This is a genomic window from Streptomyces sp. NPDC059567 (assembly GCF_042735655.1).
In the GTDB taxonomy this organism is placed as follows: Bacteria; Actinomycetota; Actinomycetes; order Streptomycetales; family Streptomycetaceae; genus Streptomyces.
In genome coordinates, this window is record NZ_JBHWBS010000070.1 from 1 (window position 1) to 40,848 (window position 40,848).

39 protein-coding genes, 1 tRNA gene and 1 pseudogene are annotated in these 40,848 nt (G+C 70.4%); 30 read left to right on the top strand and 11 right to left on the bottom strand.

All coding sequences use genetic code 11. The annotated features are described in order from the left end of the window. Positions 1-172: 172 nt before the first annotated feature. A complete protein-coding gene (gene murA, locus ACFVZW_RS26045) occupies positions 173-1,513 on the bottom strand; it encodes a UDP-N-acetylglucosamine 1-carboxyvinyltransferase (RefSeq protein ID WP_352187417.1) in 1,341 nt (446 codons plus the stop codon). Between the two features lie 266 nt (positions 1,514-1,779). Between murA and ACFVZW_RS26050 the strand changes: the two genes are divergently transcribed. From ACFVZW_RS26050 to ACFVZW_RS26155, 22 genes and pseudogenes are all read left to right on the top strand, one after another. Then, positions 1,780-2,340, top strand: a complete 561-nt coding sequence (locus ACFVZW_RS26050; RefSeq protein ID WP_383550372.1) for a YqgE/AlgH family protein — start codon at positions 1,780-1,782, stop codon at positions 2,338-2,340. 205 nt (positions 2,341-2,545) lie between these two features. Beyond that, positions 2,546-3,196: pseudogene (locus ACFVZW_RS26055) on the top strand (RNA-guided endonuclease InsQ/TnpB family protein); the annotation flags it as partial. 15 nt (positions 3,197-3,211) lie between these two features. Further along, positions 3,212-3,505, top strand: a complete 294-nt coding sequence (locus tag ACFVZW_RS26060; RefSeq protein ID WP_329120009.1) for a DUF3039 domain-containing protein — start codon at positions 3,212-3,214, stop codon at positions 3,503-3,505. Positions 3,506-3,714: 209 nt separating this feature from the next. Next, a complete protein-coding gene (locus ACFVZW_RS26065; RefSeq protein ID WP_384525765.1) occupies positions 3,715-5,022 on the top strand; it encodes an extracellular solute-binding protein in 1,308 nt (435 codons plus the stop codon). Continuing rightward, complete coding sequence (locus ACFVZW_RS26070; protein ID WP_384525768.1) at positions 5,019-6,062, top strand: carbohydrate ABC transporter permease; 1,044 nt, start codon at positions 5,019-5,021, stop codon at positions 6,060-6,062. Before ACFVZW_RS26065 ends, ACFVZW_RS26070 begins: the two co-directional genes overlap by 4 nt. Then, a complete protein-coding gene (locus ACFVZW_RS26075; RefSeq protein ID WP_329120015.1) occupies positions 6,059-6,898 on the top strand; it encodes a carbohydrate ABC transporter permease in 840 nt (279 codons plus the stop codon). The genes ACFVZW_RS26070 and ACFVZW_RS26075 overlap by 4 nt, the downstream gene beginning before the upstream one ends. Positions 6,899-7,020: 122 nt before the next feature. Next, positions 7,021-8,829, top strand: coding sequence for a beta-N-acetylhexosaminidase (locus ACFVZW_RS26080; protein ID WP_384525772.1), 1,809 nt, complete (start codon positions 7,021-7,023; stop codon positions 8,827-8,829). A 224-nt stretch (positions 8,830-9,053) separates the two neighbouring features. After that, positions 9,054-9,929 carry an FAD binding domain-containing protein gene (locus tag ACFVZW_RS26085; RefSeq protein WP_383550362.1) on the top strand — a complete coding sequence of 292 codons (876 nt, stop codon included), beginning with the start codon at positions 9,054-9,056 and terminating at the stop codon, positions 9,927-9,929. Further along, positions 9,926-11,188 carry a 2Fe-2S iron-sulfur cluster-binding protein gene (locus ACFVZW_RS26090; protein ID WP_384525775.1) on the top strand — a complete coding sequence of 421 codons (1,263 nt, stop codon included), beginning with the start codon at positions 9,926-9,928 and terminating at the stop codon, positions 11,186-11,188. Before ACFVZW_RS26085 ends, ACFVZW_RS26090 begins: the two co-directional genes overlap by 4 nt. Next, entirely contained in the window at positions 11,185-13,509 is a 2,325-nt protein-coding gene (locus tag ACFVZW_RS26095; RefSeq protein WP_384525778.1) for a xanthine dehydrogenase family protein molybdopterin-binding subunit, read from the top strand. Before ACFVZW_RS26090 ends, ACFVZW_RS26095 begins: the two co-directional genes overlap by 4 nt. Before the next feature lie 128 nt (positions 13,510-13,637). Then, positions 13,638-14,123, top strand: a complete 486-nt coding sequence (locus ACFVZW_RS26100; RefSeq protein WP_384525781.1) for a hypothetical protein — start codon at positions 13,638-13,640, stop codon at positions 14,121-14,123. Positions 14,124-14,207: 84 nt separating this feature from the next. Further along, positions 14,208-15,740, top strand: coding sequence for a hypothetical protein (locus tag ACFVZW_RS26105; protein WP_384525784.1), 1,533 nt, complete (start codon positions 14,208-14,210; stop codon positions 15,738-15,740). A gap of 17 nt (positions 15,741-15,757) precedes the next feature. Further along, positions 15,758-16,978 (top strand): type VII secretion-associated serine protease mycosin, encoded by a 1,221-nt coding sequence (gene mycP / locus ACFVZW_RS26110; protein ID WP_384525787.1) that lies wholly within the window; start codon positions 15,758-15,760, stop codon positions 16,976-16,978. Between the two features lie 163 nt (positions 16,979-17,141). Next, positions 17,142-17,579, top strand: a complete 438-nt coding sequence (locus ACFVZW_RS26115; RefSeq protein WP_384525790.1) for a hypothetical protein — start codon at positions 17,142-17,144, stop codon at positions 17,577-17,579. 7 nt (positions 17,580-17,586) lie between these two features. Then, positions 17,587-18,291: a hypothetical protein gene (locus tag ACFVZW_RS26120; RefSeq protein ID WP_384525793.1), complete on the top strand. Its 705-nt coding sequence runs from the start codon at positions 17,587-17,589 to the stop codon at positions 18,289-18,291. 19 nt (positions 18,292-18,310) lie between these two features. Then, complete coding sequence (locus tag ACFVZW_RS26125) at positions 18,311-18,934, top strand: hypothetical protein (protein ID WP_384525796.1); 624 nt, start codon at positions 18,311-18,313, stop codon at positions 18,932-18,934. 232 nt (positions 18,935-19,166) lie between these two features. After that, complete coding sequence (locus ACFVZW_RS26130; RefSeq protein WP_384525799.1) at positions 19,167-19,370, top strand: hypothetical protein; 204 nt, start codon at positions 19,167-19,169, stop codon at positions 19,368-19,370. A 350-nt stretch (positions 19,371-19,720) separates the two neighbouring features. Continuing rightward, on the top strand, positions 19,721-20,146 hold the full coding sequence (locus ACFVZW_RS26135) for a hypothetical protein (RefSeq protein WP_384525801.1): 426 nt from the start codon (positions 19,721-19,723) through the stop codon (positions 20,144-20,146). Between the two features lie 14 nt (positions 20,147-20,160). Then, positions 20,161-22,437: a DUF6571 family protein gene (locus ACFVZW_RS26140; protein ID WP_384525804.1), complete on the top strand. Its 2,277-nt coding sequence runs from the start codon at positions 20,161-20,163 to the stop codon at positions 22,435-22,437. Further along, on the top strand, positions 22,427-23,080 hold the full coding sequence (locus ACFVZW_RS26145) for a hypothetical protein (protein ID WP_384525807.1): 654 nt from the start codon (positions 22,427-22,429) through the stop codon (positions 23,078-23,080). The genes ACFVZW_RS26140 and ACFVZW_RS26145 overlap by 11 nt, the downstream gene beginning before the upstream one ends. Before the next feature lie 62 nt (positions 23,081-23,142). Beyond that, the gene (locus ACFVZW_RS26150; RefSeq protein ID WP_384525810.1) at positions 23,143-23,340 is read left to right on the top strand and encodes a hypothetical protein; all 198 of its coding nucleotides are present in this window, start codon (positions 23,143-23,145) and stop codon (positions 23,338-23,340) included. Between the two features lie 2 nt (positions 23,341-23,342). Further along, entirely contained in the window at positions 23,343-23,810 is a 468-nt protein-coding gene (locus ACFVZW_RS26155; RefSeq protein WP_384525813.1) for a hypothetical protein, read from the top strand. Between the two features lie 145 nt (positions 23,811-23,955). Here ACFVZW_RS26155 and ACFVZW_RS26160 read toward each other — a convergent pair whose 3' ends face one another. From ACFVZW_RS26160 to ACFVZW_RS26180, 5 genes are all read right to left on the bottom strand, one after another. After that, positions 23,956-26,052 (bottom strand): serine/threonine-protein kinase, encoded by a 2,097-nt coding sequence (locus ACFVZW_RS26160; protein WP_384525816.1) that lies wholly within the window; start codon positions 26,050-26,052, stop codon positions 23,956-23,958. Positions 26,053-26,095: 43 nt separating this feature from the next. Further along, positions 26,096-28,288: a protein kinase gene (locus tag ACFVZW_RS26165; protein WP_384525819.1), complete on the bottom strand. Its 2,193-nt coding sequence runs from the start codon at positions 28,286-28,288 to the stop codon at positions 26,096-26,098. A 4-nt stretch (positions 28,289-28,292) separates the two neighbouring features. Next, positions 28,293-29,201 carry a serine/threonine protein kinase gene (locus ACFVZW_RS26170; protein ID WP_384525822.1) on the bottom strand — a complete coding sequence of 303 codons (909 nt, stop codon included), beginning with the start codon at positions 29,199-29,201 and terminating at the stop codon, positions 28,293-28,295. Positions 29,202-29,274: 73 nt separating this feature from the next. After that, complete coding sequence (locus ACFVZW_RS26175) at positions 29,275-29,670, bottom strand: hypothetical protein (RefSeq protein WP_384525825.1); 396 nt, start codon at positions 29,668-29,670, stop codon at positions 29,275-29,277. Positions 29,671-29,741: 71 nt separating this feature from the next. Next, positions 29,742-29,813: transfer RNA gene (locus tag ACFVZW_RS26180), tRNA-Cys, on the bottom strand. Between the two features lie 304 nt (positions 29,814-30,117). Here ACFVZW_RS26180 and ACFVZW_RS26185 point away from each other — a divergent pair. The 5 genes from ACFVZW_RS26185 (at position 30,118) to ACFVZW_RS26205 (ending at position 35,283) form a co-directional block, all read left to right on the top strand. Beyond that, entirely contained in the window at positions 30,118-31,569 is a 1,452-nt protein-coding gene (locus ACFVZW_RS26185; RefSeq protein ID WP_384525827.1) for an MFS transporter, read from the top strand. Positions 31,570-31,649: 80 nt separating this feature from the next. Beyond that, a complete protein-coding gene (locus ACFVZW_RS26190; RefSeq protein WP_175259567.1) occupies positions 31,650-31,847 on the top strand; it encodes an Arc family DNA-binding protein in 198 nt (65 codons plus the stop codon). After that, positions 31,848-32,231, top strand: a complete 384-nt coding sequence (locus ACFVZW_RS26195) for a type II toxin-antitoxin system death-on-curing family toxin (RefSeq protein ID WP_384525830.1) — start codon at positions 31,848-31,850, stop codon at positions 32,229-32,231. A gap of 107 nt (positions 32,232-32,338) precedes the next feature. Next, positions 32,339-34,129 carry a DEAD/DEAH box helicase gene (locus tag ACFVZW_RS26200; protein ID WP_384525833.1) on the top strand — a complete coding sequence of 597 codons (1,791 nt, stop codon included), beginning with the start codon at positions 32,339-32,341 and terminating at the stop codon, positions 34,127-34,129. A gap of 512 nt (positions 34,130-34,641) precedes the next feature. After that, complete coding sequence (locus ACFVZW_RS26205; protein ID WP_361862844.1) at positions 34,642-35,283, top strand: helix-turn-helix domain-containing protein; 642 nt, start codon at positions 34,642-34,644, stop codon at positions 35,281-35,283. Between the two features lie 110 nt (positions 35,284-35,393). On the opposite strand, the gene ACFVZW_RS26210 is transcribed toward ACFVZW_RS26205, so the two are convergent. Further along, positions 35,394-35,792, bottom strand: coding sequence for a hypothetical protein (locus tag ACFVZW_RS26210; RefSeq protein ID WP_384525836.1), 399 nt, complete (start codon positions 35,790-35,792; stop codon positions 35,394-35,396). On the opposite strand from ACFVZW_RS26210, the gene ACFVZW_RS26215 reads away from it, so the two are divergent. Both ACFVZW_RS26215 and ACFVZW_RS26220 read left to right on the top strand, forming a co-directional pair. Then, positions 35,776-36,006, top strand: a complete 231-nt coding sequence (locus tag ACFVZW_RS26215; protein ID WP_384525839.1) for a hypothetical protein — start codon at positions 35,776-35,778, stop codon at positions 36,004-36,006. The genes ACFVZW_RS26210 and ACFVZW_RS26215 overlap by 17 nt on opposite strands. Positions 36,007-36,082: 76 nt before the next feature. Beyond that, positions 36,083-36,877 (top strand): S16 family serine protease, encoded by a 795-nt coding sequence (locus ACFVZW_RS26220; protein WP_384525842.1) that lies wholly within the window; start codon positions 36,083-36,085, stop codon positions 36,875-36,877. Here ACFVZW_RS26220 and ACFVZW_RS26225 read toward each other — a convergent pair. The 4 genes from ACFVZW_RS26225 to ACFVZW_RS26240 all read right to left on the bottom strand — a co-directional run bounded on the left by ACFVZW_RS26225 (position 36,810) and on the right by ACFVZW_RS26240 (position 39,574). Next, the gene (locus ACFVZW_RS26225) at positions 36,810-38,117 is read right to left on the bottom strand and encodes an MFS transporter (RefSeq protein ID WP_384525845.1); all 1,308 of its coding nucleotides are present in this window, start codon (positions 38,115-38,117) and stop codon (positions 36,810-36,812) included. The genes ACFVZW_RS26220 and ACFVZW_RS26225 overlap by 68 nt on opposite strands. Continuing rightward, positions 38,114-38,356: a hypothetical protein gene (locus ACFVZW_RS26230; RefSeq protein ID WP_384525848.1), complete on the bottom strand. Its 243-nt coding sequence runs from the start codon at positions 38,354-38,356 to the stop codon at positions 38,114-38,116. The genes ACFVZW_RS26225 and ACFVZW_RS26230 overlap by 4 nt, the downstream gene beginning before the upstream one ends. A gap of 18 nt (positions 38,357-38,374) precedes the next feature. Beyond that, positions 38,375-38,992: an ArsR/SmtB family transcription factor gene (locus ACFVZW_RS26235; protein WP_384525851.1), complete on the bottom strand. Its 618-nt coding sequence runs from the start codon at positions 38,990-38,992 to the stop codon at positions 38,375-38,377. Between the two features lie 105 nt (positions 38,993-39,097). Further along, positions 39,098-39,574: an Lrp/AsnC family transcriptional regulator gene (locus tag ACFVZW_RS26240; RefSeq protein ID WP_384525854.1), complete on the bottom strand. Its 477-nt coding sequence runs from the start codon at positions 39,572-39,574 to the stop codon at positions 39,098-39,100. Positions 39,575-39,695: 121 nt separating this feature from the next. Between ACFVZW_RS26240 and hppD the strand changes: the two genes are divergently transcribed. Beyond that, positions 39,696-40,848: 4-hydroxyphenylpyruvate dioxygenase (gene hppD / locus ACFVZW_RS26245; RefSeq protein WP_384525857.1), on the top strand; the 1,153-nt coding region annotated here is incomplete at its 3' end.

The following is a 40,848-nucleotide window of genomic DNA, read 5'->3' on the forward strand; positions in this document are numbered from 1 at the left end:
TCCGGCGTGCCTCAGGCGGTCGTCTTGCGGTGGGCTACACGAGCGCGCTGCCCGGGAGCTCGACCTTCGCGCCCAGCTCGACGAGCTTCTCCATGCTGTGCTCACCCGGGGGATGACCCCCGGACCCCCAGCAAGGAGTCCGGCGTGCCTCAGGCGGTCGTCTTGCGGTGGGCTACACGAGCGCGCTGCCCGGGAGCTCGACCTTCGCGCCCAGCTCGACGAGCTTCTCCATGAAGTTCTCGTAGCCGCGGTTGATCAGGTCGATGCCGTGGACGCGGGACGTGCCCTGCGCCGCCAGCGCCGCGATCAGGTACGAGAAGCCGCCCCGGAGGTCCGGGATGACCAGGTCGGCGCCCTGGAGCTTGGTGGGGCCGGACACGACCGCCGAGTGGAGGAAGTTCCGCTGACCGAAGCGGCAGTCCGAACCGCCCAGGCACTCGCGGTACAGCTGGATGTGGGCACCCATCTGGTTCAGCGCGGAGGTGAAACCGAGCCGCGACTCGTACACCGTCTCGTGGACGATGGAGAGGCCCGCCGCCTGCGTCAGGGCCACCACCAGCGGCTGCTGCCAGTCGGTCTGGAAACCGGGGTGCACGTCCGTCTCCAGGGCGATCGCGTTGAGCGAGCCGCCCGGGTGCCAGAAGCGGATGCCCTCGTCGTCGATCTCGAAGGCGCCACCCACCTTCCGGTAGGTGTTGAGGAACGTCATCATCGAGCGCTGCTGGGCGCCGCGGACGTAGATGTTGCCCTCGGTCGCCAGCGCCGCCGACGCCCAGGAGGCCGCCTCCAGGCGGTCCGGGAGCGCGCGGTGCGTGTAGCCGTCGAGCTTGTCGACACCGGTGATGCGGATGGTGCGGTCGGTGTCCATGGAGATGATCGCGCCCATTTTCTGCAGGACGCAGATCAGGTCCTCGATCTCCGGCTCCACAGCGGCGTTGGAGAGCTCGGTGACACCCTCCGCCAGCACGGCCGTGAGCAGCACCTGCTCGGTCGAGCCGACCGAGGGGTACGGGAGCCGGATCTTGGTGCCGCGCAGCCGCTGCGGAGCCTCCAGGTACTGACCGTCCGCCCGCTTCTCGATCGTCGCGCCGAACTGACGCAGCACGTCGAAGTGGAAGTCGATCGGCCGGCCGCCGATGTCGCAGCCGCCCAGACCGGGAATGAAGGCGTGGCCGAGGCGGTGCAGCAGCGGACCGCAGAAGAGGATCGGGATGCGCGACGAACCGGCGTGGGCATCGATGTCGGCCACGTTGGCGGACTCGACGTGCGTCGGGTCGAGCACCAGCTCGCCCGGCTCCTCACCAGGACGGACCGTCACTCCGTGCAGCTGCAGCAGCCCGCGGACCACACGGACGTCACGGATGTCGGGCACGTTGCGCAGTCGGCTCGGCCCGCTGCCGAGGAGAGCGGCGACCATCGCCTTGGGCACGAGGTTCTTCGCGCCGCGGACGCGGATCTCACCCTCCAGCGGGGTTCCGCCGTGGACAAGCAGTACATCGTCTGTGCCGGTCATGAATCTCGCGTTCCGGTGGGGGTCGGGCAGGGGGCCAGGGAAAAGGGTAAGGGGCGGGGGCACCCCCCTAGGAAGCATCAGGGGGCCTGTCAGATGTAATGAATTCGGCACAACACTCTCTGTTCACCCAATCTTGCGGAGCGTTACCGTCCGTTTGTGTCCGGCGAGTGCCGCGCGGATCGGCCCTGAACTGCGTAGGTGTCCCGCGTGTGTCCACTCCACCGGACGACCTCCCTAATCGCCGAAGATGCGGGATCATGTGTCGCATGACCGAGGTGTCCTCGCTCACAGGACGGCTGCTCGTCGCCACCCCCGCCCTGGCCGACCCCAATTTCGACCGCGCGGTGGTGCTGCTCCTCGACCACGACGACGAGGGCTCGCTCGGCGTGGTTCTCAACCGGCCGACCCCCGTGACGGTCGGTGACATCCTCGCGCCCTGGGCCGACCTGGCGGGTGACCCGGGCGTGGTCTTCCAGGGCGGCCCGGTCTCCCTGGACGCGGCGCTCGGCGTCGCGGTCATCCCCGGCGACGAGGGCCCGCTCGGCTGGCGCCGGGTGTACGGAGCGATCGGCCTGGTCGACCTGGAGACCCCGCCGGAACTCCTCGGCCCGGCGCTCGGCTCCCTGCGGATCTTCGCCGGCTACGCGGGCTGGGGCCCGGGTCAACTGGAGACGGAGCTCGGCGAGGGCGCCTGGTACGTGGTCGAATCCGAACCGGGCGACGTGTCCTCACCCCGCCCGGAGACCCTCTGGCGAGAGGTCCTCCGCCGCCAGCGGAGCGACCTCGCGATGGTGGCGACGTACCCGGACGATCCCTCCCTCAACTGAGACGACATCCTTCGGCGGATGCGAACGAGCGAGCGAGGCATCGCGTGAACGTCGATGAAGCTCACGGTGCAGGTCAAACTCGCCCCGACGGCCGACCAGGCGGCACTCGCGGCGACCCTGCACGCCTGCAACGAAGCCGCCTCGTGGGTCGGGAAGATCGCATTCGAGACAGGCGAATTCAAGAACTTCTCCCTGCGTAAGCGGCAACATCGCAACCACCTCGGATGGCGAGGTCATGGCGGGACGGCAGCTGAACCGCCTGCGTGCCCGCGATCGGCAACTGCGCCGGAAGCTCCGGCAGAAGAACACAAGGTCGGCCAAGCGTCGTGCTCGGCGACGCCGCTGCAAAGGAGCGCGACGGACGAGGGACATCAATCACAAGATCGCGAAGCGCATCGTGGCCGAGGCTGAACGCACCGGTCGGGGAGTTGCCCTGGAGGGCCTGACGGGCATCCGCGAGCGGGTACGGCTCCGCAAGCCCCAACGGGCCATGTTGCACTCCTGGTCGTTTGCGCAGCTGGGAGACCTGATCGCGTACAAGGCCCGCAAGGCTGGGGTTCCGGTGGTGTACGTCGATCCGGCGTACACTTCCCGCACCTGCGCCGAGTGCGGCCACGTCGACAAGGCGAACAGGGTCTCCCAGGCCCGGTTCGCATGCCGGTCCTGCGGATTCGTTGATCATGCGGATCGGAACAGCTCCCGCAACATTCGCGCACGTGCGCGGGGGTTGTGGCGAAGCGGGGCCCCGTCAGCGGCCCCTGCCTCGTCGAGCCCGAGGGTGGCTGGACGCGTACGGAGTGTCACGCCGGTTGACATCTGTCATGCAAGCCCTGTCGTCGCAACGGCGGGCGGTTGATTACCCTTGGGTTCCATGAGCACTCTCGAGCCCGAGCGCGGGGCAGGTACGGGAACCCTCGTGGAGCCGACGCCGCAGGTGTCCCACGGTGACGGCGACCACGAGCGCTACGCCCACTACGTCCAGAAGGACAAGATCATGGCGAGTGCCCTCGACGGCACTCCCGTGGTGGCACTGTGCGGCAAGGTCTGGGTACCGGGGCGCGACCCCAAGAAGTACCCGGTCTGCCCGATGTGCAAGGAGATCTACGAGTCCATGGGTCCCGGTGGGGACAAGGGCAAGGACGGCAAGGGCGGCGACAAGAAGTAACCCGCTCCTTCGTCGCGGAGACGGCCCCCGGTGTGTGTACCTCGGTACGCGCACCGGGGGCCGTCTCGCGTTGCGGAGGGTGCTTCCGCCGGTCACAGAGTGGTTGAGACCACTTGTCCGGGAGTTGGTCCGGCCCTAACCTCTCGCGTGTTGTGCAGCACGAAACGCCCGTTGCGTATGCTGCAACGCCGATTGGTGGGAGCCCCCGTATGAAGCTTTCTGCCCGTATCGCCGCCCCGGTCACCGCACTTGTGCTCGCCGGCCTCACCGCCACCGCCTGTGCCCCGCAGACCTCCGACGGCAAGGCCGCGACGGACGAGAAGAGCGGCACCCTGCGCGTCTGGCTCTTCCAGGAGGTCGCCAACACGCCCAAGGAGCAGGTCGTCGACGCGGCCGTCGCCGCCTTCGAGCAGCAGCACAAGGGGGCGAAGGTCGAGGTCGAGTACATCCCCGTCGACACCCGTGCCCAGCGCATCAAGGCCGCCTTCAACGACCCGAAGTCCGCCCCCGACCTCATCGAGTACGGCAACACCGACACCGCCGGCTACGTGAAGGACGGCGGACTCGCCGACATCAGCGCCGAGTTCGGCGCCTGGGCCGACGCCAAGGACACCGACCCCACCGCCAAGGCGTCCGTCACCGTGGACGGCAGGATCTACGGCGCCCCGCTCTTCGTCGGCGTCCGCGCGCTCTACTACCGCACCGACGTCTTCAAGGACCTGGGCCTCTCCGCGCCCAAGACGCAGGACGAACTCGTCTCCACCGCCAAGAAGATCCACAAGGCCGAGCCGGACCTCTACGGCATCGCCGTCGGAGGCGCCTACACCTACGGCGCCATGCCGTTCATCTGGGCCAACGGCGGCGAACTCGCCACGGAGGAGGGCGGGTCCTACAAGGCCGCCATCAACAGCGAGGCCGCGCGCAAGGGCATCGCGGCCTACACCTCCCTCTTCGGCGACGACAACTGCCCGGCCGCCAAGTGCGCGCAGATGGGCGGCAACGCGACCGTCACCGCCTTCGCCTCCGGCAAGGCCGCGATGGCCATCGGCGGCGACTTCAGCCACGCGGCCGTCGAAGCGGGCTCGGTGATGGGCAAGTACGCCGTCGTACCGCTCCCGGGCGTCACGGCCGGCTCCATCGCCCCCGCCTTCGCCGGGGGCAACAACATCGGCGTGATGAAGAGCAGTTCGCACCGCACCCTCGCCATCGACCTGATGAAGTCCCTGGCGGGCAAGGAGACGCAGGGCAAGCTCTTCGACGCGATGGGCTTCCTGCCGACCTACACCGACGTACGGGCGGACGCGGCGCGCAAGCAGCCCTTCGTGAAGCCGTTCATCGACTCCCTCGGCGCCGGCGCCAAGTTCGTGCCCGCCTCCCCGGGCTGGGGCAAGATCGATGCCTCGCTGGTGCTGCCGACGATGTTCCAGGAGGTCGTCAGCGGCCGTAAGGACGTGAACGCCGCCTCGGACGACGCCGCCGAGAAGATGGACGAGGCCTTCGCGTCCGCGGGCCGATGACGATGACGGCCCGTACGAATCCCAGCGGTACGGAGACGGACGGTTCGGCCGGTACGAAGACGGACGGCACGCACACCGTCGCGGGCGACCTCGCGACCGGGCGCCGGGTCCCCGGTCCCCGCCGGGCCCCCGGCGGCCCGGCGGCCCGGCCCCGCAAGGGGCCCCGCCGCTCCGGGTGGACGCCCTGGCTCTACCTCCTGCCCGCGCTCGCCGTCCTCGGCGGGCTCCTGCTCTACCCCATCTACCAGCTCGGGCTCATCTCCTTCCTGGAGTACACCCAGGCCCAGGTCAGCGGTGGCGAGCCGACCTCCTTCCAGGGCTTCGGCAACTACACCGCGCTCTTCTCCGACCCGCAGTTCTGGCAGGTACTCCTCGCCACGGTCCTGTTCGCCGCCGCCTGCGTCGTCACCACCCTGGCGGTGGGGTGCGCGCTCGCGGTCCTGCTGACGCGCGTACGGGCACTGCCGCGCCTCGCGCTCATGCTCGCCGCGCTCGGCGCCTGGGCCACCCCCGCCATCACCGGCTCCACCGTCTGGGTCTTCCTCTTCGACCCCGACTTCGGCCCGGTGAACCGGCTCCTCGGTCTCGGTGACTATTCGTGGACGTACGGCCGCCTCAGCGCCTTCGCGCTCGTCCTCTTCGAGGTCGTCTGGTGCTCGTTCCCGTTCGTGATGGTGACGGTGTACGCGGGCATCAAGGCCATCCCGTCGGAGGTCCTGGAGGCCGCGTCCCTCGACGGGGCCTCGCAGTGGCGGATCTGGCGCTCGGTCACGGCGCCGATGCTGCGGCCCATCCTGGTCGTCGTCACGATCCAGTCGATCATCTGGGACTTCAAGGTCTTCACCCAGATCTATGTGATGACGAACGGCGGCGGCATCGCCGGCCAGAACCTCGTCCTCAACGTGTACGCCTATCAGAAGGCGTTCGCCTCGTCCGAGTACAGCCTGGGCTCGGCGATCGGCGTCGTCATGCTGCTGATCCTGCTGGCGGTCACGCTGGTGTACCTCCGTCTGCTGCGCCGCCAGGGAGAAGAACTGTGAGCGCGTTCCGCATCCGGCGCCCGGGGCGCCTCGCGGCGGAGGCCGCCGCCCTGCTCGTCGCGGCCGTCGTCGCCTTCCCGCTGTACTGGATGGTCCTGTCCGCCTTCAAGCCGGCCGGAGAGATCCAGTCGACCGACCCGCGGCCGTGGACACTGTCCCCGTCGCTCGACTCCTTCCGGCGCGTCTTCGAACAACAGGAGTTCGGCCGGTACTTCCTCAACTCACTGATCGTGGCAGGCACGGTCGTCCTCGCCTCCGCGCTGATCGCGTTCCTCGCGGCGACCGCGGTGACCCGTTTCCGCTTCCGCTTCCGGACGACGCTGCTCATCATGTTCCTGGTCGCCCAGATGGTGCCGATCGAGGCGCTGACGATCCCGCTCTTCTTCCTGATGCGGGACTTCGGCCAACTCAACACGCTGGGCTCGCTGATCCTGCCGCACATCGCCTTCTCGCTCCCGTTCGCGATCTGGATGCTGCGCGGATTCGTGAAGGCGGTCCCCGAGGCTCTGGAGGAACAGGCCCAGATCGACGGCGCCAGCCGTACGCGATTCCTGTGGCAGATCCTGTTCCCGCTGGTCTTCCCGGGGCTCGTGGCGACGAGCGTCTTCTCGTTCATCTCGACCTGGAACGACTTCCTCTTCGCGAAGTCCTTCCTCATCAGCGACACCTCGCAGTCCACCCTCCCGATGGCGCTGCTGGTCTTCTTCAAGCCGGACGAGAACGACTGGGGCGGGATCATGGCGGGGTCGACGGTGATGACGATCCCGGTGCTCGTCTTCTTCGTCCTCGTACAGCGCCGTCTGGTCTCGGGACTGGGCGGGGCGGTGAAGGACTGAGGGGGCTTTTCCACGTGTGCCCCCGTCGTGGGCCCGTGCCCGCCCGCCCCGTTGCGGGCCCGTGCCCCTGAGTGCCGCTGCGCGCCCGTGTCCGAGGACCTCCGCTTCGAAAGGCCGATGCCATGCATGACGACCACGACCGTCACGAGTCGCTGATCCCCGCGCCCGGCAGGGTCGAGGCGCGAGGGGACGCTCCCGGTTCCCGCTCGCTGGACGCGGACGCCACCCTTGACGCCGGGCCGGGCACCGAGGGCGTGGCGCGCTGGCTGCGGGCCGCGCTCGGCCCTGCCACGGGGCTGCCGTTCGCGCCGGGCGGCGGCGGTCCGGCCGGCGATCCGGGCGGGATCCGGCTGCGTATCAGCCCCGCGATCGAGGAGGCGTACGGCCCCGAGGGCTACCGTCTCTCGACGGACGGTTCCCTCGACGACGTCGCCGTACTCATCGAGGGCGGCAGCGCGGCAGGCGTCTTCTGGGGCGCCCAGACGCTCCGTCAGCTGTTGGGCCCCGATGCGTACCGGAAGGCGCCGGTGCGCCGGGTCGACCGGGACTGGGACCTCCCCCCGCTCACCGTCACCGACAGCCCCCGCTTCCCCTGGCGCGGGCTCATGCTCGACGTCTCACGGCACTTCATGCCCAAGGACGACGTCCTGCGCTACCTCGATCTCCTCGCCGCCCACAAGCTCAACGTCTTCCACTTCCACCTCACCGACGACCAGGGATGGCGCATCGAGATCAAGCGCCATCCCCGGCTCACCGAGGTCGGTGCCTGGCGCGGCCGTACCAAGTGGGGGCACCGGGCCTCACCGCTGTGGAACGAGACCCCGCACGGCGGCTACTACACGCAGGACGACATCCGCGAGATCGTCGCGTACGCCGGTGAACGGCACATCACCGTCGTCCCCGAGATCGACATCCCGGGACACTCGCAGGCCGCCATCGCCGCGTACCCCGAACTCGGCAACACCGACGTCGTCGACACCGCCGCCCTCACCGTCTGGGACACCTGGGGCGTCAACCCGAACGTCCTCGCCCCCACCGACGCCACCCTCCGCTTCTACGAGGGAGTCTTCGAAGAGGTCCTGGACCTCTTCCCGTCCACCTTCGTGCACGTCGGCGGCGACGAGTGCCCCAAGGGCCAGTGGAAGGAGTCCGCGACGGCCCAGGCCCGCATCAAGGAGCTGGGGCTCGCCGACGAGAACGAGCTGCAGTCCTGGTTCATCCGCCACTTCGACCGCTGGCTCGCCGACCGCGGTCGCCGGCTGATCGGCTGGGACGAGATCCTGGAGGGTGGGAGTCGAGCCGAAGGGCGCGCCGCTGTCGAGAGTGACGAGGAGGAGGGAGCGAGGGACGAGCGACCGCTCGACGAGGAGCGTCGACAGCGGGTACGAGCGCGCGGAGGCGAGACGACGGAGTTGGGCCTCGCGCCCGGCGCCGCCGTCTCCTCCTGGCGGGGGTACGCGGGCGGGATCACGGCGGCCGAGGCGGGCCACGACGTCGTCATGTGCCCCGAGCAGCAGGTGTATCTGGACCACCGTCAGGCGCCGGGCGAGGACGAGCCGATGCCCATCGGTTACGTACGGACCCTGGAGGACGTCTACCGCTTCGAGCCCGTGCCGCCGGGGCTGTCCCCGGAAGCCGCCGCCCATGTCATCGGCACCCAGGCCAACGTCTGGACCGAGGTCATGGAGAACCGCGGCCGGGTCGACTACCAGGTCTTCCCGCGCCTCGCCGCCTTCGCCGAGGTCGCCTGGTCGGCCCTCCCCGCGCCCGCGGAGCGGGACTTCGCGGCGTTCGAGCGCCGGATGGCCGCCCATTACCGGCGCCTGGACGCCCTCGGCGTCGGCTACCGGCCGCCGACCGGACCGCTGCCGTGGCAGCGGCGCCCGGGCGTCCTCGGAAGGCCCATCGAGGGGCTGCCCCCGAACGTGTGAGTAACCTCGCGTCCCCGTGTCACCCAAGAGCGACAAACCGGAAGTTACCGTCACCGGTGGGATCTCCTGGACGGAACCGTCCTTCGCGGACCCTCGCGTCGGACGGCTCGGAAGATGTGCCAGAGTTGCCACGTCCGGGCTGTGAGCACGTACGGTACGGCCACACAGGCGTCACAGCCGGGGACAGTCGGGGACCGCCGGGGACACCGGGAAGGGGCAGCGGGTTGACCACGCACGCACCACAGACGGCGCAGTCCGTGACGCTGCCCGCCTCGCTCGACGAGGCCGTGGCGGCGCTCACCGCCATGCCCGCCGCCGTGCCCGTCGCGGGCGGCACCGACCTGATGGCCGCCGTCAACAAGGGCCAGCTCAGGCCCGCCGCGCTCGTCGGCCTCGGCCGGATCAACGAGATCCGCGGCTGGCAGTACCAGGACGGCCACGCGCTCCTCGGCGCGGGCCTCACCCACTCCCGGATGGGCCGCCCCGACTTCGCGGCCCTCATCCCCGCCCTCGCCGCTGCCGCCCGCGCCGCCGGACCGCCCCAGATCCGCAACGCGGGCACGCTCGGCGGCAACATCGTCACCGCGGCCCCCACGGGCGACTCCCTGCCCGTCCTGGCGGCCCTGGAGGCCGACCTGGTCGTCATGGGCCCGCTCGGCACCCGCGAGATCCCCGTCTCCCACCTGCTGGCCGGCCGCGACCTGCTGGCACCCGGTGAGCTGGTCGCGTTCGTCCGCGTCCCCCTGCTGCACGCCCCCCAGGTCTTCCTCAAGGCCACGGGCCGCACGGGCCCGGCCCGCGCCTCGGCCTCCGTCGCCGTCGTCCTCGACCCGGCCAGACGCGGTGTGCGCTGTGCGGTGGGCGCCATCGCGCCGATGCCGCTGCGCCCGCTGGAGGCCGAGCACTGGATCGCCTCGCTGGTGGACTGGGACGGGGAGCGGGGCCTCGCGCCGGAGGCGCTGACGGCGTTCGGCGAGTACGTGGCCGCCGCCTGCATCCCGGACCCGCCGGGCGACGAGCAGCTGCCGCCGGCCGTACTGCACCTGCGGCGCACGGTCGCCGCGCTGGCCCGACGGGCACTGGGGAGGGCGCTGTCGTGAGCAACGAGAACCATGGTCACGGGCAGGGGGGCGGCTGGGAGCCGATCCCGCAGAGCGAGGGCTACGACGGCGATGCCACCGCCTTCGTACAGCTGCCGCCCGAGTTCATGCTGGACGGCGTCCCGCTGGAGGCGCCGGGGCACGGCTACGTACCGCCGATGATCACTCCGCTCGTCCCGCTGGCCCCGATGGCGCCCGAGGCGGCGACGGATCCGGCGGCGACCGGTTCGTGGGTGGTGCAGACGCCGACGGCGGCGGAGGCCGTGGAGCCGGAGCCGGAGTTCCTGTCGGAGCCGGACCCCCATGCGACGGGCCAGTGGAGCTTCGAGGCGGCGTCGGAGCCGGACCCGGCCGCCACGGGCCAGTGGACGATTCCGGTCGTGTCGGACGGCGCGGACTCGTCGGACGAATCGGGCGAGTTCACGACGTCGATGCTGGCGCAGTACGCGAGCAGCGCACCGGCGACGCTGCCGGGCGGCGCGCCGGCGCCGTGGGCGGTTCAGGAGCCGGAGGCCGTCGAGACCGCCGAGGTGGCGGGGACCCCGGACCTTGAGGCCCCCGAGGCGGCCGTAGAGGCTCCTGAGGCCCTCGTGGCTCCTGAGGGCGTGTCCCCGGACCCGGACCCGTCGTCTTCCCCCGCTTCCCCCGCGGACGACCCCGAGCTCCCTCCGGCGCACTCCACGGGCAACAGCGCGGACAGCGACGAGCACCCGCACAGTTCGTACGTCCTTCGTGTGAACGGCGCCGACCGACCCGTCACGGACTCCTGGATCGGCGAGTCGCTGCTCTACGTGCTGCGCGAGCGGCTCGGCCTGGCCGGCGCCAAGGACGGCTGCTCGCAGGGCGAATGCGGCGCGTGCAACGTCCAGGTCGACGGCCGGCTCGTCGCCTCCTGCCTGGTGCCCGCGGCGACGGCGGCCGGGAGCGAGGTGCGTACGGTCGAGGGCCTCGCGACCGACGGCGAACCCTCGGACGTACAGCGCGCCCTGGCCCGCTGCGGAGCCGTCCAGTGCGGCTTCTGCGTCCCGGGCATGGCCATGACCGTGCACGACCTGCTCGAGGGCAACCACGCCCCGACCGAGCTGGAGACCCGCCAGGCGCTCTGCGGCAACCTGTGCCGGTGCTCCGGCTACCGGGGCGTCCTCGACGCCGTACGGGAGGTCGTCGCCGAGCGCGAGGCGAGCGCGGCCTCGGACCGCGCCGACGAGGCGCGCATCCCGCACCAGATCCCCCACCCGCACGACGGAGGCATGGCGTGAGCAGCGACGCGACCACCGCCACCACCCTTCCGGCTTCGCCGGAGCTCGACGGCGTCGAGCAGGAGGCGGTCGCCCACGGCCTGGGCTCGTCCCTCCCGCCGGCCGACGCGCGGGCCAAGACCGAGGGCACGTTCCCGTACGCCTCCGACCTGTGGGCCGAGGGCCTGCTGTGGGCCGCCCTGCTGCGCTCGCCGCACCCGCACGCCCGGATCGTCTCCATCGACACGACCGCCGCGGCCGACATGCCCGGCGTACGGGCCGTGGTGACGCACGCCGACGTGCCCGGGGAGGCGACGTACGGCCGTCGCGTCGCCGACCGTCCGGTCTTCGCCTCCGAACTGGTCCGCCACCACGGCGAGGCGATCGCGGCCGTGGCCGCCGACCACCCGGACACGGCCCGGCTCGCGGCGGCGGCGATCGCCGTCGAGTACGAGGTCCTGGAGCCGGTCACGGACCCGGAGAAGGCCTTCGCGGCCGAGCCGCTGCACCCGGACGGCAACCTGATCCGCCACATCCCGCTGCGCTTCGGCGACGCGGAGGCGGCGGGCGAGACCGTGGTCGAGGGGCTGTACCGGATCGGCCGGCAGGACCCGGCCCCCATCGGCGCGGAGGCCGGCCTGGCCGTGCCCCGCCCCGACGGCGGGGTGGAGATCTACACGGCCTCGACCGATCCGCACACGGACCGGGACCTGGCGGCGGCCTGCTTCGGCCTGTCGCCGGACCAGGTGAAGGTCGTGGTGACCGGCGTCCCGGGTGCGACCGGCGACCGCGAGGACCCGGGCTTCCAGATCCCCCTGGGCCTCCTCGCACTCCGTACCGGCTGCCCGGTCAAGCTGGCGGCTACGCGCGAGGAGTCCTTCCTCGGCCACGCCCACCGCCACCCGACGCTGCTGCGCTACCGCCACCACGCGGACGCGGAGGGCCGCCTGGTGAAGGTGGAGGCCCAGATCCTCCTCGACGCGGGCGCCTACGCGGACGCGTCGTCGGAGTCCCTCGCCGCGGCCGTGGCCTTCGCCTGCGGCCCGTACGTCGTCCCGCACGCCTTCATCGAGGGCTGGGCGGTCCGTACGAACAACCCGCCGTCCGGCCATGTGCGGGGCGAGGGCGCGATGCAGGTGTGCGCGGCGTACGAGGCGCAGATGGACAAGCTGGCCCTGAAGCTGGGCCTGGACCCGGCGGAGCTGCGCCTGCGCAACGTCCTCGCGACGGGCGACATCCTGCCGACGGGCCAGACGGTGACCTGCCCGGCGCCGGTGGCCGAACTGCTGTCGGCGGTAAGGGACTTCCCCCTCCCCGCGCTCCCCCTGGACTCCCCGGAGGAGGACTGGCTCCTCCCGGGCGGCCCGGAGGGCGCGGGCGAGCCGGGCGCGGTGCGGCGGGGCGTCGGCTACGCGCTGGGCATGGTGCACATGCTCGGCGCGGAGGGCGCGGACGAGGTCTCGACGGCGACGGTACGGGTCCAGGACGGCGTGGCGACGGTCATCTGCTCGGCCGTGGACACGGGTTCGGGATTCAGCACGCTGGCGCGCCAGATCGTCCAGGAGACCTTGGGCCTGGAGGAGGTCCACGTCGCCTCGGTCGACACGGACCAGCCTCCGGCGGGCCCGGCGACACATGGCCGCCACACGTGGGTGTCGGGCGGTGCGGTGGAGCGCGCGGCGAAGATGGTCCGTACGCAGCTCCTGCAGCCCCTGGCCCACAAGTTCGGGATGTCGACGGAGCTGCTGCAGATCACGGACGGCAAGATCACGTCGTACGACGGCGTCCTGTCGACCACGGTCACGGAGGCCATGGACGGCAAGGAACTCTGGGCCACGGCCCAGTGCCGCCCGCACCCCACGGAGCCCCTGGACGAGTCGGGCCAGGGCGACGCCTTCGTGGGCCTGGCGTTCTGCGCGATCCGCGCGGTGGTGGACGTGGACATCGAACTGGGCGCGATCCGCGTGGTGGAGATGGCCGTCGCCCAGGACGTCGGCCGCGTCCTCAACCCGGCCCAGCTGGCGACCCGCATCGAGGCCGGCGTGACCCAGGGCGTGGGCGCGGCCCTCACGGAGAACCTCCGCACGGCCCGCGGCCTGATCCGCCACCCGGACCTGACGGGCTACGCACTCCCGACATCCCTGGACGCCCCGGACATTCGCATCGTGAAACTCGTCGAAGAACGCGACGTGGTGGCCCCCTTCGGCGCCAAGCCGGCAAGCGCGGTCCCGGTGGTCACGGCCCCGGCGGCAGTGGCGTCAGCGGTACGCGCAGCGACCGGACGCCCCGTCAACCGACTCCCGATCAGGGCACAGGCGGCGGTGGGCGTGCCCAATTCGTAACCATGTGATTCGCGTTGCTTCTGCAACCGGGAGGTGCGCGTTGTCCGTCTTCCTCGGTACAGTGAACTCCTAGACTTGACTTGGCTTTTCTGGTCTTGACTGTTGGTTCACGGGGGAGGGCGATTCACATGCTGGCACCAATCGACGGAGGCAGCGCGTCTGGGGCGCGCAGCGTTGCCTACAACTCCGAGACGATGCTCGAGTTCAAGAAGGGCATCGACGAACTGATCGTCATGCTGACCGAGTCCCCGGCCGATCCGAAGAAGATGGCCTCGGAGCCGGTCAAGCGCAACCAGTTCGGCGGTGGTGGGGCGGCCTGGATCGAGGCGTCCGGCATCTTCGGTTCGTACGACACCGTACTGACGCAACTGACGACGCTTTCCGGCGTGCTGGGTGACTGTCTGGAGGGCATGGGGATCGCGGTCGTCATGTCGAAGAACGGCTTTGAGCAGACGGATGACGACATCAAGTACCGGATGCTGCAGATCAGCCAGCGGGCGAGTGACGTGAAGGCGAAGGCCGAGGCGGAGGCTGCGAAGAAGGCGGCCGAATCCGGCGGTCACGCGCCGCAGCCTGGACCCACCTTCAAGGGCGATGACAGCCTCAACGACTGAGCGTCCGGCGACCGCGTGTAACGGGTACGGGGAAAACGGGGAAGAGACGACTGTGGAGATCAACGTCGGCGGAGGTGCGGCGGCATGACCGACTTCCAGAGCATGTCCCACCAGCAGATGATCAACTGGCTGGACGAGGCCAGCAGCTTCTACGTCAGGGAAGCGGCGGACCGGTTGGCCGCTGCTGCCGTCAAGCTGGACGAGATCGCAGCGCAGGTGAAGGCTCGGCCGGGACGGGTGGAGTGGCAGGGCGAGGCCGAGAAGGCCTTCATGGAGTGGACGGCGAATCTGGCGAGCAGCACCCGCAGCCTCTCGGACTTCAGCGAGAACGCTGCGGGACGGCTGCGTGACGTGGCGGTGTCCATTGCCGCGGCGCAGAGTGCCATCCCGCGCTACACCTCGCACGCACAGGCCAAGGAGAACCTGGAAGCGGCGAAGAAGTATCACAATGACCCGGATTCGAAGACGGTGGCGAGCAACGCTCGTTCCCAGATGGCCGAGGTCGACAGGGTCACTCTGACGCCGAAGGAGAGGTCGGAGCTGATCGCGGCGAAGGAGGAGGAGAACCGGCAGGCCGCCGCCCGTGAGATGGAGCGCCTCTCTTCGTCGTACAAGGTGTCCGGGGCGTTGATGGAGGACTTCCCCGCTCCGACTTTCCCGCCGCCGCCGGCCGCGTTCGTGCCAGACCCTGAGAGCGTGTCTCGCAACTCCTCGGACGGCATGTCTCGCTCTGCCAGTCGGTCCGACACCGGGACGACCGAATCGACCACGACCACGACCACGACCCGTTCCCAGGACACCAGGCCGACGCCCGACGTCGGGATGATCCCGCCGTCCGGTGACAAGACCGGCCCGGTCAACGTCGTGCGGCCCGAGGTCCCCGTGGACCTCGGCATCGACACCGTGGGCACGCTGCCTCCGCCGACGACCACGACACCGCCGCCGACGGGCACGCCCCCGATCCTCGGCAGGCCGGAGCCCGGCCTGACGCCTCCGCTCGTGGTCCCGCCCACGCTGGGCACGCCCCCCGTGAGCGGTGGTACCGGCCACACGCCGCCCCCCGGGACGCGTGGACCCGTGGGTCCCACGGGCCGGACCGGTCTCGCGAACCCCGGCCCGCTGGGCGGCACCGGCATGCCTCGCGACGGCATCTCCGGCGGCCGTCAGGTGTCTCCCACCACGGGCCGGCCGACGACCGGCTTCCCCCGCAGCACGGTCATCGGCACTGAGCACGGCCAGGGCACGGGCCGTATGCCCATGGGCGGTGGGGGCGGTCACCTGGGTGGTACCCACCCGGGCGGCCAGAACGGCATCAGCGGTGGTCGACGCCTCGCCGTCGAAACCGGTGGCGTCGTCGGCGGCCGTCCGACGCAGCCCGGCGCGACGAGCGCCCGTCCGTTCACCCCGGGAGGCTCGGGGCTCGTACGAGCCGGCGGCGCCCAGGGCGGTGCTGGCACCGGTACGGGCCCGATGGGCCGTGGCGTCATGCCTGCCGGCACGAACGGTGCGGGATCGCGCCGTGAGGACAGCAATGGAGAGCGGCCGGACTACCTCGTCGAGGACGAGGAGACCTGGCAGCAGGGTGGCCGTCGTGTCGCGCCGCCTGTCATCGACTGAGTAGCCAGAGGAAGTAGATGCGTACCAGCAGTATTCGTTCGAGCCGTGGTCGGGCAGTCGCTTCGGCCGCTCTGGGGATGCTGCTGGTGGGCATCGCATCCGTGCCCGCCCATGCGGAGTCCATCCGTTCTCAGCAGTGGCATCTCGACACCTTGGGCGCCGAGGAGATCTGGAAGATCAGCACGGGCAAGGGAGTCACGGTCGCGGTCATCGACAGCGGAGTGGACAGGAACAATGGGGATCTTCGCGGCCAGGTTCTGACGGGTAAGGATTTCGCGCCCAACGAACCAGGTGATCAGTTCACCGATTCCGAAGGCCATGGAACGGGAATGGCAGGCCTCATCGCGGGCACGGGCAAGAGCGGAGGGGGAGACGGAGCGTTCGGCCTTGCCCCTGGGGCGAAGATCCTTCCCATCCGAACTCCGCGCTCGGACAAGAACAAGAGCAAGCAGGCCAACAGTGACCAGTTCAACAGGGTTGCTCCGGAGGCCATTCGTTACGCGGCCGACTCCGGTGCCAAGGTCATCAACGTCTCCCAGGGAGTGATCTCTGGCTCGCAGCAGCTCACCGACGCGGTGAAGTACGCCCTCGACAAGGGAGCCCTGGTCTTCGCGTCGGTGGGTAACAGCGGAGACAAGGGGAACGAGGCCGAGTATCCGGGTGCCACTCCCGGAGTTGTCGGTGTCGGCGCGATCGACAAGAAGCTGATGAAGACAGCGGAGTCCCAGTACGGTCCGCAGGTGGACATGGTCGCGCCGGGCAACAAGATCGTCCACGCTTGCACGTACGCCACGGGGCTGTGTACATCCAGCGGAACCAGTGACGCAACCGCACTCGCCTCAGCCGCCGCCGCCCTCATCTGGGCCAAGCACCCCGACTGGACCAACCATCAGGTGCTGAAGGTCATGCTCAACACCATCAAGCTTCCTGCCGGCGGTGAGAAGCGCAACGACCAGATCGGCTACGGCGCCATTCGTCCCCTCCGCGCCCTGAACACGCCCGGAGACCCCGGCCCTGCCGACGTCCGTCCCATCCCGGACCTCGCCGTCGCCGAGACCGCATCGCCGTCCGCCGCTCCGTCCAAGGCCGGCGAGCAGTCGGCCGCACCGGCCCCCGGCCCTGTCGCCCAGGAGGACAGCGGCAGCAACACCGGTCTCTGGATCGGGCTCGGTATCGGCGCGGCTGTCCTCATCGGTGCCGCGATCGCCGTCCCCGTCATTCGATCTCGGCGAAGCTAGTGCCACGCTCATGACCGGCGTCATGGTCACCTCCTTCGTCTCGCGGCCTTCCTCGCGATCCTTGGCCGTGTTGACCAACGCCGTCTCTCCTGGCGGCTCAGCGCTTGGCGCTACCGCAACCCCGAGGCCAACGAGGCCTCCGAGGCCGCCAGTAGAGTCGGACGTGAGCAGTGTGATGGATACGAGGTTCGTCAAATTCGTCACCTCAGGGCTGGCAGCCTGCGCTCTCCCCAGCGGGTCCGCCGAGCTCGGCATAGATTTCGGACTCTACGACCCGAGCGACCTGATCGGGGAGGGGCGCGTGATCAACATGTACCCCTACGAGGGGATGGGACGTGAGGCGCACGCGGGGTTCAAGAGGGCTTATCTGTTCCTGGAATGCGTGAGCCCCCGGTTCAAGGGCTCCGAGGAGAAGCCGGCCAGGATCCGGGGAGTACTCGATCTCGACAAGCTCTGGCCGCCGGACACCGTCGCCACCCGCGAGGCCAACCTGACCGTGCTTCACTCCGTCGCGTTGGCCGTGGTCCAGAAGCTGGGCTGCGAGAACAACGCAGGACTGTCCGACAGACCGGTCATCAAGTCCAAGCAAGTGGACGGATAATGGGCACGTGAGCAGATCTCAGGCGACTTCCCGGGGCCGGAAGATCAGCGCGATCGCTCTGGCAAGTCTTGGTGCGGTCGCCGCTGTGGTGATCACCGGCTGTTCTCGAGGCAGCGGCAAGGCGGCCGATGAGGACCACGGCTCGGCTGTCGCCCAGGTCTGCGGCGGATTCGTGGAGGAAGCCCCCACCGAGGCAGCCCTCGAGGTTGTCATGGGCACCGAGCGCTTCACCGACGACCTCTCGGAGCCGGAGAGGGCTCTCGAGGCACTACGGGAAGCGGCCCGCACAGAGCAGGCCGACGTGAGCAGGACGCAGGCCATCCCGTACTGCTGGTTGCTTTCCGCCGGGGGCGGGAAGCAAGACCTCCGGGTAGAGCTGCGCACAGCGGCGGAGGCCCCAGCGCCGGATCCCCGACTCGGGGACCAGGTCAGCTCCTTCACCTCCGGGGAGCGGGCCTTCGCTTCCGTTAGCCGCGGCAAGGTGTACTTCAACTGCCGTCTCGGGGCGCCTGGCCACGAAATTCTCGTTGACACCACAGTGCGTGGCCCCGCCGGTTCCCAGGAACCCGGAAGAGACCACCGGACTCGGCTGATCACCCTTGCCAACGCGGCCGCCCGGCACGTCTCCGCGGCGCTAGGTTGCGAGGGTGACCGGCTCGCGCCCGGGGTACCCGCACCCGCCGCGTCGACATCCGGAGGGGCGGGAAGGTGACATGAGAAGCCGAACTCCCGTGAGCAGGCTCATGGTGGCTGCGGTGGCCGCCATCCTCGCGACCACGGCGTGCGCCGCCGACGGCGAGGGCGCAGCCAAGGGCAAGACGGCAGCCGACGTTTGCGGCGGCTTCGCGAAGGATGCCTCTCCTCTCGCAGCGCTTACGGCGATTGCCGGTGAGGGCGGCCTCACGGATGATCGCTCCAAGCCGGATGAGACGCTCGAAACTCTGAGGGAGGCCGACGGCAAGCTCACCACGCAGGAGCTCGCGACCGGCAGTCCGTTCTGCAGATTGCGGAATGCCAGCGACGGGGAATCCGTCTTCGACATCACCTTCCGGGAGGCGCTTGTGGTCCCGGGCACCCGTGATCGCGCCACCTTTCACTACTTCTCGACCGGTGCGGACGCGCTCTCGTCGGATCGGTACGCCCAGATCATGTTTCCCTGTCGTATGGAGGAGCCGGCGAAGGACATCATCGTTTCCGCCGAACTGGAACGGCCGGGCGAGAGTGACGCGAGCACGGCGAACATTCCTGGCCTCCAGGTCACGGTTCTCAACGCGGCTGCCCGCAGTGTCGCGACGGCGCTGGGCTGCGGGGACCCCAAGCTGGTCGACGGAGTTCCGGCCGAGGAACGTTCGTGACTGCGTCTGTATGGGCAAGGGGCGGCGTGGGTGGAGGCGCCGAGCGTCGAGGACTGCAGCCTCACCGAGAGGACCGATCAGAACCGTGCTACGCCGTGGGCCCACCCGGACCTTCAGGGGCAAGTGCTCGACGGCAAGAACCTCGCCTCTGGAGAGCCCGGCGACGAGCACACCGACGCCAGCGGGCACGGCACTGGGATGGCCGGGCTGATTGCCGGTACTGGCAAGGCCAATGGGGGAGACCGAGACCGAGACCGCGTCGCCGTCCGCCGCTCCGTCCAAGGCCGGCGAGCAGTCGGCCGCACCGGCCCCCGGCCCTGTCGCCCAGGAGGAGAGCGGCAGCAACACCGGTCTCTGGATCGGGCTCGGTATCGGCGCGGTCGTCCTCATCGGTGCCGCGGTGGCCGTTCCGGTCGTCCGATCCCGGCGGAGCTGATTCTCGAAGGGCAACGGGAATCGAGGGCGTATCCGCCTGGTCGCACTCCCGCCGCTCGTCGCCGGTGTCGAACGACCCTTCGCGTTCACGCGGGCCGGTGCCGAACGGCAGTGTCTCGCACACCCGGAGGGGCCGAACCCCGAGGTGTCGGGCATCGGCGACATCTGCGCATCAGACAGGACGATTGCGAAGGTGAAGTATCCGTGGCCACAGGGGTGATGCCACCGTTGGCGCGAAGTTTTCCGTGACCAGGCACCGATGCGGCTTGCCGGCACTACGATCGTGTCGTCTCCGCAATCCATGGAACTTGCTGAGGCGAAGCCGGGAAGATCGCCAAATTCGGGGGGACCATGTCGTTCGAGAAGGAGTGGGCCTCTGCCCGCACTCATGCCCAGGCGGACGTGAGCATGCGGCTCAACCAGGTCCCGCCCGAGCCCGGTGGCGGCGGCGGTAACGCGGACCTCGGGGTCGACCAGGACAAGCTCGGCGTGATCGGCAGTGCCGCCTTCGCGCTTCACGGTCGGCTGGTCAAGGACGGCAACCACGCGCGGGCGAACACGGTGGAGGCCGCCACGTCCTTGTCCAGCCATGGCTTTCTCACCGGGGCCGCGATGGCGACCGTGCAGGAGACGTGGAGCTCCCAGCTGAGCACCCTGCTCGATGCCTGCGCCAACATCTCCAACCACCTCGACTACAGCGCGGCCTCGCATGCCAAGGAAGAAGCCGATATCCAGGCGGCCCTCGCCGCTTCCCAGATCAACGAGTACCTCAAGTAGGCGGGGGATCTGCCGTGCTGACTTTCGACAACGTGTACCAGGCGCCGCTGGACAAGATGAAGACGGCTGCCGACAACTGGTCGGAGATGAAGGGCAAGCTCGAGACGCTCGCCGAAGACGCCCGTACGACCATGGCCGCGAAGGCCAAGGACGACTACTGGCGGGGAGTCAACGCCGAGGTCACCAAGCCGTTCGTGGACAAGACGGCGAAGGAGTTCGGAGATGCAGCCAAGGCCGCGGAGGGCATCTTCAAGATCCTTGAGGACGGATACAACGCCTTCAAGAAGGCCAAGGACGATCTGAAGAAGATCGTGGAGACCGATGCCCCGGCCCAGCACCTCGTCGTCAAGACGGACGGCAAGGTCGAGGCCGTGTACCCGCTGGAGAAGGACAACACCGCCCGGCACGACCCGGACTATCCCGAGGCACTGCGAAAGCAGCGCGCCTCCATCGACACGATGCAGAAGAGGATCGACGCGATTGTCGAGACGTGCGACGACGCCGACGTGGCCTGCTCGAACGCGCTGAAGGCCAACATCACCGGCGACAAGCACAACTTCAACGCGCCGACGTACGAAAGTCTCGACGCGGAGGAGGCCGCACGTGCGGCGGCGCTGGCGAAGAAGGTCACCGGCGATGGTGGTACCGCGCGCAATGTCGAGGCGCTGAAGCAGCTCGAAGAGCTCATGAACGACAACGCCAAGGACCCTGAGTTCTCGACATCCTTCTATCGGACGATGGGTCCGGAAGGCTCGCTGGAGTTCTACGCGAAGATGTCCCTGGATGCCACGAGCCTGGGTCCCGCAGGCCAGGACCGGGCCGCCATGGTGCACAACATTCAGAACGACATGGGGTCGATGCTCGGTCTCGCGACGAGCAAGGACACCAAGGGGCATCTGGATCCCGCGTGGACGACCGAACTCATGCGGGCAGGCCGCAAGCCGATCGACGTTTCCGGGTTCGCCGGACTCAACACCAAGATCTACGGCTACCAGGCGTTGGGCTCGCTGCTGCGTGATGGCAAGTACGACACCGAGTTCCTCACCGCCGTGGGCCGGGACATGGTCGCGATGGAACGGCAGAAGCCCGAGATCTGGGAGGAGGGTCTTCCCTACGACCAGAAGATGGCGCTGAATCTCGACAAGGACGGCGGCAAGGGCTTCTACCCTCTCACCGGCCTCATGGAGGCGATGAGCAACAACCCGGAGGCCGCCGCCGCCTTCTTCAACGAACCCGTGCGCGAAGACTCCGACAAGGACGGGATCGTCACCACCGCGGACAAGGCCGTCGGCGGGAAGCACGGAGAGCCCGCCGGCATGGTGGACTACATGCTCGACAGGAAGCCGATGGCCGACTGGCACGACACCGTCAAGGGCGGTGAGCCTCACCCAGGGCAGCAGGCGCTGGGGTACGCCCTGGAGGCAGCGGTGTCCGGACAGGCAGATCCGCACCTGCATAAGTACGACAACCCGCGGCCTCACACAGAGGCCATGGCCAATGTCTTCGAGCGGGTCGTGGCGAAGGTAGGTGGGGCGCCTGAGCTGATGGACGACACGCTGAGCGGCAGCATGGGGCGGATGTCGGCCGAGTACATCGGTGACATCGACGCGACGTTCGGATCCGACACGGACGACTTCGCCAAGGACAAGTCGCAGGCGCACGCTTTGTTCGAGCGCGGGAGCCTGACGCCCTTCGTCGATGCCCTGGGACGTCACGAGGACAGCTACGCCACTGTCTCGGCGGCCCAGCACGAGTACACGCAGGGATTGATGCAGCGGAAGGTGGAGGACTCCTCCCTGTCCGAGGACCAGTTGTCCCGCAGTATCAAGCACATCGCGCAGACGGACGGGAACGTCAACGGCGTTCTCGCCGGTGGCCGCATCGATGCCGCTCTCAGCGACCAGCATGACAAGAACGACGAGCACAACAAGGATCTCGAAGCCGGTGGCAGCGCCGGCGGCTTCGTGGCGGGCAAGATCTTCGAGGGCGCGGCACGCCGCCTCCCCATCGCTGGAGAACTCGTCGGATGGGCTTTCGAGGAGGGCCTCAACGCCGAGATCGACGAGGCCAAGAAGGACCCGTACGAAGGTGCCGCCGACAAGGTGCGGGAGGAGTACCTGAGGGGACTTCAGGAGTCGACGACCCCCATCGCCAAGCAGATCGACCATCTCACGCTGCCGCCGGGAGTGAACCGCGAGATCTTGAAGGACGATGCCACGGACGCCAGCAAGGTCGGCTATAGCCTCGGGCTCGGTGACCAGAGGAATGCGGGAACGAACCATGACCGCTGAGCGGACCTGGAAGGCCGGCATGAGAAGCCGTATCGGACTGGCGGTCTTCGCCACCGCGGTCGTCGCGTTCTCCACCGGCTGCGGTGCATCGGGGGAAGGGAAGGATCAGGGGCCCATCGAGTTCACCGCCGAACCCTGTTGGGGCCTCCTCGAAGAGAGTGACGTTGCTCCCGTCCTGGCCAAGGGGCAGCGCGTCAAGGTCGACAGCACTGATCTCGAGAAGTCGGTCAAGGACCGCCGGACATCGTTCTGCAACGGGAACCAGCAGAACGCCGGGGGCGCCGGGTTCAACGCGTACGTGCAGTGGCGCTCCGAGAACCCGTACAAGAATTCCGACCCGGTGGACGCCTGGGAACCGCTCAAGGACGGCACCAGGCCGGAGGGGAAGGACTGGGGGGCCGGAGCCGAGACGTGGTCCTGGGGAACGCGTGTGGCCGTCGAATGCACCGCAGAACTCCCAGCGGGCGCGCCGGCCTCCTACAAGGCACGCAAGTTTCTCGACGTCCGGGTGAGCGGCAAGGCAGCTGAGGGCGTCGGCTCCTCTGTGAGCCGGCAGGCGTTCGCGAACATGACGCTCAAGCTGGCCCGTGGGGTGGCGGAGAAGGTCGGCTGTACGAACGACCTGCACCTGCCGCAGGCGTGAGCTGCGGCCTGTCGGACCTCCATGAACGCCGGGGGGTCTGGGACCTCAGTACGGGCAAGGGGGTGACCGTCGCGGGAGGCATGCGCCGCGATCTCGTCCGGTCGCAGGTGTTCCCGTCCCTGTGGGATGTTGAGGACCCGCACAAGCGGGCGGTGATCCAGCCGGTCCTGTCCACCACCGCGGCCCAGTACGACGCCCTCGTGCCGGACTTCCAGGACTTCGTGCGCACGGTGCGCCCCGACACCGGTACGGGGGCGTAGCGATGGGCCGTCTTTGGGACAAGTTCACCGGCACCACGTACCCGGACAGCGCTGTCGCGCCGCTGTCCGCGGCGGAGGTGCGGACCGCGCTGCTCTCGGTCAACGGGCCGGGCGTACCGTTCCGCGTGCGCAATGCCCTCCCCTCGGAGAAGGCCGACCTGGTGGCGGAATGGCAGGTCCGCGAGCTGAAGATGACCCTCAAGACCCGGATGCGGCTGGTCCCGGAGAGCCGCGAGGTGCGCACGCTCGACGAGCGGTGGGAGGAGTCGACGCCCGATTCTCTCGGCAAGCGATACGGCCGTGGGCCGGCCCCCCATATCGCCCGGCAGTGGACGTACGAGCGGGGGCCCGATGGTCGTCGGCAGAAGGTCGAGACGCTCCGCTTCGACTCGCGAGACATGAGCAATCCCCTACGGGAAGCGGTCCTCGGCGCGGGGTGGATCTGGCGCGGAGTGCTGTCCCGCCTTTGACCCGGGTCTGGCCGGCCAACCCACGTACTTCGTCAGGGATCGTTACCTCACCGACAGCGGCGAGGCCCTCCGTGACCTCATCTTCGACATCAAGGCCGGCAGGGCCGAGCACCTGCTGTGAACAGCAGGGCGCGGCGCAGTGCCGTCACTTCTCGTACACCGGCATTGCCATGATCCGCCCGCCGCGGGCGATGAAGACCCGGTTGCCGTCGCTGGCGAGCTGGTAGGTGCCCTCGCGCTTCATCTTCGCGGTGAAGAGGACGTCGCCGGTCTTCTTGTGCAGGACGCGGACGGAGCTGTCGTCGGGGGCCGGGAGCCAGACGGTCGCGCCCTCGACGGCGGGGGCGGTCATGGTGCCGCCTGAGCCGTCGAGAACCTCGTACCAGTCCGTGGCCGGGAAGCGGGAGCCCGGGATGGTGTGGTAGCCGTAGGCGTGGAATCCGTCCACGGCGAAGACGACGCCCTGCACGGCGGTCGGGCTGCCCCAGCCCCGGCCGAGAGAGAGGGAGCGCAGGCTCTTGGAGTCCTCGCTCCAGAGGAAGTCGCCCCGGTCCAGCCGGCGGGCGTGGAGAGTGAGGCCGCCGAGGTAGACGGTGTTGCCCGCGATGGCTGGGACCGCGCCGTTCGTGCCCTGGTCCTTGACGTCCCAGTCGGTCTCACCCGTCTTGGTGTGGACGGCGATCACGTGGCCGTCCCGGCCGTGCACGACCAGGCGCCCGTTGCCCACAGCCGCCGTCGCGGGGCCGTCCGAGGATTGGGGGGACTCCATGGGGCGTGACCACGTGGTGGCGCGGGTCCAGGCATCGACGGCGCGGAGCTGGTTGTCCCTGGTCACCAGGTAGACATGTGCGGCGTCGGCGGCCAGCAGGTACTCGGCGGCGGCGTCCGTCTCCCAGACAGGCTTGCCCGTCGACGGGACGACGGCGTGGAGCACGCCCTTCTTGTCGGCGGCCACGAGGAGCCGGTCCGAGACCGAGACGTAACCGGCGTCTGCGTGGAAGCCCTTCGCCCGCCACCTCTCCTTGCCGTCCGTCACGGAGAGAGCCAGGAGGCCACCGGCCTTCGCCTGGACGATGAGCACATCCCGTACGGGAAGCGGGGAACGCCCTTCCGACGCGGTGACGTCGCGGGGCCCCCACAGCGGCTTCGGCGTCTCACCCGGCTTGGTGTCGATGACAGAGATGAACGTCGCCGCCGGAGTGGTCACGGCCGGCGGTACGTCCAACGCGACAGTCTTCTCGTCCCTGGTCAGCCACCAGGCGGCGCCGCCGCCGCTCGCCGCGAGGACCCCCGCTCCGGCGGCTGCCACACCGAGGAAGCGGCGCCGGCTCGGTGCGCCGGGGACGGCCGTGTCGGCGGACGCGGTGAGCCGCTTCGTGTCGGCCTCCCGTCGCGCGATGTCCTCGGCGAGCGGGCCCCTGCGCCAGGCGCGGTCCGCGCCCTTCGGCGGGGAGAAGGCCGCGGTGATCTGCGCAGGTACGGGACGCAGTGTCGGATCCTTCGCCAGGCAGGGGCCGATCAACTGCTGGAGGGCCGACGGGACCTGGCTCATGTCCGGGGTGCCGTGCACGACCTCGTACTGCACCGCCGCCACATGCGTCGCGTCGAAGGCGCGTCGGCCGCTCGCCGCGTACGCGAGCACCGCACCCAGCGAGAAAACGTCCGACGGCGGGCCGACGCGCTGACCGAGGACCTGCTCCGGGGCTCCGTACCCCGGGGTGACCGGGATCTGTCCCGTCGTCGTCAGCGTCAGGCCGTGCTCGGGGCGGGCGATGCCGAAGTCGATGACCCGAGGGCCCGACGACGTCAGAACGATGTTGGCGGGTTTGAGGTCGCGGTGAACGAGGCCGGCCGCGTGGATGTCGTGCAGGGTGCGGGAGAGGAAGTGGCCCAGAGCACGGACGGTCGGCTCGTCCATCGGCCCGTACGTACGGATGGCCTCGTCGAGGGTCGGCCCGGCGAGGAACTCGGCGGCGATCCACGGCCGTCCGCCCTCGGTCTCCGCGCCCAGGACCCGTGCCACGCCCTTGCTCGCGACGGCCTTGGCCATCTCGGCTTCGCGGACGAAGCGCTGGGCGAGGTGCAGATCGTGTGCGAGCTCGGGTCGCAGCACCTTGACCGCGGCGGAGCGGGCGGACCCGTCCTGGCCGAAGTAGACCTTGCCCATACCGCCCTCGCCGAGAACTCCGAGGAGCCGGTACGGGCCGAGGCGAAGGGGGTCGCCGGCGGAAAGGGGCTGCATGGTCACTACGGTGCCTTCTGGGTCGGATCGAGGGTGGGGACGGTCATGCGAAGGGCAGCGCCAGGGCCGTGGTCTTCCCGGCACCGAGGATGCGCGTCCCGCTTTGGTCCACGACGTAGCGGGTGGCGTCGGTCGGGAACACCCAGGCCGAACGGCGCGTGCTGAGGTCAACCGCGCTCAGGCCGCCACGGACGGGCGCGTAGACGTACTTCTTGCCCACGATGGGCACGACATGGAGGAGCGGGGTCAGGTCGCGTGCGGGAGGCGCTTCCTCCCAGCGCCGGGCTCCCGTGTCCGCGCTTACGGCGACGAGTCCCCGGTCGCCTTCGGTCGCGTAGACGAGCCGGCCCGCAACCGCCGGCACGCCGTAGCGGTTGCTGCCCGTCCCGGACTCCCAGGCGATGCTGCCGTCGGCGATCCGCAGAGCACGCAGCCGTTCGCCACCGAGGTAGATGTGCCTGTCGTCCGTGGCGAGTTGGCCGGGGATGAGCCATGGGTCGCTCTCCAGCACCGCGATGTTCCGCTTCCAGAGGACGTTTCCCGTACGGGTGTCCCTGGCCTCAACGTTGAACGACTCCATGTCACCGCTCCGCTTGCCGAGGATCAGGCGGCTCCCGACGGCCTTCGAGACGTAGACGCGGTTTCCGTCCCACTCATATGCGCGGCGCCACGCTTCCTTGCCCGTACGGAGGTTGACGGCGAGGAGATGCCAGCCGGTCTTGACCTTCTCGACCGAGTCGTTCCGGTGGCCGATCCGTGCGTCCGCGTAGAGCATGCCGCCGGTGGCTGTCAGCAGGTGGGTGCTGAGGGCCGAGCCGTCGAAGCTCTTCACCTCGATCACCCGGGCTGCTTCTTGGCCGGTCCATGGCGCGAAGGTGCGGATCTGCAGGGCGCTCGGGCCCTCGTCGGTGCCGCGTGACTCGAAGAAGTGCTTGCCGTCCGTGGTGATCTGCTGCGGATCCATCGCCATGGAGTCTGTCCACAGCTCCCTGCCGTCCCTGGGGTCCAGCACTCTGAAGGACACCGTCTCGGCGAAGCCCACCACGTCACCCGCCAGGAGCTGGGTGGTCTCCTGCTCGCGGTCGAACGACTCCACCTGCCACAGGGCTCTGGGTCCGCCGTCGGACGCGTTCGTGGCAGGCGCCGGCGCCGACGGCGTCGGCGCGGCTGCCTCTCCGTCAGCCGGCGGGGCGTCGCCGGATGCCAGCCACGCCCACACCCCCGCGCCCACGCCGCTCAGCCCCAGCAGTGAACCCGCCCCCGTCGCAAGGAGTTTGCGGCGCGAGAGCGGGGTGGGGCGGGGTGTCCTCGTCTCCGCGTACGGGTCGTCCGCCGGGGCCGGGAGGCGGTGGGGCTGGTGGAGCCAGACCTGCGTTGCTCGGCGGGCGATGTCGGTGAGGAGGAGGGGCGGGAGGTGGTCCGCGAAGTCGCCCTGGCCGTCGTGGAGGTGGGTCGCCAGGTCCGTGGTCGTCGGGCGGGACCTCGGGTCCTTCGCGAGGCAGGCCGTCAGGAGGGGGAGCAGGGGTTCCGGGACGCCCGTGAGGTCGGGGGTGGCGTAGCGGACGCGGTAGAGGAGGTCCGCCGGGGCGCCCGTGCCGAAGGGGCCGTGGCCCGTGGCCGCGAAGACCAGGACGCCCGCGAGGGCGAAGACGTCGCCGGCCGGGGTGTGTTCCTGGCCGCCCGCCTGCTCGGGGGACATGAACGCCGGGGTGCCCGTTGCCGCGCCCGTGCTCGTCAGGTGGTCGTCGCCGGCCGCGCGGGCGATGCCGAAGTCGATGATCTTCGGGCCGTAGGCGGTGACCAGGACGTTGGAGGGCTTCAGGTCGCGGTGGACGACGTCCGAGGAGTGGAGTTGCGCCAGGGCCCCCGCGAGGGCCGCGCCGAGTGCGCGGACCGTCGGCTCGGGGAGTCCGCCGCACAGCGCGACCGCGTCGTCGAGCGGCGGGCCGAGGACGTACTCCGTGGCCAGCCACGGGGTTTCGGCCAGCGGGTCCGCGTCCACGACGGCCGCCCCGTGCCGGCCGCCGATGATCCGTGCCGCGTCCGTCTCCAGCCGGAAGCGGGTACGGAAGTCGGCCTCGGAGGCGAGCCGGGCGTGCATCGTCTTCAGGGCGACCGTACGGCCCCCGGGCGTTCGGGCCAGATAGACCGTGCCCATGCCGCCCGAGCCCAGGCGGGCGAGCAGACGGTACGTGGCGATGACCGCCGGGTCGGCGTGGGTGAGTGGTGACAGCATCGCGTCAGTTCCAGGGCAGTTCGGCGGCGAGGATCTCGGACGACTGGCGGGCGAGCGCCGCGACGACCCGGCCGGGCAGCCAGCCGGGGGTCAGCAGCGAACCCGCCGAGCTCAGCACCGTCTCGTGCGGGGTCGGCGGCGCGAGCGTGGTCAGGACGTCGGCCGCGGTGGGTCGGTTCGCGGGGTCGCGGGCAAGGCAGGAGGCTGTCGACGGACGCAGGGCCGACGGGAGTTCGGAGCGCTCCGGGACGGTGTGCCCGGTGGACGCGTACGCGAGGACCGCGCCGAGCGCGTACACGTCACCCGGCGGGCGCGGCCGTCCGCCCGACGCCTGCTCGGGCGCCAACGCACCCGGGTCGATGCCCGGGAGGGCCGTGCGGTGAGTCCCGTCCGGTGCCGCCGCCCGTACCGCGCCGAAGCACGTCAGGCGCGGGCCGTCCGCCGTGAGCAGGACCGCGGCGGGGGACACGCCCGCATGCGTGACGCCCTGTGCGTGTGCGGCGGCCAGCGTCTCGGCGAGGGCGACGCCGATCACCCGAACCGTTTCCTCCGGCAACGGGCCGCCGTGTACGGCGAGGGCGACAGGGAGCGGGAGCGCGGGAACATACGGGGTCGTGTGGAACGGGGACGAGGCCGGATCCGCCACCTCCGTCACCGGGGCGATCCACGGGCCCAGGAGCCGCTGCGCCGCCTGGGCCTCCGTCAGGAAGCGCGCGGGGTCGGCGCCGGGCAGGGGCGCGGAGAGCAGCACCGTACGGTCGCCCTCCGCGCTGCGGGCGACGAAACGGCGGCAGGGGACGAGTTCGGGGGACGGGTCCAGACGGGTGATCAGACGGTACGGGCCGATCCGTCGCGCGGACTCCTCGTTCGGGCGCGGCCGTTCCACGTGCGAACCCCCCTGTCGTACGCCCATGCCGCCCCAGCGGTTGCTGGAGCAACAGGAGCCTACTCAAGCGGGGGGAGGGGCGTGGGGGTGGTGACCCCCGTCAGTCCGCCACCGGGTCGTCGGCCACGCGCTTCGCGCCGAGCAGGGAGAGCGAGAGGATCGAGGCGCGCGTGATGAGCCCGGCGAGCAGGATCGTGCCGAACCCCTCCACCTGGAACGGGGCTATCTCACCGCCCAGCCAGGACAGCAGCCACCAGATCAGGGAGTCCTGTACGAACCCGGCCGCGGCGAAGGCCAGCAGGGGGAGCGGTGGGACCGGGGCGGACGGGCCGATGTAGATCAGCTGAGTGATGAGGGAGATCACCACGCCCGCGATCACGATCGAGAGGGCCACGTCCACGGCCTCCGCGCCCAGCGTGACGCCCGGCAGCACAGCCCCGGAGAGGCCGACTCCGACAAGGGCGCCCAGTCTGCGGCGCGTGCCTGTATCAGTCATGAGCGGACTCTGACACAGGCGACGTGATCTTGTGAAGATCCCGTGGAGACGGGATCCGGGGGTCCGGCGAGAGACCGTGGCGGGAATTGAACCCGCGTAACTCGCTTTGCAGGCGAGCCCCTCAACCACTCGGGCACACGGTCGTGTTGTGCACGAGTACGACCGTAGGGCGGGGTGGGGAAGGGGCTCAAGGGTTCCGGGCGGCGTGCAACACGACTGCCATGTGGCGTTCATGGTCGGGCGGTCCGCGGGGTTGTTCGTGGGCTGGTGGTGGGGTTGTCCGTCGGGCTGTTCGCGGGCCGACGGTGGGCGGTCCGTGGGGCGGTCCGTGGGCTGCTCGTGGGGCGGGCGGTGGGTCCGGCGGTCCGTCGGCTTACGACCAAGGGACCAGCTCCGACCCGACTGTCGACAGGGTCCATTCAGCGTTACGCCCCTTACTCTGGGGCTATGAGTGCCCTCGAACCCCGCGACGCCGACGTCGCGCCCGCCACCGCCGTCCCCTCCCCGGGCGGCGGATCCGTGCTCGGCCGGGACCACCGGGCGCTCAGCATCGGCATGGTCTCCGTCGTCCTGCTCATCGCCTTCGAGGCGACCGCGGTCGGGACCGCGATGCCGGTCGCGGCGCGCGAGCTGAACGGGATCCCGCTGTACGCGTTCGCCTTCTCCGCGTACTTCACCACCAGCCTCTTCGCCATGGTCCTCTCCGGGCAGTGGTCCGACCGCGCCGGGCCGCTCGCCCCGCTCACCGCCGGCATCACCGCCTTCGCCGCCGGACTGCTGCTCTCCGGGACCGCCGGCACGATGTGGCTGTTCATCCTCGGCCGGGCCGTGCAGGGGCTGGGCGGCGGCCTGGTGATCGTGGCGCTGTACGTGGTCGTCAGCCGGGCGTACTCCGAGACGCTGCGGCCCGCGATCATGGCGGCCTTCGCGGCCAGTTGGGTCGTCCCGTCGGTCGTCGGGCCGCTCGCCGCCGGGACGATCACCGAGCACCTGGGCTGGCGCTGGGTCTTCGTCGGCATCCCCGTGCTGGTCGTCCTGCCGCTCGCCCTCGCCCTCCCCGCCATCCGCCGTACCGCGTCCGGGCCCGCCGACCCGGCCGCGCCGCTCCCGCCGTACGACCGCCGCCGGATCAGGCTCGCGCTCGGCATCTCGGCCGGGGCGGGGCTGCTTCAGTACGCGGGCCAGGAGCTGCGCTGGCTCTCGCTGCTGCCGGCGGCGGTGGGCGCGGCGCTGCTGGTGCCGGCCGCGCTCGGGCTGCTGCCGCGCGGGACGTACCGCGCGGCGCGCGGGCTGCCGTCCGTCGTGCTGCTGCGCGGGGTCGCGGCCGGGTCGTTCATCGCCGCCGAGTCCTTCGTGCCGCTCATGCTGGTCACCCAGCGGGGTCTGAGCCCCACGCTCGCGGGGATGTCGCTCGCGGTTGGCGGCGCGACGTGGGCGCTCGGCTCCTGGATCCAGTCCCGGCCGCGGACGGAGCCGTACCGGGAGCGGCTCGTGGTCTTCGGCATGGTGCTGGTCGCGGCGGCGATCGCCGCCGCGCCGAGCGTCCTGATCGCGTCCGTGCCGGTGTGGGTGGTCGCGGTGGCGTGGGCGTTCGGCTGCCTCGGCATGGGCATGGTCATCGCCTCGACGAGCGTGCTGCTCCTGAAGCTCTCGGCCCCGGAGGAGGCGGGCGCGAACTCGGCGGCCCTGCAGATCTCGGACGGCCTGTCGAACGTGCTGCTGCTGGCGGCGGGAGGGGCGGCGTTCGCGGCGCTGGGCGGTGGCGCGGTGGGCCACGGCGTGACCTCGGGCGCGGGCGCGCACCCGGTGGCCTTCGCGGCGGTGTTCCTGCCGATGGCGGGAGTGGCGCTGGCGGGCGCGTGGGTGGCGACCAGGCTGAACCCTCGTGCGGGTGGCTGACCTGGGCCCCGTCCCTGTCGCGATGGCGAAGCCGCTCGGTATCACGGTGGCCCCATGAGTGGTACCGTCGTGGTATGGCAATGAACCTGCGTCTCCGCGACGACCAGCAAGAGGCCCTCAAGCTCCGTGCTGAGGAGGAGGGCCGCAGCATGCATGCCATCGTGCTTCAGGCGATCGACCGCTATCTGGAGCAGGAGGCCGACCGGGAGGCTGTCCGCAGGCTCGGCGCCAAGTACGCGGTGCGCCATGCCGATCTGCTGAAGCGACTGGGGGAGTAGGTGAAGTACCTGACGGTCCAGGAGGTCCTGGACCTGGCGGAGCTCGCCTGCGCCGGCCAGCAGATCGCCGTCCGGGATCTGGGCCTGCTCAGCTCCGCGGCGCACCGGCCGCAGTCACAGATGTTCGGCATCGAGGCGTACGCCGACCTCTTCGAGAAGGCCGCGGCACTGCTCCAGTCGTTGGCCGTGAACCGTCCGCTGGTGGACGGCAACAAGCCCATGGCGTGGATGTGCACGGTCGTCTTCCTCGACTTCAACGGCACCGAGATGGTCGACGTCGACCAGGACGAGTCGTACAAGCTGGTCATCGACGTGGCCACCGGCGATCTGGAGGACGTCACGCTCATCGCGCGGCGCCTGCGCGGCCTGCACGAGGCGACGTGAGCTGAGTCGCACCCTCGCCGCCCGCGGGGCGTTCGCACGAGGATCCAGCCGGGTCGCCGGTAAGGTGGCCCGGTTGTCATATCTGGACGAGCGTCGAACCGGAGACCGTGACTACCACCGCCACCTCCTCCCATCACCTCTCTCCCGCCTTCCCCGGCCGGGCCCCCTGGGGTACCGCCAACAAGCTGCGAGCCTGGCAGCAGGGCGCCATGGAGAAGTACATCCAGGAGCAGCCCCGCGACTTCCTCGCGGTCGCGACGCCCGGCGCCGGAAAGACCACCTTCGCGCTGACGCTCGCGTCCTGGCTGCTGCACCACCACGTCGTGCAGCAGGTGACGGTCGTCGCGCCCACCGAGCACCTGAAGAAGCAGTGGGCTGCCGCCGCCGCGCGGATAGGCATCAAGCTCGACCCCGACTACAGCGCCGGGCCGCTCAGCAAGGAGTACCAGGGCGTCGCCATCACCTACGCCGGTGTCGGTGTACGCCCCATGCTCCACCGCAACCGCTGCGAGCAGCGCAAGACCCTCGTCATCCTCGACGAGATCCACCACGCCGGTGACTCCAAGTCCTGGGGCGAGGCCTGCCTGGAGGCGTTCGACCCGGCGACCCGCCGTCTCGCCCTGACCGGTACGCCGTTCCGTTCCGACACCAACCCCATCCCCTTCGTCACGTACGAAGAGGGGAACGACGGCATCCGGCGGTCGTCGGCGGACTATACGTACGGCTACGGCAACGCCCTCGGCGACGGCGTCGTCCGGCCCGTGATCTTCCTTTCCTACAGCGGCAACATGCGCTGGCGCACCAAGGCCGGTGACGAGATCGCCGCCCGCCTCGGCGAGCCCATGACCAAGGACGCCATCTCCCAGGCGTGGCGCACCGCCCTCGACCCCCGAGGCGACTGGATGCCGAACGTCCTGCGCGCCGCGGACCAGCGGCTCACGGAGGTCAGGAAGGGCATCCCCGACGCCGGCGGGCTCGTCATCGCCTCCGACCAGGACTCCGCCCGCGCCTACGCCAAGCTGATCCGCGAGATCACCGGCACCAAGGCCACCGTCGTCCTCTCCGACGAAGCGGCCGCCTCCAAGCGGATCGACGAGTTCAGCGAGAACAACGACCGCTGGATGGTCGCCGTCCGCATGGTGTCCGAAGGCGTCGACGTCCCCCGTCTCGCCGTGGGCGTGTACGCGACGACCATCTCGACCCCCCTCTTCTTCGCCCAGGCCGTGGGGCGTTTCGTACGTTCCCGCAGGCGCGGCGAGACCGCCTCCGTGTTCCTTCCCACCATCCCCAACCTCCTCGGCTTCGCCAACGAGATGGAGGTCGAGCGCGACCACGTGCTCGACAAGCCGAAGAAGGACGGCGAGGAGGACCCGTACGCCGAGTCCGAGAAGGAGATGGCGGAGGCCGAGAAGCAGCAGGACGAGGACACCGGCGAGCAGGACATGCTGCCCTTCGAGGCGCTGGAGTCCGACGCCGTCTTCGACCGGGTCCTCTACGACGGCGCCGAGTTCGGCATGCAGGCCCACCCGGGCAGCGAGGAGGAGCAGGACTACCTCGGCATCCCCGGGCTCCTCGAACCCGACCAGGTGCAGCTGCTCCTCCAGAAGCGGCAGGCCCGGCAGATCGCCCACAGCCGCAAGAGGCCGGACACCGAGGCCGATCTGTTGGAGCTTCCGGCCGAGCGGCGCCCCGTCGTTTCGCACAAGGAGCTGCTCGAGCTGAGGAAGCAGCTCAACACGATGGTCGGCGCGTACGTCCACCAGAGCGGCAAGCCGCACGGCGTCATCCACACCGAGCTGCGACGGGTGTGCGGCGGGCCGCCGAGCGCCGAGGCGACGGCCGGCCAGATCCGCGAGCGGATCAAGAAGGTGCAGGAGTGGGCCACCCGGATGCGATGAGGGTGGAGGGCGTGGCGCCCGGCCGCGGCGAGTGAGCGCATGCGGGAGTGGAACCCGGGTGCGGTGAGTGCGTCCCGGTGTGGCGTCCGGATGCGGTGAGTGCGTCCGGGTGTGGCGTCCGGCCGCGGGGAGTGTCGAGTGGTGTGGGGTCGGCTCGTACGCGGGGGCGTACGGGCCTTACGCGTTCGATGGGCTGTCCGTCGGGCTTGTCCGGACACCGTGCGCGTCGCTCGTATCCGTCGACTTTGTCCGGCGAATCCCCCTGACCGGCTGACTTCCGCCTCGAACCGACCGTATCCGGTCGCTCGCGCCCGGATTCTGGACGAGGTCTTCCGCTGAGCGGAGTGGCTCGCTACTGTCCCCCGCAATGCAAACGCCCCGTGGCAGCGCCGCCGCGGAGCGCAGCCGGTGCGCATGGCCTGCCGGCGGCCTCTGACGTGCGTCGCCGCGGGACCGGCGCCGCTGCTCTCGTTTGAAGGTCCGCCGTCACTCACTCCGAAGGAGAGGGCGTCGTGACCGCGGAAACCTCCCAGACGCTCGACCGGGGCCTCAGGGTCCTCAAACTGCTCGCCGACACCGACCACGGCCTGACCGTCACCGAGTTGTCCAACAAACTCGGAGTGAACAGGACCGTCGTCTACCGTCTGCTCGCCACACTCGAACAGCACGCGCTCGTACGACGCGACCTGGGCGGTCGCGCCCGGGTCGGCCTCGGTGTGCTGCGGCTGGGCCGCCAGGTCCACCCGCTGGTCCGCGAGGCCGCGCTGCCCGCGCTGCGCTCGCTCGCCGAGGACATAGGCGCGACCGCCCACCTCACCCTCGTCGACGGGGCGGAGGCGCTGGCGGTCGCCGTCGTCGAACCGACCTGGACCGACTACCACGTGGCCTACCGCGCCGGTTTCCGGCACCCGCTGGACCGGGGCGCGGCGGGCCGCGCGATCCTCGCGGCCCGGCAGGGCAGCCTGATCGAACCCGGCTTCACGCTCACCCACGGCGAGCTGGAGGCGGGCGCGAGCGGCGCGGCGGCTCCGCTGGTCGGGGTCACGGGCATCGAGGGCAGCGTGGGCGTCGTGATGCTCGCGGACGCGGTGCCGGAGCGAGTGGGGCCGCGGGTGGTGGACGCGGCGCGGGAGGTCGCCGACGCGTTGCGCTAGAGCGCGCGGCGGTTACGAAGGTCAGGCCGGCGGTCTTGTGCCGGCAGGCCGGGGACCCCGAGGCGGGCCAAGCCTGCCGCGGGGGCCGGCCTTGGGGCGCTCTGCCCCCGTCAGGGAGCCGAGCCCGCGCGGGGCTCTGGGCCCACGGCGAACGGCCTGTCACGGGCACCGACGCGGAGCAGTTCCGCACCATGATCGACACCCGTCTCGCCGACGTCCGCTTCGTCCTCGACCGGCTCGAAGCCCTGGCGGGCCCCCTCGGCCGCGCGCTCGACCTGGGGCGGGTCGGGATGTACGGGCACTCGGCCGGGGGCACCACGGCCGCCCAGGCGCTGTACGACGACCGGCGGATCGCCGCCGCGGTGAACCTGGAGGGCTACCTGGACCGGGTGGACGGCGAGCTCTTCCCGGTGGCCCGGTACGGCGTCGACCGCCCCCCTCTTCGGTACGGACGGGTTCCGCGACGCGCGGCTCGACCGCTCCTGGTCCGCGATGCTCGCCCACCCCACGGGCCGCACGTGTCGGCGCCAGCTCGACCGGGCGGCGCACGGGGTGTTCACCGACTACGCGGCCCTCGTGCCGCAGCTGCACGCCGCGGGCCTGGTGACCACGGCGGACCGGGTCCGACTCGTCGGCGCGATCGAACCCAGGACGTCCGTGCCGACGGTGCGCCACCTGGTCCGCGCGTTCCTCACCCGGACCGTCCCGCCCGGGGGTGCGTGATAGCACCGGAGCGTCTCGCTCGCGGGGCCGACGGCACCGGACCGTCCCTATCAGGGGCGCCCAGTAGATTGGGGGCGTGCTCTCCAGTCTCACGCGTAACCGTGCCCTCGCGCTCTGTGCGCTGCCCGTCGCCGCTCTCTTCGCGGTCGTCGGGCTGGCGCCGTTGCCGTACGCCATCGCACAGCCCGGCACGACCGCCGATGTGCTCGGCCAGGACAAGGGGCGCGAGGTCATCACCATCAGCGGCAAGCCGGTCCGGCCGACGGAGGGCGAGCTGCTGATGACGACCATCTCGGCCACCGGGCCCAGCGTCGACAACGACTTCGGCGATGTCGTCGACGCCTGGTTCCGGACCGACCGGGCCGTGCTGCCGCGCGACTCCGTCTACCCGCCCGGGAAGTCGGACGCCGAGGTCGAGAAGCACAACCTCGGCGAGATGAAGGAGTCGCAGGACGCCGCCACCATGGCCGCCCTCGGCTACCTCAAGCTCGACCCGAACGACGTCGACGTCACGCTGCACCTCGCCGACGTCGGTGGTCCGAGCGCCGGTTTCATGTTCTCCCTCGGGATCGTCGACAAGCTCGCCGGCGACGGCTCGGGCGGCGACCTCACCGGCGGCCGGACCATCGCCGGTACGGGAACGATCGAGCCGGACGGCACGGTCGGCGCCGTCGGCGGCGTCTCCCTGAAGACCCAGGCAGCGGGCCGCGACGGGGCGAGCGTCTTCCTCGTACCGAAGGCGGAGTGCTCGGACGCGCGGGCCGAGCTGCCGAAGGGGATGCGGCTGATCCCGGTCTCCGCGCTCAGCGATGCGGTGTCTTCGCTCCGTGCGCTGGAGCAGGGGCAGGAGGCGAAGGTTCCGAGCTGCTGACGCCCTTCGGGGCGGCGTCCATCTCGCGCCAGGCCGGGAAGACCATCGGGGCCAGCGTGACCAGGAAGTAGACCCCGCCGAGCGTGAGCAGCGCCGTCACCAGGCCGGCCCCTTCGATGAGCTGTCCGGCGACGAGGCCGCCGAGCGGGGTGGCGAGGAGCACCCCGGCCATCGTCACTCCGGAGACCCGGCTGCGCAGGTCGTCGGGGACGCGTTCGTACATCAAGGTGGCGAGGATCGGGTTGAGGAGCCCGGCCCCGAACCCGCTCGCCACCATCGTGACGAGCAGCGGAAGCGTGGTGTCGGTGAGCGCGGCCACCGCGTACGGCGGGGCCCCGCACAGCAGGAACCCGGCCGTGAAGACCGCCCGGCGCGGGAAACGGTGGCCGACCGCCCCGTACAGCACCGCGGCGAGCAGCGCGGAGCCGCCGAAGACGGCGACGAGCAGACCGAGGGCGGCGGAGCCGCCGAGGTTCTCCCGCGCGTGGACCGGCAGCAGCACCGAACTCCAGCCCTGGCTCAGGCCGTTGGTGGCCATCACCATGACGACGATGCCGAGCAGCAGCCGGGAGCGGAGCACGAAGGCGTACCCCTCGCGCAGCTCGGCGCGGTAGCCGGGCAGTGAGAAGGGGGCCGGGTCGGGCTGGGGCGCGGCGGCCGGCACGCCCCGCAGGCCGAGGAGGACGAGCAGGGCGGAGAGCCCGAAGGTGGCGGCGTCGAGGAGCAGCACGGTGTCCGCGCCGATGAGGGCGACGAGGACGCCGGCGAGGGCGGCGCCGGTCATCCGGGCGCCTCGGGACACGGCGTCGTAGAGGCTCGCGGCGCGGGGGAGCGGGGTCCCGGCGAGGCGGGCCAGGTCGGGGATCAGGACGGAGCGGGCGGTCTCGCCGGGCGCGTGGAAGAGGCCGGTCACGGCCATCAGCGCGCAGAGCATCCAGAACTCCAGCACGCCGGCGCTGTGCAGGAGCGGGATCGCCGCCAGCGCGAGCGCGCAGACGAGGTCGGAGGCGACGCTGATCCGGCGCCGTCCGATCCGGTCGATGACCGGGCCGCCGACGATCGCGGAGACGACGACGGGAACGGCCGCGCAGAAGGCGACCAGGCCCGCCTTTCCGGGGCTGCCGGTGGTGTCGAGGGCGAACCACGGGACACCGATGAGGGTGAGCGCGTTGCCGGTGATGGATATGGCGTTGGCGGCCAGGACGGTGGCCAGTGGAGCACGTCCCCCCGGAGCGCTCATGCGGCGAGCGGGAGACGTCGGGCGCTGCCCGGGGCGGTGGTGCCCGGTCGGGCGGTGGCCGGGACGGCGAGTCGCAGCCCTAAGGCGACCAGCGTCCAGCCGATCCGGGCGCGGACTGGGGTGGGGGCCACGGAGTCGGCGGCCGCGCGGTGGAGATCGGCCGGGCGGTGGAGTTCGGCCGACCGGTGGAGTTCGGCCGCGTCGAGGTGGTGCAGCTGAAGGTGGATGTCGGCATGCATGGCTTCGTGGTCCCTTTCTCAGTTCTCGTACTGGGGGAACGCGTGCAGGTGCATCCGTACGCGGGCGGCGCCCGGGGCGTCGGGGTCGGCGCTGTCGCGGTACGCGTCGATCAAGTCGTGGATCCTCGCGTTGAGTTCGCGCAGTCGCTCGGGCGGCAGGCGCAGCGTGAAGTCGCTCATGTCGGTGGAGCCGGTCCACGCCTGGTCCCAGTCGTGGCGGGTGCCGAGCCAGGTGTTGAGCTCCTGGGCGTGGATGGTCGCGATCTCGTGGAGGTAGACCTCCACGGCGCCCCTGACCTCGGGGTCGGGGTTCTCGTACAGCGACTCGTCGAACGTCGTGCCCTGCACGGCCGCCTTCCACCACCGCTCCCGGCCCTTGCCCCGGGTCGGGTCGTCCTCGACGAAGCCGTGGGCGGCGAGCTGGCGCAGGTGGTAGCTGGTCGCGCCGCTGGACTCGTCGAGCCGCTCGGCCAGTTGGGAGGCGGTGGCGGGGCCGTAGTGACGCAGGGCGCGCAGGAGCTGGATGCGCAGCGGGTGGGCGAGGCCGCGCAGCGAGCGCGGGTCGAGCGTGCGGCTCAGGGGCTTCTCGGGCTGGGGCACGGAGGGCGGGACGGACTGCGGCTCGGATTCGGGCATGGCCTCAGACTAGAGTTGCAAAGAAAGCCTTGCAAGGAATTCTTTGCAACTACTTCTTTGGAACCCTGTCGAGCCGCGCGGCCGCTGCCGCGCCCGTCCGTGCCGCTATGCGGGTCCGTCCTCTGCCGCCTGTTCCACCAGCGGGATGATCCGCAGCGGTACGGGGTTCTCCATCACGATCGCCGTGGAGGCCCGCACGATGCCCTCGAAGCCGACGACCCGGTCGATCACCCGCTGCAGGTCCGCGTTGGAGCGGGCGACCAGCCGGCAGAGCATGTCCCCGTGGCCGGTGGTCGTGTGCAGTTCGAGCACCTCGGGCACGGTCGCCAGATGGCCCCGGACGTCGGGCCCCTGCCCCTGCTTGATCTCCAGCGTCGCGAACGCCGTCACGGGATAGCCGAGCGCCGCCGGATCGACCTGAGGGCCGAATCCGCGGATCACTCCGTTCGCCTGGAGGCGGTCCAGACGCGCCTGCACGGTGCCGCGTGCCACGCCCAGCCGGCGCGAGGCCTCCAGGACTCCGATCCGCGGCTCCCGGGCGAGGAGCACGATCAGCCGCCCGTCCAGATGATCGATCGCCACAGCGGCCTCCCCATGGTCATCCTGTACAAGTATCCCCGCCATACTGACCCGCCGCTGTGCAGATTGCCCAGTGCTCCGGCGAACTATTGCGCAGCTTGCCGATCGGCGGGACTCTGCCGCTATGACTGAGACCATCGATCACACCCCTTCCACGGCGCGGCAGGCCGATCCCTTCCCCGTGAAGGGCATGGACGCGGTCGTCTTCGCCGTCGGCAACGCCAAGCAGGCCGCGCACTACTACTCCACGGCCTTCGGCATGAAGCTCGTCGCCTACTCCGGACCGGAGAACGGCAGCCGCGAGACCGCCAGTTACGTCCTGACGAACGGCGCCGCCCGCTTCGTGTTCACCTCCGTCATCAAGGTCGCCACCGACTGGGGCCGGTTCCTCACGGAGCACGTCGCCGAGCACGGTGACGGCGTCGTCGACCTGGCGATCGAGGTGCCCGACGCGCGCGCCGCGTACGCCTACGCCGTCGAGCACGGCGCGACCGGCATCACCGAGCCGTACGAGGTGAAGGACGAGCACGGCACCGTCGTCCTCGCCGCCATCGCCACGTACGGCAAGACCCGCCACACCCTCGTCGAGCGCTCCGGCTACGACGGCCCGTACCTGCCGGGCTTCGTCGCCGCCAACCCGATCGTCGAGCCGCCGGCCAAGCGCACCTTCCAGGCGATCGACCACTGCGTCGGCAACGTCGAGCTCGGGAAGATGAACGAGTGGGTGGCCTTCTACAACAAGGTCATGGGCTTCACGAACATGAAGGAGTTCGTGGGCGACGACATCGCGACCGAGTACTCGGCGCTGATGTCGAAGGTCGTCGCCGACGGCACGCTCAAGGTCAAGTTCCCGATCAACGAGCCGGCGATCGCGAAGAAGAAGTCGCAGATCGACGAGTACCTGGAGTTCTACGGCGGCGCGGGCGTCCAGCACATCGCGCTGGCCACGAACGACATCGTCGCCACCGTGCGCTCCATGCGCGCCGCCGGTGTCCAGTTCCTCGACACGCCGGACTCGTACTACGACACGCTCGGCGAGTGGGCCGGCGAGACGCGGGTGCCGGTCGAGACGCTGCGTGAGCTGAAGATCCTCGTCGACCGCGACGAGGACGGCTACCTGCTGCAGATCTTCACGAAGCCGGTCCAGGACCGCCCGACCGTCTTCTTCGAGATGATCGAGCGCCACGGCCACCGGGGCCACCGGGACGGCCACCGAAGCCGCCGGGACGACCGCCGAAGCCGCCGCCACCGCCGCCGGGACCACCCGGACGACCGCC

What these genes read in the sequence shown, in the direction of transcription:
- murA (WP_352187417.1), bottom strand. Translation starts at nt 1,513, where the DNA reads ATGACCGGCACAGACGATGTACTGCTTGTCCACGGCGGAACCCCGCTG.
- ACFVZW_RS26050 (WP_383550372.1), top strand. Translation starts at nt 1,780, where the DNA reads ATGACCGAGGTGTCCTCGCTCACAGGACGGCTGCTCGTCGCCACCCCC.
- ACFVZW_RS26060 (WP_329120009.1), top strand. Translation starts at nt 3,212, where the DNA reads ATGAGCACTCTCGAGCCCGAGCGCGGGGCAGGTACGGGAACCCTCGTG.
- ACFVZW_RS26065 (WP_384525765.1), top strand. Translation starts at nt 3,715, where the DNA reads ATGAAGCTTTCTGCCCGTATCGCCGCCCCGGTCACCGCACTTGTGCTC.
- ACFVZW_RS26070 (WP_384525768.1), top strand. Translation starts at nt 5,019, where the DNA reads ATGACGATGACGGCCCGTACGAATCCCAGCGGTACGGAGACGGACGGT.
- ACFVZW_RS26080 (WP_384525772.1), top strand. Translation starts at nt 7,021, where the DNA reads ATGCATGACGACCACGACCGTCACGAGTCGCTGATCCCCGCGCCCGGC.
- ACFVZW_RS26100 (WP_384525781.1), top strand. Translation starts at nt 13,638, where the DNA reads ATGCTGGCACCAATCGACGGAGGCAGCGCGTCTGGGGCGCGCAGCGTT.
- ACFVZW_RS26105 (WP_384525784.1), top strand. Translation starts at nt 14,208, where the DNA reads ATGACCGACTTCCAGAGCATGTCCCACCAGCAGATGATCAACTGGCTG.
- mycP (WP_384525787.1), top strand. Translation starts at nt 15,758, where the DNA reads ATGCGTACCAGCAGTATTCGTTCGAGCCGTGGTCGGGCAGTCGCTTCG.
- ACFVZW_RS26130 (WP_384525799.1), top strand. Translation starts at nt 19,167, where the DNA reads ATGGGGGAGACCGAGACCGAGACCGCGTCGCCGTCCGCCGCTCCGTCC.
- ACFVZW_RS26135 (WP_384525801.1), top strand. Translation starts at nt 19,721, where the DNA reads ATGTCGTTCGAGAAGGAGTGGGCCTCTGCCCGCACTCATGCCCAGGCG.
- ACFVZW_RS26145 (WP_384525807.1), top strand. Translation starts at nt 22,427, where the DNA reads ATGACCGCTGAGCGGACCTGGAAGGCCGGCATGAGAAGCCGTATCGGA.
- ACFVZW_RS26155 (WP_384525813.1), top strand. Translation starts at nt 23,343, where the DNA reads ATGGGCCGTCTTTGGGACAAGTTCACCGGCACCACGTACCCGGACAGC.
- ACFVZW_RS26160 (WP_384525816.1), bottom strand. Translation starts at nt 26,052, where the DNA reads ATGCAGCCCCTTTCCGCCGGCGACCCCCTTCGCCTCGGCCCGTACCGG.
- ACFVZW_RS26165 (WP_384525819.1), bottom strand. Translation starts at nt 28,288, where the DNA reads ATGCTGTCACCACTCACCCACGCCGACCCGGCGGTCATCGCCACGTAC.
- ACFVZW_RS26170 (WP_384525822.1), bottom strand. Translation starts at nt 29,201, where the DNA reads ATGGGCGTACGACAGGGGGGTTCGCACGTGGAACGGCCGCGCCCGAAC.
- ACFVZW_RS26175 (WP_384525825.1), bottom strand. Translation starts at nt 29,670, where the DNA reads ATGACTGATACAGGCACGCGCCGCAGACTGGGCGCCCTTGTCGGAGTC.
- ACFVZW_RS26185 (WP_384525827.1), top strand. Translation starts at nt 30,118, where the DNA reads ATGAGTGCCCTCGAACCCCGCGACGCCGACGTCGCGCCCGCCACCGCC.
- ACFVZW_RS26190 (WP_175259567.1), top strand. Translation starts at nt 31,650, where the DNA reads ATGAACCTGCGTCTCCGCGACGACCAGCAAGAGGCCCTCAAGCTCCGT.
- ACFVZW_RS26215 (WP_384525839.1), top strand. Translation starts at nt 35,776, where the DNA reads ATGCTCGCCCACCCCACGGGCCGCACGTGTCGGCGCCAGCTCGACCGG.
- ACFVZW_RS26225 (WP_384525845.1), bottom strand. Translation starts at nt 38,117, where the DNA reads ATGAGCGCTCCGGGGGGACGTGCTCCACTGGCCACCGTCCTGGCCGCC.
- ACFVZW_RS26230 (WP_384525848.1), bottom strand. Translation starts at nt 38,356, where the DNA reads ATGCATGCCGACATCCACCTTCAGCTGCACCACCTCGACGCGGCCGAA.
- ACFVZW_RS26235 (WP_384525851.1), bottom strand. Translation starts at nt 38,992, where the DNA reads ATGCCCGAATCCGAGCCGCAGTCCGTCCCGCCCTCCGTGCCCCAGCCC.